The organism is Pseudarthrobacter sp. LMD1-1-1.1, assembly GCF_040676255.1.
In the GTDB taxonomy this organism is placed as follows: Bacteria; Actinomycetota; Actinomycetes; order Actinomycetales; family Micrococcaceae; genus Arthrobacter.
On the sequence record NZ_JBEGHP010000022.1, the window covers coordinates 169,441 to 226,595 of the forward strand.

Below are 57,155 nucleotides of genomic sequence, written 5' to 3' on the forward strand. Positions count from 1 at the left end.
CGGGCGGAGGGCCTGGAGGGTGGCGTCGAGTTCGCTGAGCTGGGCCATCAGTTCGGGCGAGCCGAAGGCCTGGGCGGAGAGCCGCATCAGCTCACCGCGCTGCTCCGGGGACATCGACTGCAGGAGCCGCTGGGCGGCGGCGGCGCGCTGGGCGAGGGCGTCCACCAGCTCCTCCACCGACTCCGGGTTCTCCGGAAAGAACTGGCCGTGTTTGGCCATGAAGTCCTGGAAGTCGGCGTCGGTGTCCTCCCCGCGCCGGTGCTTGCCCAGTAGTTCGTTCAGGTCCCGGAGCATGTCATTCACTGCCTGCCGGTCCTCATCGGTGGCGCTCTCCAGCGCCTGCTTCATGCCGGCGAAGCGCTGCTCAAGGACTTCCCGGCCCAGCAGGTCCTTGATGTGTTCGTAGGCCTCACGTGCTGCGCTCGATTGCCAATCGTAGGACGCCAGCTCATTGACCGCCGCAGCCGTGGAGGGTGGGAGGTTCTGCAGCTGCATCTCCCGGAAGGCACGGTCGGTGTTGTCCATCATGGCGTCCCGCGCCAGTTGCTTGCGCTCCTCCAGCACCGCGGTGTCCAGGAGCTTCTTTACTTCGTCCAGGGTGCCGTCCAGCCGGTGCCGGCTGAGCAGGTCGCGGCGCCGCTGCTGGACGCGCCGGGCAAGGTCATCCAGGCCGTCCCGGTTCCGGCCGCCGCGCCGCAGGAATTCCTGCAGGGCGTGGCGGGGCGAGTAGCCGGCCATGACGTCTTCGGCGACGGCGTCAAGCGCCTCGGCCAGGTCAACCGGCGGGGCGAGCGGGTCCGGGCCGCCGGTATACCGGCCGTACTTGGCGGACCGCTTGTGGATGGCCATGGTGCCTCCTGAGCCTAGCCGTAGATGGTTTCCTCGTCGTCGGATTCCTTGGAGATCCGGCGGCCCAGGTACAGCCCTTCAAGGGCCAGTTCGACGGCGGCGGCGAGCTGTCCGTCATTCGCCGCACCCAGGCGCCGCCCGATTTCGTCGTACAGCCCCGAGCCGTTCAGCGACGGGAGGTTGCCCAGGAACTCCTGCGCCGTGACCTGTTCACCCGTGGTGACGGTCCGGTGCCCATCCAGGGCGGCCACGAGCGGACCCATGTCCAGGCCCTGGAAGTGCGCGCGGACAGCTTCCGCAGTGGCGGTGCGCAGGAGGTGGTCAAGGACACCCTGCTCCCGCCCCTCCTCGCCGGATTCGAACTCGATCTTGCCCGTCAGCACCTCCACTGCGGGCTCCAGGTCGATGATGCGGGCCACCGCCTGCTCCTCCCCCCGCAGGCTGGCCCGCCGCAGTGCCGCCGCGGCCACCGTCTCCGCCCCGGCGATGGCGAACCGGGCCGAAACGCCGGACGTCTGGTTGATGGCGGGCGACTCCCGCAGCGCCCGGGTATACCTTGCCAGGATCTCGAGGATGAACGGGGGGACGTCCGCAACGAGCCGGCCCTCCTGCCGGATGACCGCTACTTCGTCTTCCAGTTCGATGGGGTAGTGGGTCCGGATCTCCGCACCGAAGCGGTCTTTCAGCGGGGTGATGATGCGCCCGCGGTTGGTGTAGTCCTCCGGGTTTGCTGATGCCACCACCAGCACGTCGAGCGGGAGCCGCAGCACGTAGCCGCGGATCTGGATGTCCCGTTCCTCCATGACGTTGAGCATGGCCACCTGGATGCGTTCAGCCAGGTCCGGGAGCTCGTTGATGGCGATGATGCCGCGGTTGGAGCGTGGGATCAGCCCGTAGTGGATGGTTTCCGGGTCCCCCAGGCGGCGTCCCTCGGCCACCCGCATCGGATCCACGTCACCAATCAGGTCAGCGACCGACGTGTCCGGGGTGGCGAGCTTCTCCACGTAGCGCTCCGAACGGTGCCGCCAGGCCACCCGCAGCCGGTCCCCCTCCGTCAGTGCCCGGGCACGGGACTGTTCGGTGATCGGGTCAAAGGGATGCTCGTTCAGCTCCGAATCCTCGATCACCGGCGACCACTCGTCCAGCAGTCCGGCCAGGGTGCGGAGCAGACGGGTCTTGCCTTGCCCGCGCTCACCCAGCAGGACAACGTCATGGCCGGCGAGCAGGGCCCGCTCGAGCTGCGGAATCACCGTCCGGCTGAAGCCGTACAGGCCCGGCCAGGGGTCACGTCCGGCAGCAAGGGCGGCCAGGAGGTTGTCGCGGATTTCGTGCCTCAGGTCCTTGTGGACGTATCCTGCCGCACGCAGTTCACCAACGGTGTAGATATCGGGGCGATCAGTCACTCCTCTACGGTAATCCCCGCCTTGCGGCTAATCGATAGATTCCTCCAGATTCCTGTGGGACCCCGCGCCTCGCAGGCTCGGCACGGGGCCCCTCGCGGCTACCGCTTGCCGCTCCCCGCGCCTCGCAGGCTCGGCACGGGGCCCCATGCGGCTACGCTTAGACCCAATGACACAGAGCACATTAATCCTCCTGGTGCGGCACGGCGAGACCCCCACCACCGGCACCGTCCTGCCGGGGCGGGCCCCGGGCCTGCATCTTTCCGGGCGCGGCCGCACGCAGGCTGAAGCTGTTGCCGAACGCCTTGCGGGCCTGCCTGTCGACGCGCTCTATTCGTCACCCCTGGAGCGGGCACGGGAGACAGCGGAGCCCACGGCCGCCCGCACCGGCCGGACCGTCATGGAAGAAGCCGGGCTTTTGGAATGCGATTTCGGTGACTGGACCGGTGCCGCGCTCGCCGGGCTTGCGGGCCTGCCGGAGTGGCAGACTGTCCAGCACAACCCGTCGGCGTTCCGCTTCCCCAACGGCGAGGGCTTTTCCGGAATGCAGGCGCGGATGGTTGGGACGCTGGAGGATCTTCGGACCGCCCACCGTGGTGGCGTCGTGGTCTGTTTCTCCCATGCCGATCCCATTAAGGCGGCCGTGGCACACGCGCTGGGCACCCACCTGGACCTTTTCCAGCGGATCGTGATCAGCCCGGCGTCGGTCTCGGTGATCTCCTATGCGGACGGCCAGGCGCCGGCGGTGCTCACGGTGAATTCGATGTCGGAGCCCCTGAGCGGGCTGAGGGCGCCGTGATGCCATCCGGTCCGGCAGGGAACGACTGGCCGCGGGACGCGGCGGCACGGGGCATGCGGTGTCCGGGCGGGAGCTGACCCTCCTCACTGAGGGCCGCGTGGAACTGCTGGGCCGCATCATGAGCGGCAGCAATGCCACGTTCCTCGCGGAGCTTTCCTGCGGTGACGATTCCGCCTGGGCCGTCTACAAGCCGGAGGCTGGAGAGCGGCCGCTGGCGGATTTCGACGCCGGCCTGTACCGCCGGGAGCGCGCCGCGTACCTGCTGAGCGAAGCGCTGGGCTGGGGAATGGTGCCGCCCACGGTGGTCCGCACGGATGCCCCGCTTGGAGTGGGGTCGCTGCAGTGGTTCATCGAGGGCGACCACGAGGAACACTACTTCACCCTGTACGCGGACTCCCCGGAAACCCACGACGAACTGGCCCGGATGGCCCTGTTCGACTACGTGGCCAACAACACGGACCGCAAAAGCGGGCATGTCCTGCGCGGAGCGGACGGCCGCATCTGGGGCATTGACCACGGTCTGTGCTTTTCCGCTGCCTTCAAGCTGCGCACGGTGATCTGGGACTTTGCCGGCGAGCCGATCCCGGACAACCTGCTGGCGGACATCAGTCCCCTGGCGGACACTGTTCCGGCTGACGTGGCAGCGCTGCTCCATCCCGCCGAGGTGGTTGCCCTGCAACGCAGGGTCCAGCGGATGCTGCAGGAGATGGTGCTGCCCGTTGACCACACCGGCCGGCGCTATCCCTGGCCGCTGATCTAGGCGCCCCAGGTCCAGGTGTCTTGGATTCAGTCGCCCCAGGTCCGGGTGTTTTAGGTTCAGGCGGCGGGCCTGCGCGGGTCCTGGCGCCCTTCCAGCGCGGCCGCGGCCGCCGGCGCCGCCTGCTCAAGATACGCGCCGATGTGGTCCAGCAGGTAGTGCTGCCCAAGCACTGTGGGATGGTCGCCGTCCGGGCCAATCAGGTCATCAAAGTCATCGCTGATCCACCCCTCGGCGATCGGGTCCACGTACTCACCGCCCGCCCGCGCAGTGGCAGTCCTGAGTTGGTCGCTGATATCCAGGAGCCCGGGGTCAGGGTCCGTGGTGTACGACGGCGGCCCCACCACAATGATCCTGGCGTCCGGGGCAAGGGCTTCTGCCCTGTCCATGGCGGCGAGGGCCGCGTCGCCGACGTCGGCAGAGGCGTAGCCGAGGTCGTTTTCCGAGCCGAAGAAAACCACGATCCCGGTGTCAGGGGTGACGTAATCATCCACCTGCGTGCCGAAGGTTCCGTTGTAGTCGCCCAGGCTGAGGTAGCCGCTTCCATCCTCGGCTGCGTTGACCACCTCAAGGCCCGCCACCTCCGGGTCCGTCCGCATCAACGCCGGCCACGCCTGCTGCGGCGACGTGCCGTGACCGGTGCTCAGGGAGTCCCCCACCACCACAACGCGGACGGGGGGCGCCGCCGTGGCCGGGGGCTGGGTCCGGGCTGCACTTCCCGACGTCACGGCCAGGAGGAGGGCAGCCACACCGGCAGTCACCAGCCGGCCGGGATGCCCGTGCAGCAGCGCACTGTCCTGCATGGCACCTCCTCCTGCCTGGATTTCCGGGTGGCCGGGGAATTGCCCGCCGGCCGTTTTTTCTTCTTGTCCGTGTCCCATCGTAGGCAATTGTGGGAATACTTTAGGGCCAAGGTGACCAGGATCAACAGGATGCACAGCGACTGCACAGGAACCTTTAGGGCATTAGGTACCCTGGTGGCCGCCGTCCGGGGTCAGGCCGGGCGGCGCCGACCAGGCTGCACTGCAGCCGCGGGCTACGCTGTATCCGTGCAGCGGCAGGCAACCGGGTGGAATCCCGCAACCAAAATTTCCGAGCAGGCGCCCGGCGTCTACTTCGCCGAAGGGCCGGCCTCCAACTGGATCGTGGTGCGGGACCCTTCCGGGTTCATCCTCATCGACAGCGGCTACCCCGGTGACCGCAGCAACGTCCTTGCCTCGATCCGCCATCTGGGCCTGGAACCGGCCAACGCCCTTGCCCTGCTGGTCACGCATGGACATGTGGACCACACGGGCACTGCCGCCTTCTTTTCCGAAACATTCGGAACCCCGGTCCTGTGCGCCCCCGGGGAGCTGGCCCACGTCCAGGGTAAGGAGAAGCACCAGGTCACCTTCGGCCAGGTCATCCGCCGGGCCTGGAAGCCGCGCATCTTCCGCTGGATGGTGCACGTCATCAGGGCGGGTGCCCTGGGTGCCAAGCCAGTGCCGGCGGCCGAAGCGTGGGACGCTGACAGGCTCCGGGCCCTGCCTGGCCGGCCCGTTGCCGTACCAGTGCCCGGCCATACGCCAGGCAATGCAGCCATCCACCTGCCGGGGGCGGGTGCCATCGCCGTGGGCGACTGCTTCGTCAGCGGCCACCCGATCAGCCGGACTTCCGGACCGCAGATGCTGCACCCGATGTACCACGCAGATCCGGCCGCAGCCGAAGCCGCCCTGCAGAACCTGGCCGGGTTGGAATCCCCGGTTGTCCTTCCGGGCCACGGACCTGCCCTGCGCGCCCCGCTGGCGGAAGCGCTGGCGGTTCTCGGGTACCGCGGCTAGAACTTCCCGTACCGCGCCCTCGCCATCGAGTACACGCCGTAGCAGATGAGGCCCGCGGCGATGGCGGCGAGGAGGATCCCGCCGTAGGGCTGTGCGCCCAGGGTCTTCAAGCCGCCGTCGAGGCCGGAGGATTTGGACGGATCGGCGGTTACTGCCGCCACGATGACCAGGACACCCACGACGGCGAGCACCACACCCTTGGCTGCATAACCGATGATGCCAAGCCATTCCACGGCGGTCCGCGCGTTGCCCGGGTCCTGCAGGTCCTCCATGAACTTCCTGGAAACGCCCCGGTAGGCGTAAAGGACGCCGCCTGCAATGACCGCCAGGCCCAGCACCACCAGAAGAACCACCCCGGCGGGCGCTCCCATCAGCTTTGCGGTGAAATCGCTGGCCGACTGGCTGGAGTTCTTGCTGCCCCCGGCGGCAAAGACGCCGAAGGTAAAGGCAAGGAAAGCGAAAATCACAGCTTTCCCCGCAGCACCGGCAGCTTTCTTCAGTTTCTTCTTTGAGTCGGGCTCCGTGCGCGCCCCAAAAGCAGCCTCACTGAGCATCCAGAGGGCAAGCGCCGCACAGGCAACAGCGCCGGCCCAGAGCAGGATCCCGCCCCCCGGCTTGGATGCCAGGCTTCCCAGTGCCCCGGACTGGTCAGCTTCTCCACCCTGGCCCCTGGTCAACTGCAAGGCAATGGCACCGATCAGGATATGAAGCAGGCCGATGAAGACATATCCGGTACGGGCCAGAACGCGTACCGCCGGGCTGCGGCCCGCCGAGGCCGCCCCGGATACTGCCCTGTTAGCTCCCTGCGACGCGTTGCCCATGGCCGGCCCTTCCAGATATGTAGTTGATCTCCTGCTCCGCGGCCGGCTTTCCTTGCCTGCGCCGCGGAATGCTTCAGTGTAAATCCGTCCGCGCCGTCCCGACAGATCCCCGAAAGTTCCGGCCACGCACCGTTGGCTACTACAGTCGAAGCGGTGCATGCCAAACAGAACGCTGATGAACTGACCGAGCTGAACATCCCCGGCCCCACCGCGGATCACGCCGAAAACGGCTTCGTCCGCGTGCGCGGCGCCCGCGAAAACAACCTGCGGAACGTCAGCGTCGATGTGCCGCGGGATGCGGTCGTGGCGTTCACCGGGGTTTCCGGTTCCGGCAAGTCGTCCCTGGCCTTCGGCACCATCTACGCGGAGGCGCAGCGCCGGTTCTTCGAATCGGTGGCGCCCTACGCCCGCCGCCTCATCCAGCAGGGCCACAACCCCAAGGTGGACCTGATCACCGGGTTGCCGCCCGCCGTCGCACTCCAACAGCGCCGGGGAACGGCGACGTCCCGGTCCACCGTGGGGACCGTCACCACGCTGTCCAATTCACTGCGCATGCTGTTCTCCCGTGCAGGCAGCTACCCGGAGGGCGCAGCGCCGCTGGACTCGGACGCCTTCTCCCCCAACACCGCAGCAGGCGCCTGCCCGCAGTGCCACGGCCTGGGCACCGCCCACACCGTCAGCGAGGCATCCCTGGTTCCGGACACGTCCCTGAGCATCCGCGACGGCGCCATTGCGGCCTGGCCCGGCGCGTGGCAGGGCAAGAACCTCCGCGACATCCTCACCCACCTGGGCTACGACGTGGACATCCCCTGGCGGCAACTGCCCAAAAAAGACCGCGACTGGATCCTCTTCACCGAGGAACAGCCCGTGGTGGAAGTGACGCCGCAGCGCGACCGGGTGGCCAAACCGTACAAGGGCCGCTTCTGGAGCGCCAGGAGCTACGTCATGCACACCCTGCTCGACTCCAAAAGCCCCGCCATGCGGGAAAAGGTGCTGCGCTTCATGGAAACCGGGCCCTGCCCGCAATGCAGTGGAACCGGGCTCAGGCCCGAGGCCCTCGCAGTGACGTTCGCAGGGCAGACCATCGCCGGGCTCAGCGCCGTGCCCATGACCGAACTCGCGGACATCATCCGCCCCACCACCAGGCTGGCCACCGCGGGAACCGCGTCCCGCAAGCAGTCCTCAGAGTCCAATGAGGTGGCTGTGGCCATCACCCGCGACCTGCTCCAGCGCATCAACGTGCTGCTGGAGCTGGGCCTGGGGTACCTGGCGCTGGGGCGGGCCACGCCCACGCTCTCGCCGGGGGAAATGCAGCGCCTCAGGATCGCCACCCAGCTCAGGTCGGGGCTGTTCGGCGTGATCTACGTGCTGGATGAGCCGTCGGCAGGTCTGCACCCGGCGGATGCCGAACCCCTCCTGGCGGTCCTGGACCAGCTCAAGTCATCGGGAAACTCGGTGTTCGTGGTGGAACACAACATGGACATGGTCCGCCGGGCTGACTGGCTTGTGGATGTTGGGCCCAGGGCCGGGGAGGACGGCGGAGAGGTACTGTACAGCGGGCCCGTGCAGGGCCTCGATGAGGTGCCGGAGTCGGTGACGCGTCCGTTCCTTTTCCCGGGCGGAACAGGTGCGAAAGAACCAGGGGCGGCCGCTGACGGCGCGGGCAGGGATGCCCTGCGGGAACCCTCCGGCTGGCTGGAACTGCGGGGCGTCAGCCGCCACAACCTGCGGGACCTGGACGCCGCCTTTCCGCTCGGCGTCCTGACAGCGGTCACGGGCGTCTCGGGCTCCGGGAAATCCACGCTGGTCAGCCGGGTCCTCGCCGACGTTGCCGGCGCAGCACTTCGCGGCACCGGTGAAGCCGGTACCGCGGCACCCGCCGGGGAGCCGGAGGACGACGTCGAGGAACAGGGCGGACCGTTGACCGTGGGGCACGTCTCCGGGCTGGAACGGATCGACCGCCTGGTGAAGGTGGACCAGAAACCGATCGGGCGCACGCCGCGGTCCAACCTGGCCACCTACACGGGGCTGTTCGATGCCGTCCGCAAGGAATTCGCCGCCACCGATGCCGCCAGGAGCCGGGGGTTCGGCCCGGGACGCTTTTCCTTCAATGTGGCCGGTGGACGGTGCGAGACCTGCCAGGGCGAAGGCTTCGTGGCCGTGGAGCTGCTGTTCCTTCCCGGCAGTTACGGCCCGTGCCCTGAATGCGGGGGCACCCGATACAACCCCGAGACCCTCGAGGTCACCTACCAGGGCAGGAACATCGCGGAAGTACTGGGCATGACGGTCAACGCCGCGGCCGGTTTCCTGGCCGCGGTTCCCGCGGCCGCACGGTCCCTGCAGACCCTGCAGGAAGTGGGCCTGGGCTACCTCCGGCTGGGCCAGCCCGCCACCGAACTTTCCGGCGGCGAGGCGCAGCGGATCAAGCTGGCCACCGAACTGCAGCGGGCCCGGCGCGGGCACACCCTGTACCTCCTGGACGAACCCACCACGGGGCTGCACCCTGCCGACGTCCAGCTCCTGATGGCGCAGTTGAACCGCCTGGTCGATGCCGGGAACACGGTCATCGTTGTGGAACACGCCATGGACGTGGTGGCCGACGCGGACTGGGTCATGGACCTGGGACCCGCTGGTGGCGACGCCGGCGGTACGATCGTCGCCGCCGGTGACCCGGCCGCCGTCGCCCGTTCCCGCAGCAGCCGCACGGCCCCTTACCTCGCGGCGGCACTGCAGGCGGCATCCGCCGGCAAGGGCCGCCCGGGGCGGGCGCACCTTGCCCCCGGGCGCCCGGGGGCGTAGGACAGAGGAATGCGTACCCGACGGGCGGTGCCCGCCCACGACGTCCTTCGCGGCCGCGTGGCGGTGGTGACTGGCTCGTCGCGCGGGCTGGGGTTTGAAATGGCCCGGGTCCTGGGCCTGCACGGCGCGGCGGTGGTGCTGGCAGCCAGGTCGGACGACGGCGTCGCTGCCGCCATCCAGCGCCTGCGCGCTGAAGGGATCGCGGCGTCCGGCAGGCGCTGCGACACCGCCGAGCCGGGAGACGTTGCGGCGCTCCGGGACGAGGCCCTGGCCCGGGGGACGTTGGATATCTGGGTCAACAACGCCGGCACCTCGGGGGTTTTCGGACCCACGGCGTCGACGCCCATCGATGACTTCACGCGGGTGGTGCGCACCAACATCCTGGGTACGTTCCACGGCTCCAGGGTTGCTTTGCCTGTGTTCCTGGGCCAGGGCCATGGCGACCTGGTCAACCTGTACGGCCAGGGCGACCGGGGTCCGGTGGCGCTGCAGAACGCCTACGCGTCAAGCAAGCGGTGGGTCCGCCAGTTCACGGAGACCCTGCGGCTGGAAACCAAAGGCACCGGTGTCCGGGTGCACGGCATGAACCCCGGACTGGTGGAGACCGACCTCCTGGGGCGTGTGACGGCGCAGGCAGGGTACGGGCAGCGCCTCACCGGCCTGCAGGTGGTGGTCGGCCTGTGGGGGCAGGCCCCGCGTGAGGCGGCGCGGCCCATCCTGGACCTCGTGACCTCAGATGCCGCGGAATTCCGGTTCCTGACCCGGCGGCGGATGGTCACGCACAGCCTGCGCAACGTGCTGGGCGGCCGCCTGCGGCGGGCAAACAGGATGCCGTTGGACATCACGGTGGTGGAGCCGGCGGACCCGCCCCGGTCCGGCGGTGGAGAAAGCCCGTGACCCGGTCCGGGAACTCGACGGGATCCACCGCAGGGCCCTTTGGCGCGCGGCGGCCGGCCTCCGTCAGGAGGCGCAGGCCCTCATCCACCGCCGCTTTCGATGCCCTCAAGGAAGCCGCTGAGGCTCCCTTCCACGGGTCGAGGACCGCAGCGAGCGCAGCGTCTGCGTTGTCGTCCGGGGCCAGGGTGGTGACCAGCCCCATGTCCCACGCCTGGCGCGCCGTCAGCATGCGGCCCGTGTAGAGAAGGTCCTTGGCCCGGGACGGACCTACCCGTAGTGCCAAACGGGCGGCGAAGGTGGGCGGAACCAGCAAGCCCAGGCGTGCCACAGGCATCCCCATCCGTGCTGTGGGGGTCAGGAGCTGCAGGTCGCAGGCAAGGGCAAGCTGGCAGCCCCCGCCGGCCGCAACCCCTTCGACCACCGCCAGGGTTGGGACGGGCAAGTCCTCGAGCGCCTGCAGGGCGGCTTCCAACACGTCAAAGGTCCGGCCAACGTCCGTGCCCGACGTCCCGTCCCATTCGCGGATGTCGGAGCCGGCGCAAAACACTCCACCGCGGCCGCGCACCACGACGGCGCGCAGGGTCGGGTCGGAGGCCAGGCCGTGCACTGCGCACCGCAAATCCTCCCAGTCCCGCTCCCCCAGGGCATTGAGCCTCCCACCGCTGCCGAAGGAGATCGTGGCAATGGACTCCGCCCCGTCAACACTGACCGTGGCCATCAGGAGCCTGCCTCCCCCGGGGTTTGTATGCCTCCTGTGCCAGGCTCAGTCATGTGCCCCTCCCGCGGGGTGAAAGAACCAGGCCACTGCGACGCGCGGATCCGCGGCAAGTGACGGACGGGGCCAAGCATGCCCCATTCGTCCCCGCCCAGCCGTGACAGCGGATCAAGCCCGGCCACGTCCGGATGGTCACCGCTGAGCACCTGGGATGAGACGGACGCGTGCACCACCAGGCCGAACACCAGGACGCAGTCACCCATGCGCAGGGTCTGGTGAAGCGAGCATTCCAGAACGGCCGGAGACTCCTTGACCCTGGGCGGCCGGACCGCCGCGCTGGGCTCACGGGCCAGGCCGGCGGCGTCGAATTCGCTCACATCTGCGCTGAAGTTGGTCCCGGTGGCGTTGACCTCCTGGATCAACGCTGCCGGGGCGAGGTTCACCACGAACTCCCCGGTTGCCTCGATGTTCCGCAGCGAATCCTTCTCGCCCACCGAGGTGAACTGAATGATCGGGGGGTCCACTGAGGCAACCGTGAAGAACGAATGGGGCGCCAGGTTGTCCACCCCTGCCGGGGAGGTGCTCGAAACCCAGGCGATGGGCCGCGGAACCACTACTGACGTAAGGAATTTGTAGAAGTCCCGCGGACCCAGTTGTTTCGGATCGAAGTCTGTTCGCATCCGGTCCTACGGGCTTCCTGGCGTGGCGGCGGCCGCGGCATCCTTGGCCAGGGCTCCCTTGGCCCTGGGAAGGAAGATGAGGGCGGCCATGGCGATCACGCAGCAGAGGATGATGTACAGCGAGATCGACGTCGAGTTCCCATAGGTCGCCAGCAGGGCGGCGGCAATGAGGGGCGCGGGACCACCGGCGACGACGCTGGCGAGCTGGTACCCCAGGCCGGCGCCCGTGTAGCGGATGTCAGTGTCAAAACTTTCGGCGATCAAGGCAGCCTGCGGGCCGTACTGGATGTCATGCAGGATCAGGCTGACCACGACGGCAACACCAACCCACAGGGCGTCCCTGGTGTTGAGCAACCCAAAATAGGGGAAAGCGAACAGCGCTGTCAGCACGATGCCGGTTCCGTACACGCGGCGCCGGCCGAAACGGTCTGACAGGCGCCCGAAGAGGGGAACACTGATCAGCCCGAGTGCGGCCGCGATCAGTGTGTCATCAAGGATGGAATTGCTGTCCAGCTTCAGCTGCTTGGTGGCGTAGGTGATCACGAACGTAATGAACAGGTAGAACGGGGCCTGCTCCGACGTGCGCACCAGGGCGGAGAGGAGGATTTCCCTGGGCTGCCGCCGGATCACCTCGATGATCGGGGCACGCACCACCTTGTTCGACTTCCGGACTGCGTCGAACTCCGGGCTCTCGATGACGCGGAGCCGGACGAACAGGCCCACGCCGATCAGGATGATGCTCAGGATGAACGGGATCCGCCAGCCGTAGGCAGCGAATCCGTCAGTGCCGGTGGCGGCGGTGGTGATCCTGACGACGCCGGTGGACAGGACCAGGCCCAGCGGCACCCCGATCTGCGGCCAGGAAGCGGACAGGCCGCGGCGGTTCTGGTCGCCCCATTCCATGCTCAGCAGGACAGAACCGCCCCATTCACCGCCCACGCCGATGCCCTGGATGATGCGGAGGACTACCAGCAGGACCGGCGCGGCCACTCCGATGCTTTGGTAGGTCGGAAGGCAGCCAATCAGCACCGTTCCGAACGCCATCAGGAACAGCGTGGCCATGAGTGTTGTCTTGCGGCCGATCCGGTCACCGAAATGGCCGAATATGGCGGCGCCGATTGGCCTGGCCACAAAGCCGACGAACTGGGTGCCGAAGGCGGCCAGCACACCGGCAAAGGCCACCTGGCCCGGGAAGAACAGCTGGGGAAACACCAGTGCGGCGGCAGTCCCGTAGAGGAAGAAGTCGTACCACTCGATGGTGGTACCCACCACGCTTGCCACGGTGGCGCGCCTGACGGCCTGCTCCCGGGTCACTCCTTGAATACTCATCATCACTCCATTGGTCAGATGTAGTAGAACGCCCGGCTTGAATGCACAACAAGGAAAGGAATAGTGAAACCAGGCGCTGGACCCGCATTGCGGTTCGTCTTCCCATCGTGCGAGCAGTAGTTGCCCATGTCAACGGCTTCCCGGCCGCCGGCGGCGGATGCCAGGTGCCGCCGTCGTACGCCTCATTCCGTTGCCGCAGGCAAATATCGTCACGGCTCTGGACTCTTGGGCGGGGCCCAATCAGACTGTCTACAACAGCCGGCCAGGTGCACCGGAATTGACGGCACTTTCATTGGTCGGGTCATTGGACGGCTGCATTTATTGGGGTTTTTACCGTGATGCCGTTTTGCGGCGTCGAAAGGACCTGGCCATGCCGGACTTTGCACCGTTCTTTCCACTTATCGCCATTATTCTCGGAGTGCTGTTTGCCGTTGGTTTCATTTGGGTGGCCACGAAGCTGATGTGGAAGGTGGCTGAGCCAAACGAGGCCCTGATCATTTCCGGGCTGACCCGGGGAACCCTGGAAACCCGGGAAGGAATGGATTTCAAAATCGTCACGGGCAAGGGCGCCCTGGTCCTTCCCGGCCTCCAGACCGTGCGGCCCCTGTCGCTGACCCTGAATGAAACTGAACTCAAGGTTTCCTGCGTTACCTCACAGGGCATCCAGGTCATCGTGGAGGGCGTCGTCATTTACAAAATTGGGGACGCACCGCCCTTTATCGCCAATGCCGCCCGCCGCTTCCTGGGCCAGCAACCAAAGATGGAAAGCCAGGTGTACAACGTCTTCGAAGGCCACCTGCGTTCCATCATCGGCAGCATGACCGTCGAGGAGATCATCCGCGAGCGGGACAAACTCGCCTCGCAGGTCCGCAGCGCCAGCGGCGTGGAAATGGAGAAACTGGGCCTTGTGGTGGACTCGCTGCAGATCAAGGACCTGCAGGACCCCACCGGCTATATCCAGAACATCGCCAAGCCGCATATCGCGCAGGTGAAGATGGAAGCCCGGATCGCCGAGGCCACCCGTAACCGGGAGGCGGCGGAAAAGGAGGCGGAGGCGGCGGCCCTGATCGCGGATGCGCAAAGCGTCTCAGCCATCCGGCAGTCGGTGGCCCAGGCCAACGCCGAGCGTGCCCGGGCGAATGCCGCCCAGGCCGGCCCGCTGGCCGAAGCCACGGCCCGGCAGCAGGTGGTGGTGCAGGAAACGGAAGTTGCCAAGCTTGAGGCGGACCGGGAAGAGCAGAAGCTGCAGACCAGCATCCGGAAACCTGCGGACGCGAAAGCCTACGCCAAACGCACCGATGCAGAGGGCCAGAAGGCGGCGGACATCAGCGCCGCCGAGGCCCTGGCACGCCGCACCGAGCTTGAGGCCCAGGCCAACGCCCGCCGCACCGAACTCCAGGCGCAGGCCAACGCCACCGCGGCGGCCGCCGCGGCTGGAGCCACCAAGGTCACCGGCGAGGCCGAAGCCGCAGCGACCAGGGCGAAAGGCGACGCCGCAGCGTCAGCGATCAAGGCCAAGGCGCTCGCGGAGGCAGACGGCATCAAGGCCCGCGCGGAAGCGCTGGGTACCAACCAGGACGCGGTCATCTCCCAGCAGCTTGCCGAGAACATGCCGGCCATCATTGCCGCAGCGGCCGAGCCGTTCTCGCATGTTGGCCAAATGACCGTCCTGAACGGCGGCGAGGGCGTCAACAAGATGCTGGGCGGAATCCTGGCGCAGGCTGGCGACTACCTCCCGGCCCTCGCATCGGCGCTTCGGAAGGGTGAAGACACCAAGCGCCAGGCCAAGGCGCCGGGCGCGTAGGGATTCTGGGCACGCCATGGTGCGCAGGGACATCGACCGGAGCCTGACCGGGAAAATCGGCCGGGTAACCGGGCGCATCGGCCCGGGCACCATCGGCGAAGTCATGCTGCCCTACCTTGGCGGCACCATGGCCTTCCACGCCCACCCTTTTGACAAGAAAAGCGATTATCCGGTGGGCGCTGAAGTGTTGGTGATCTATTTCGACCCGCCGCAAACGGTGTACGTGGAGGAGCTGCCGGACGTGTTGAAGCACGCCCGGTGAAGCCCGGCGGCTTCCTCTCCCGGATGGGCTACCTGCCGCCCTCCATTTTGCGGCTGCGCTGCTCCTGGGCCATGGGGCCGTAGGGATACACCCCTGTCTCGGGCCGGCTGGCCTCGGTGAGCCGGCTGACCTCGTCCGCGCTGAGGCTCAGGTTGCCGGCCGCCAGGTTGTCAGCGAGCTGTTCCGTGGACCGGGCACCCAGGATCACCGACGTTACGGCCGGCCGGTCCGCCAGCCAGGCCAGGGCAACCTGGGAGGGGCTGACGCCATGGGAGGCCGCGATGCCTTCCACGGCTTCGATCACCGTCCATGTGCGCGGATTGTCGTTGCGCGCCTTCCAGGCTTCCATGCCGCGTTCGGGATTCTCCCCCAGGCGGGTTGCCCCGGAGGGACTCTGGTCACGCCTGTACTTGCCCGACAACCATCCGCCGCCCAGGGGCGACCACGGCAGCAGGCCGATCCCGGCGTCAAGCGCGGCCGGCACGATCTCGAACTCGATGTCCCTGACCAGGAGGCTGTATTGCGGCTGCAGGCTGACGGGCGGGTGCCATCCCTGGCTGCGGGCAATATGGACAGCCTTGGTGAGTTGCCAGCCCAGGAAGTTCGAGAAGCCGTAATAGCCGATCTTGCCGCGGGTCACGGCATCTTCCAGGAACCGGAGGGTTTCCTCCACGGGCGTGATGGGATCCCATGCGTGCATCTGGTAGAGGTCGATCTGCTCCACGCCCAGGCGGCGGAGGGAATCGTCCAGTGCGCGCGTCAGGTGCCGCCGGGATGTTCCGACGTCGTTCGGTGCCGTCCCCATGGGAAAACGCCCCTTGGTGGCAACCACCGCTGTGTCCCCGCAGGCCGGGACGCCGGGCCAGCCAGCGGCCGATGATTTCTTCGGACACGCCCGAGCTGTAGACGTCGGCGGTGTCGATGAAGTTGCCGCCCGCTTCGAAGTAGCTGTCCAGGATGTCATGGGATGTTTCCTCGGTCGCTTCCGCGCCGAAGGTCATGGTGCCCAGCGCGAAGCTGGTGACGACGGCGCCGCTGTGGCCCAGGGTCCGGTGCTGCATGGTGTGTCCTCGCGTTCAGTTGCGGTCGGTGGGATGGTTGCGTGCGGCCGCGTCCGTGGTGGTGGTGCGGATCCGGTACAGGCTGGTGGTTGCGGTCAGGTAGAGGTCCTGCCCGTCGGGTCCGCCAAAGCACAGGTTGGAGACGGTCTCCGGCACGGTGATGGTGCCCAGGAGTTCGAAGGACGGTGAGTAGATCCGCACGGAGGGGCCGGCCGAGGTCCAGATCCGTCCCTCGACGTCCACCCGCAGCCCGTCGGCCGGGTGGCCGTCCTCCAACTCGAGAGTGCCGGTCCTGGCGCTGCAGTGGCCGTCACGCACGGCGTAGGTGGCGATCCGCAGCGGGACCCCGTAGGCGCTGCCGGCGGTGTCCGCGACGTAGAGGACAGATTCGTCCGGCGAGAAAGCCAGTCCGTTGGGATGCACGAGGTCGGTCACCACGGGGGTCAGCGTTCCGGAGGCCGGGTCGAAGCGGAACACATGGCAGCCCCCATATTCCTGCTCTCCCTCATGGCCTTCTTTTGTTCCCGGAAGGATGCCGTAGGGCGGGTCCGTGAACCAGATGCCGGCGTCGCGGGCAATCACCACGTCGTTGGGCGAATTCAGCCGGCGGCCCTGGAAGGAGTCAACCAGGCCGGTGACGGTCCCGTCCCGGTCGCGCTCCACCCGGCGCCGGCCGTGGCTGCACTGCACAACGCTGCCGTCGGCGTCGAGGGTACGGCCATTGGTGAACTCAACGCCGGTCGCGTATTCCTGTGTCACCCCGGTGTCCGGGTGGAACTCGAGAATGCGGTCGTTGGGGATATCGCTCCACCGCACCGTCTGCGACGACGGCACCCACAATGGCCCCTCCGCCCACACCGTACCGGTGTACAGGCGCTCCAGCACGCCGGCCGTCAGTCCGTTACCCATGAGAAAGCCCCTTCGCCGTCCAGGTTGTTGCCGTGCCCGCCTACGCCAGGTGCACGGCGTTCCATTCGAGCAGCTTAGGGTCCGCGAGACCTTCCGTCACGAAGGGGTCACCGGCAATGAAACGTTCGGCCTCCCCGTACGACGTGAAGATGCCCATCGAGCTCAGGCCGGGCTCCGGAGACTGGAAGGGGCCAAGGGCGAGCAGTCCTCCCCCGGCGGCCCGGAAAGCCTCGTAGTACGCCTTGTGGCGGGGATAGACGTCCATGACGGTGGATCTGTCCACGCCCTCGCGCAAGCTGTAGATCACGACACATTCCATGGGCCTGAACTTACCCTAGCCCTGGCCTTGGGTCTGCGGGACGCGCAGGCTGCCGTACCTCTCCATCCGGTGCCAGCGCAGGTGGACGCCGGCAACTGCCGTGACAACGGCCTGGATGACCACCAGGTACATGAGCTGCCGGTAGACGAACTGCTGCAGCGGGAGTGTCCAGAGCGGTCCCAGCCGTTCCCTGTCGAGCCGGAACGCGTAGGCGGCCATGAGCAATTGGACCGCCAGGAAGACCAGCCACAGCGCCCCGATCCGCAGCGGGTCCAGGAAGATCAGGCCGTAAAGGGCGAAGACATCGACGATGGGCGCGAACAGGGGAAGCAGCACCTGCAGTACCAGCAGGTAGCCCAGTCCACGCCGCCCAAGCTTGCCCGCAGCACCTCCCTGCACCACGGCACCCCGGTGCTTCCACATGGCCTGGAGGGTGCCGTAGCACCAGCGGTACCGCTGTCGCCACAGGGCGCCAAGGGTTGCGGGCGCCTCCGTCCAGGCCCGTGCGTCCTCCTGGTACACCACCCGCCAGCCGTCCCGGCACAGTGCCATGGTCAGGTCGGTGTCCTCGGCGAGCGTGTCGTCGCTGACGCCCCCGACGTTGCGGAGGGCCTCGATCCGGAAGGCGCCAATGGCCCCGGGGACGGTGGGCATGCATTCGGCGACGTCGAACAGCCTCCGGTCGAGGTTGAACCCCACGACGTACTCGATGTGCTGCCATGCGCCAAGGATGCCTCCCCGGTTGGCCACCTTGGTGTTGCCGGAAATCGCCCCCACCCGGGGATCCGCAAACGGCTGGATGAGGGCACGTACCGTATCGGGCTCGAAGACCGTGTCACCGTCCACCATGACCACCAGGTCGTGGCTGGCCGCCTGGATCCCTGCGTTCAGTGCGGACGGTTTGCCGCCGTTCTCCTTGCGGATGACGGTGACGCCGGGCAGGTCGAGGGCCTCCACGATGTCCGCCGTCCCGTCGGTGGACCCGTCGTCCACCACGATGACCTCTACCGGGTGCGTGGAGGCAAGGATCGACAGGACGGCGGCTTCGATCCCGGCGGATTCGTTGTAGGCCGGGACAATCACGGTCGCCGGTTCAGTCACCACGGGCCCCACCATCACGTCGACGCGGCGCCGGCCACGTCCTGATCCGGGAAGGCGGCGTGCAGCACGGCTGTGGCGTGCTGCGAAGAACATGACCAGGACGGCACGGAGGAAGGTCACGACGCCGGCGGCGACGAGCCCCAGGGAGATCGCCCAGACGACGAAATCGCTGAGGCGGATGCCCCAGACCAGGGCAGAGCCGCGCAGCTGTTCAACGCTGGATGCGGGGCGCATGCTGTCGACGCCCACGGCGTCCCCAACCGTGGTGACCTTGTACCCCTGCGCGGAGAAGCGCGACAGGGCGGAGTCCAGCGCGGCGACGGTCTGTTCCCTGTCTCCGCCGCCGTCGTGCATCAGGACCACCTGCCCCTGCGGCCCCGACGGGGTCAGGCTGGCTTCGATCGCTTTGGTGCCCGGGGTCTGCCAGTCCTCGCTGTCCAGGCTGCTGAGCACGGTGAGGTAGCCCTCGTCGGCCATTCCGTGGAGCGCGGACCACATGCCGTTCGTAATGGCGCTGTTGCCGGCGGTGTAAGGCGGGCGCAGCAGGGAAGCCGCCTGGCCCGTCACTCCCACAATCGCATCCTGGCCGCCCTGCACCTCCAGTTCGCGGCGCCAGTCGGGGGCTGTGCCAAGGTCGGTGTGGGTCAGCGTGTGGACGCCCACTTCGTGGCCTTCCGCCACGATGCGGCGCACCAGGTCCGGGTGGTCCACCGCCGCGGAACCAACGACGAAGAAGGTGGCGTGGACGTGGTGTTCCCGAAGTACGTCCAGGATGCGGGGCGTCCACACGGGGTCCGGACCGTCGTCGAAGGTCAGGGCTGTGGTCCGGTCCGGCGGACTGACGGTTGTTACGGAGCCGCCGCGCGAATCCACCACGGGGCCGCCGTGCGAGAGCGTTGTGGGGACGGCGCCTGCGGCTTTGTCCGCCGGCAGGGAGTCCCCGGGCGCTCCGCCCAGATGGTGGATGTATCCCTGCACGGCCAGGGCTAGCCCCAAGGCCATCAGGGTGGCGAGAAGGACAAACCAATGCGCCCTGACAGTGGCAGGGACGTTGCTTGTGGCGGGTCGGGAACCCTTATTCCGGCGGGTCATGTTACTGGTGCGCGGGGGCGGTGGGCCGTGTGGTCTGGCCCGGCGCCGAGCCGCTCGCGCCTGGGGCGGTCGCGCTGGAGCCCGGCGCTGTTCCGCTGGTTCCAGGGGCGGTTGCGCCGGTGCCGGTGGCGGTTCCGGATGTTCCGGGGACTGCGGGGGCGGCGGTCGGAGCCGGGGCAGGCGCAGCGGCGGGGGCGGCGGGCGCAGCGGGCACGACGGCGGCACCCTCCGCCGGAGGTACGGCAGTGACAGCAGAGACGGGCACCGGGACGGCCGCCGGCGACTGCTCAACAACGGGAACGGCGGGCCCGGTCAGGCCGGCCCGCGGATCGGCAGAGGGCGGGGTTGTTGGCGTTTCGCGGGGTCCGGCGGCGGCCGGCAGGGGAAGGAATGGTGCCGACGATCCGGACCCACCGATAAAGGCGGCCACTACGAGGATGACGTATGCCGCCACAAGCCCGACGACCCCGAGGCCGATCATCTTGACCCGCCGGAGCCGGCGGCCTGACGCGTCGACGAACACGGGTCCACGCGGGGAGATGGCGGGCGACTGATCGGAGGTCTCTTCAGGGGCTTTCATCGAGCAATAACCTTAGGGGACCCCTCGTGGCTAGCACAAAAACCCGGCGGTGGTCTCCGGCAGCTGCAGTCCGGGACGCGGATCCGCCCCGGTGACGTGCATAACGCACTGCGGTTTCCGTTCCGGGCGTGGTGACGCAGGGACATGCTTTGGCTAGGATCAAGGTTCTACGGTCAGTCATTTGACGGCCTGGCGCCCGCCGTGGACGGCATGGCGCCAGGTGAGCAGGGAGGCCACCATGGATGTCACCCAGTCCGCGCAATACCCGCTTGATCCCTTTCCGCAGTATGAACACATGCGGGCAACGGCCCCCGTTTTCCAGGATGACCAGTCAGGGAGCTGGCATGTGTTCCGGTACGACGACGTCCAGCGGGTGTTGTCCGAACACGCAACCTTCTCGTCCCGCATGGGTGGTGATAATCCCTCCGCCACCGGCCAATTGTTCGCGTCCAGCCTGATCACCACCGATCCCCCGAGGCACCGGCAGTTACGCTCGCTGGTTACACAGGCGTCCACGCCCAAGGCTGTTGACGCGCTGGCTCCCCGCATCGCCGGACTCACTGACGAGCTCCTGGCGGAGATCGCCGGAAAGGGAAGCGCAGACCTGATCAGGGACCTGGCCTACCCGTTGCCGGTCATCGTCATCTCCGAGCTGATGGGCATCCCCAGCGAGGACCGTGAGCGCTTCAAGCACTGGTCCGACGTGATCGTCAGCCAGACGCGGACCCTCCCCGCCAGCGAAACGCAGGACTCCACCACGTCGGAGATGGTGGAGTACTTCCTTGCCCTGATCGACCAGCGCAGGAGCCGTCCCGGCACGGACCTCATCAGCAGCCTGCTGGCCGCGGAGATCGACGGCCAAAAACTGACGGTGCCCGAGCTGCTCGGTTTTTGTGCCCTGCTGCTGGTAGCCGGCAATGAGACCACCACTAATCTGATCGGCAACGCCGTTTTGTGCCTGGCGGAGTCGCCCGGCACCCTCGAGCGGCTCCTCAGCGAGCCGGCCTTGGTTCCCCAGGCGCTCGAGGAAGTGCTCCGCTTCCGCTCGCCGGTCCAGTCGATGTACCGGGTGGCGGTGGCGGACACCGTCGTGGGCGACCAACTGATTCCCGCCGGCGCTCCAATCGTCGCCTGGATCGGCTCGGCCAACCGTGACGGGCAGCAGTTCCAGCGGGCCGCCGAGTTCGATGTGGACCGCAACCCCAACCGGCACCTGGCGTTTGGCCATGGCATCCATTTTTGCCTTGGGGCACCGCTCGCCCGGCTCGAAGCAAGGATTGCACTGGAAGCGCTGCTGTCCCGCCTCCCTGGACTTTCCGTGGCTTCCGGAGCGCAACTGGAACGAATGGACAGCAGCATCGTTTACGGGCTGAAGGAACTTCCCGTCACCTGGCAACCTGCCTGACAGGCCCGGACGAATGATCCCGGGGGGAAAGCCGCGGAATGCATTCACCCGGCGGTGCCCGCTTTCGCAGCGTACGCGGTGGCCTGGGAGCTCACCTGGCGGATGTAGGCGTCGGACTGGTTGTAGGCGTAAATGGCAGCTGTCCACCCCTGCGCTGTGGTGAGGTCACGGCCGCGGCCGCAAAGATACGTCGCCGCGCTGAGGGCGGCGTCATCGATGTTGAACGGGTCCGCCGCCCCGTCCCCATTTCCGTCCATGCCTGCGATCCGCCATGTGGAGGGAATGAACTGCATGGGTCCCACCGCGTGGTCCCAGCCGGCGTCGCCATCCAAGGCGCCGCCGTCGGTGTCGGCTATGGCGGCGAATCCCGCGCCGTTGAGGCTGGGGCCCACGATCGGGCCGCTGGCCTGGCCGGCGGAGCTCAGGCTGCCGCCGCCGTACGTGCCGTGGGCTGATTCGACGAAGCCGACGGCGGCGAGCGTGTTCCAGCCGATGCCGCACGCCGGAGCTGATTCGTTGGCGGCAACGGCCGCATTGACGTAGGCGCGCAGGGCCCGTGCGGGGATTCCGGTGTGGGCGGCAGCCGTGCCAAGCCACTCGGCGTCGGGGCTTCGTGTGACGTTTACGGCGGTGGCGAGCCCATCGGGCCCTGGCTGAAGCTTGACTCCCGCTCGCGGGGGCAGGAAGGCGGCCGTACGGGCCCCGGCCCCGGGCTGGCCCAGCAGCCAGAACGAGAAAACTGCGCTGGCGCAGACCACGAACAGGCTAAGGGCCACAAAGCGTTTTACACGGAGCACTGACCAATCAAACCACCCCGGCCTCTCCCCCATCGGTACCATCAGGCATGGGCAGGAAGAATTACCTTATCGAGGGCGGCTCGGGCACGGGCAAGACCGCGGTCTGCAACGAATTGCGGCGGCGCGGCTACCACGCCATCAACGGCGACCGTGAACTTGCCTACCAGGGTGACCCGGAAACCGGTGAACCAGCAGGGGACGCCACCGGCGTCGCTGTGCACAGGCACCACATCTGGAGAGTCGCCGACGTCCGGGCCCAGGCAGCAGACCAGCGGGACGCGGTGACGTTCTTCTGCGGCGGGTCGAGGAACCTCGCCAAATTCATCGATCTGTTCGACGGCGTCTTCGTCCTCGAGGTGGACGTGGGCACGCTGAAGCGGCGCCTCGACCAGCGCCCGGCAGACGAATGGGGAGGGCAACCGGCGGAGCGGCAGCTGATCGAGCACCTGCACGAAACACGGGAAGAGATCCCGCAGGGCGGCATCGCGATTGACGCCACCGCGCCGCTGTCCCGGGTCGTGGACAACATCCTGCACCACGTGCAGGCAGCCCACCCTGCCTAGCCGTCCGAAGGCAGGGCACTGCTCTTCCTGGCCGGCGGCGGGTCAGCGCACCACCGTGCGGTGTCCGGCATCCAGCCTCTTGGTCCAGCCCCGCGAATCCAGGTGTTCCAGCAGCGGAACCGCGATCCGGCGTGTTGTGCCCAGCGCCTGGCGGGCCTGGCTCGTGGTGAAGGGCTGGTCCAAACCGGCGAGGGTGCGCATGGCAAGCGCCGGGGCGGTGGGCAGCAGCACCACCCCGTCGCGCAGGCGCAGCAGGCGCCCGGTGCGTTCAGCGGCTGCGAGCTCGCGGGCACCCAGGCCGAGGGCCGCCAGCTCATCGGCTTCGGGGGCCCGGAACGCATCCGCACTCAGCCTGCCCTCCAGCGTGGCGATTGCCGGCTCGATGGGACCAAGGTTGCCCTGGCTGCCAGGGAGCCGGACGTGTCCGCCGTCCTGTTCCAGGCCGGCCCCGCGGATGACGTGGGAAAGCAGTTTCTCGTCGGGCAACGTGAGCAGGTCCCGCGCCGCACCCATGGACAGGCCCGGGGCCAGGGCATCCCGCTCCTGCAGCGCCTGGACCGCGCCGCGCAGCTGATGCTGCCAGGCCTCCAGGACGGGAGTGTGCACCCACCAGTCGTCGATGACCCGTACACCGGCGGGCGCCTCCGCGTCATGCCCGGACAGCAGCCCGAGCCGGCGCAGATGTTCCGCCTGCACAGCCCTGCGGGCTGCCACCTCTCCCAGTACGTCTCCGGCGGGGTCCATTCCTGCAAGGCGCTCCGCCCAGTGGGCGCCGTCGCCGCGCCGCCGCAAGGCCGGCGGGTCGGCATCGAGGATACGTGCGCCGCCCAGCACCGAGCGGCTTCCGGGATCGCGCAGCACCAGCCGGTCCCCCAGGACGAGGGGCAGGTGCCTGTCGAGGACCAGCCGGGCATGGTCGGCGCCGAAGGGGCGCAGCCGGGCCGGCACGGACGCCGTGCCAACGTGCACCATGAGCTGTTCCGGGACCTCGCTATAGGCCACCCCGGTGGTGCGCTGGATTCCCACCACTGCTGTGGTGGGCCATGCGTCCGGGGTAACCAGCGCGTCACCGCGGCGGATATCCGTTGCGGCAACGTCGCGCAGGTTCAACGCCACCCGGCTGACCGGTTCCACCGAGGCGTACGAGGTATCCCGGCTTTGCAGGCCACGGACCACCACCGGCCGGGTATTAACGTGGCCGATCAGTTCCAGCCGGTCACCCTGGGCAAGCGTTCCTGCTGCCAGTGTCCCGGTCACCACCGTCCCGGAACCGGTGATGGTGAACGAACGGTCCACCCACAACCGGACCCGCCCATCCGTGGTGGGATGAGGCACGTTGGCCAGCACGCCGTCGAGCGCTGCACGCAGGTCAGCCAGGCCCGTGCCGTCGATGGCGGACACAGCTACTGCGGGCGCGTCCTGCAGGCCGGTCCCGGCCAGTTCCGTTCGGGTCCGCGCGAGCACCTCCGCAACCCGCTGCCCGGATGCCCGGTCCGCGCGGCTCAGCACCACGACGCCGTGTTCGATCCCCAGCGCAGCGACAGCGTCCCGGTGGTCGCTCGACTGTGCCTGCCAGCCTTCGTCGGCGGCCACCACAAAGCACACCACCGGCGCGGGTCCGATGCCGGCGAGCATGTTGCCCAGGAAGCGTTCGTGGCCCGGTACGTCGACGAACGCCACGTCCTGTCCGGACGGCAGCGTGGTCCAGGCATAGCCCAGGTCAATGGTCAGCCCGCGGCGCCGTTCTTCCTCCCAGCGGTCCGGCTCCATCCCGGTGAGGGCGCGGACCAGGGTGCTTTTACCGGAATCGACGTGCCCGGCTGTGGCAATGACGTGCACGGTTCAGCCCGCCCTGCCTGCATCCGCAACCTCAAGGGTTGCCAGGGCACGCCGCACCGCCTCGACAATCCGGCCGTCGTCCTTTGCGGGCACGCAGCGCAGATCGATCAGGCAGGAGCCGTCATGGACGCGCGGCAGCACGGCCGGGTCGCCGGTCCGCAAGGGACGCGCAAGTCCCTCGGGGAGCCGGAGTGCCCACCCAGGCAGGGGCACGCCGGGGGCGCCGCCGCCCCCTACCCTGCCGTCATGCGGGACCACGGGGACGCCGAGTTCCCGGGCGAGCCGGTCCGTACGGCCGCGTAATTGCCCGACGTCGGTGTGCAGCGCCTGCACGACGGGCGGCGTACCGCCCGCAACCGTTGCTTCCAGGGCGGCCAGGGCAAGTTTGTCTGCCCTGACGGCGCGGGCGAGCGGATGGCGGGCCAGCCGGGTGATGACCTCCTTGCGGCCCAGCAGCAGCCCCGACTGGGGGCCGCCCAGCAGTTTGTCGCCGCTGGCGATGACGACGTCGGCCCCGCTCGCCAAGGCGGAGGCAGCGTCGGGTTCATCCGGCAGGAACGGATCCGGGGCCAGCAGTCCGCTGCCCAGGTCGGCAACGAGGGGGACGCCGTTGGCCGCGGCCAGGCGGCCCAGCTCGTCCAGGGAAACAGCTGAGGTAAAACCGTCAACCCGGAAGTTGCTTGGATGGACCTTGAGGACGCACCCTGTGTCAGGACCGATGGCTCCTGCATAGTCATGCAGGTGCGTGCGGTTGGTGGTGCCCACCTCGCGAAGCCTGGCACCGGTCGATTCCATCAGGTCGGTCAGCCTGAATCCGGCACCAATTTCTACGAGTTCGCCACGGCTCACCACGACCTCCCGGCCAGCGGCGAAGGCTGTTGTAGCCAGCACCAAGGCCGCGGCCCCGTTGTTGACCACCAGCGCGTCTTCAGCGGCGGGGCAGGCAGCGAGAAGTGCCGCCCGGGCACCGGCGCCACGGCAGGAGCGGCTGCCGTCTGACAGGTCCAGCTCCACGTCGACGTAGCCGCTGGCCGCGACAAGAGCCTCCACTGCACCTTCAGAAAGGGGGGCGCGCCCAAGGTTGGTGTGGACGATAACGCCGGTGGCGTTCAGCACCGGGCGCAGGGAGGTTGCCGTACGCGCAGCGACGGCGGCCAGCAGGGCCGGTTCCACCTGGCCGGGGGGCAGCCCGCCGCGCCGTGCCTGCTCCTGGACGTCCCGGACAAGTTCGCGGATGACGCGCTCGTTCAGCCGGGTGCGGGCTTCGCGGACGGCAGGCAAGGCCAGCAGGTCATTTGTGCGGGGAATCAGGCGCCGGGGATCGACGTGGTCCACAGCCCTCCTCATATCGCGGCATGCACTGCCGAAAGTTGGCGGTGGCGGACGGGAATCGAACCCGCCAGGCCGAGATGCTCAGCCTCACCGGTTTTGAAGACCGGGGGGCCCACCAGGACCCGGACGCCACCGCGCCTCAATATAGCAGGGTTGCCTGGGAGGGTACGCTGGGCGGGTGAATGAGGCTCAGATGTCAGTCCAGCAGCTCGATGATGGTGCCACCGGCGCATTCCGGCTCACCGACTATGCCCACGGCGGCGGCTGTGCGTGCAAAATTCCCCCCGGGGAACTCGAAGATGCCGTCCGTGGCCTCATCGGCCAACCCGGTGCGGAGGTCCTGGTGGGCCTTGACAGCGGCGACGACGCTGCGGCGGTCCTGGTGCGCGAAGATCTTGCGGTCCTGACCACCGCTGACTTCTTCACCCCCGTTGTCAACGATGCATATGACTGGGGCCGCATTGCCGCCGCCAATGCCCTGTCGGACATCTATGCCATGGGCGGCCGGCCGGTCACTGCGATCAACCTGGTCGGCTGGCCCCGCGGCGTCCTGCCGATGGAATTGATGACTGAGGTCCTGCGTGGTGGCTTGAGCGTGGCATCCCAGGCGGGGTGCCCCGTGCTCGGCGGGCACTCCATTGATGACCCGGAGCCCAAGTACGGCATGGCCGTCACCGGCGTCGCCCATCCTGACCGCTTGCTGCGCAACGACGCCGCCCGGCCGGGGCTGCCCATCACGCTGACCAAGCCACTCGGCGTCGGTCTCCTGAACAACCGGCACAAGCAGACCGGTGAGGTGTTTGAAGAAGCCGTGGAGACGATGGCGGCACTCAACCGCGACGCCTCCGAGGCGGCGGTGGCCGCCGGCGTCCGTGCGGCGACGGACGTGACCGGTTTCGGCCTGCTTGGACACCTCCACAAGATGGTCCGTGCCTCGGAAGTGGGCGCGGTGATCGACATAAATGCCGTTCCCCTTCTTGGCGGAGCCCGCGAGGCACTCCGGGACGGCTTCGTTTCCGGCGGGACCCGGCGCAACCTCGACTGGGTGCGTCCGCACCTGGAGGCTGCACCGGGCATCACCGAGGACGATCTGCTGCTGCTGGCCGATGCGCAGACGTCCGGCGGCCTGCTGGTGGTCGGCGAGTTGCCGGGCCACCCTGTCATCGGTCACACCACTGTGGGGCAGGGTATCCAGATCCGCTGAAACCGGGCAGCTGCCTCAGCTGCCGGTGGTGATTGCGTCGCCGGTAACGCCGGCGGCGCGGCGCGCTGCGAGCCGGTTCTTCTGCGGTTCGATGGTGTACCGCGGATCCCTGGCAGAGGCGAGGCCTGCCTCGAACACACCAAACCGGGTCAGGGCCGAGGCGGCCAGCAGTGCCAGACCCGACGCGGCGGCGACCATCCGGTTTCGTCCGCCCAGCAGTGTGCCCAGGCCTCCGGCGACCGCCAGCCGCTCGCTCCACTTCAGCATGGCGCCGGCTTTGCCCTGGTGCAGTGGTTCCACGGCTACCGGGTCCATCCGGTGCTCCATCACCTTCATGGCCACCACATCCCCCAGGACGCCGAGCACGGCGAGGTTGCGCGCAGGACCCGTCTCGTGCACGGGCGTGGTGACCATCGCGAGCCCGGCAGACGCGAGGCAGGCCGAACTCACGAAAACGAAAGGCAGTTCCTCGTGGGCTGCGTTCCACGTCGGTGTGGCAGTGTCACCCAGCAGGACGGCCGTGTACGCCGCCAGCGGCCCGGCGAACACCGCAGCTTCGATGCCTGCCGGTCCTTCGACAGCGCGCAGGACCTTGCGCAACGGACCCAGGGGCAGCCGGTCTCCGCTCATCCGGTCGATTTCCGCCACGGCGGAGACGCCGGCGCCGGCGCTGAAGGCGCTGAGGATCCACGAGCCCACACTCATCGGGGAGGTGACCTTGAAAGTCCGCAGCATGTGCAGGAAACGCTCCGGCCGGCCAAGGTCCTTCACCAGGGCAACCGCACCCGCGCTCACCGCTGCCAGGGCACCCAGCCGGGCGTTCCGGCGCAGCACCGGGCGTCCGGTCAGTTGGCCGCCGGCGCCCAGGAGGGCCGAACCGGCTGCCACGCCACCCAGGAAGAGGTAGATCGCCACGTCATCGCCCCAGGGGGCGGGTTTCACGACGGAACGGCCGTAGTACGAGGTGAATTCCGGCTCCGGCACCATCGGCATTTCCCGGGAGCCGTCACCGTTGTCCCGGCGGCGGCCCGTCCCCCGCTTGCCGCCCGCCCGGCGGCGGCGTGCGGGCTCTGTTGGCCGGAAACTGTCGAACTCGGAAAGTGTCACGCGCGTCCTCCCAGGAAAGCCAGCGCAGCGGCGGCGGCCATGCCTGCTACCGCCATGCCGGCCCGCCGGTACATCTTTGGCAGATCAGCTGTGGGTACGCGCGGGTCCGGCGGAAGTCCGTAGACCTCCGGTTCGTCCAGCAGCAGGAAGACGGATCCGGTTCCGCCGACGCCGTCGTTTTCGTTTGCGCCGTAAAGCCTCGCCTCTGTCATGCCCTGGGCGTGCAGGTTCGCCACCCGTTCCCTGGCCGTCTCCACCATGTCGTCGTGGTCGCCGAACTTGATGGACGTCGTCGGGCACGCCTTCGCGCAGGCGGGAGTCTCGTCTGCCACCAGCCGGTCGTAGCACAGTGTGCACTTTTGGGCGATGCCTTCGTTGGGGACGGCGGGATGCCCGGCGTGCTGGTCTTCCCTGCTGGTGGCCACCTTGACCGTGCCGTTGCTGCGGCGCTCGATCACGCCGAAGGGGCACCCGGCCACGCACGTTCCGCAGCCGTTGCAGACGTCGTCCTGGACCACCACGGTGCCGAACTCGGTGCGGAACAGCGCTCCGGTGGGGCAGACGTCAAGGCAGCCGGCGTGGGTGCAATGCTTGCAGACGTCGGAGGACATCAGCCAGCGGAAGTCTGCTGTGTCAGGCGGCGTGGTGTCCGCCTCAGCCAGATCCGCCGGGGCGGACGCTGCGGGGGTGGGGGGACCGATGCGGGGCATGCCCAGGCTGACCAGGGCCCGGCCTGATTCCCGTGCCTCGACAATCCGGTCCTGGCCCTGCTCGATGAAGGCGACATGCCGCCAGGTGCTGGCGCCAAGGGATCCGGTGTTGTCGTAGGAGGATCCGAGCAGTTCGAGGTTGCCGTCCTGCGGGTTGTGGTTCCATTCCTTGCAGGCGACTTCGCAGGCCTTGCAGCCGATACAGATCGAAGTGTCAGTGAAGAAGCCCTTGCGCGGATGGTTGTGTTCCCAGTGGGCATCGGCGGTGGGGTCGGTTGGTCCGGACAGCTGGCCCATCTAGTTCTCCAAGGTGGGATCGGTGCCCGGAACGCTGCCGCTGGGCAGCGTTCCGGGCCGGGCAAAGTAGGTGCGGGCCCCGCCGGGTATGACGACGGTCATTCCCCGCCGCCCTTGGCGTGGCCGCCAGGCCCCGCGGGATTAATGCCTTCCGCCGCGGGGTTGGTGACGGCGCGGTTGCCGGTCTCGATGGTCAGCCCGGCCCTCGCCTGGTATTCGGCAACGAGGGCAAGGAGGTCCTCCCCGCGCGGCCGGCGGCCTGGACGGATGTCGCAGGAGGCCACCTTGGATTCCTGGATCTGGACGTTGGGATCCAGGGTCACGCCCAGCAGGTCGTTAGCCGCGTCACCGCTGACCACAGCGTTGCTGCCGACGCCCCAGTGGTAGGGCAGCCCGATCTGGTGCACGGTGTGGCCGCCGACGGCCAGCGGCCTCATCCGGTCGGTCACCAGCACCTTTGCCTCAATGGCAGAGCGGGGCGAGATGATGGTGGCCCACCCATAGGGTTCCAGTCCGCGCTCAGCGGCCAGTTCGGGCGACACTTCGCAGAACATCTCCGGCTGCAGTTCGGAGAGGTACGGCAGCCAGCGGCTCATCCCGCCCGCAGTGTGGTGCTCCGTGAGCCGGTACGTGGTGAACACGAACGGATAGACATCCGCCCCCGGGGTACCGGCACTCGGTGCGCTCAGGTTGTCCAACCGGGCATACCTCAGTCGTGCCGGACTCTGCTGCTGCGGATACAGCCCGTTGGCCACCGGTGATTCCTGGGCCTCGTAGTGAGTCGGCAGCGGGCCGTCCACGAGCCCCTTGGGCGCGAACAGCCAGCCCTTGCCGTCGGACTGCATGATGAACGGATCGTCCCCGCTGAGCGCGGCCGGGCCGCCCACCGAGGGGTCGGGTTTGCTGCCGGGTGCGAGGGTCGGCGGGAAGTCGGGGACGTCGTCGCCCACCCACTTCCCCTGCTCTGCGTCCCACCAAACGTATTTCTTGCGTTCGCTCCACGGCTTACCGGCCGGATCGGCGGAGGCCCGGTTGTACAGGATCCGTCGGTTGGCCGGCCACGCCCAGCCCCATTCCGGCGCTGCCGGGCCTTGCTCCTGGCCGGGTTTCCGGTTGGCAGCGTGGTTGATCCCCTCAGCGTAGACGCCGGTGTAGATCCAGCAGCCCGCCGTCGTAGAGCCGTCGGCGCGGAGTTCGGTGTAGGCGGAGAGCGGCTTGCCGGCATCCGGACCGGTCAGGTGGCGGCCGTTGATCTCGGCAAGCACCGACTCGGGGTCCGGATCGCCGTGGTCGTCCGTGGGGTAATCCCACGTCAGGTCCAGCAGCGGCCGGTCCCTTTCGTCCTGGGAATCGGCGAGCTTCTCCCGGATCCGGTGCCCCAGTTCATAGAAGAACTGGAGTTCGCTCTGGCACTCCCCCGGCGGGGCCACCGCCTGGTGGCGCCACTGCAGCAGCCGCTGGGTCTGGGTGAAGGATCCGGCCTTCTCCACGTGGGTCGCCGCCGGCAGGAAGAAGACTTCGGTCTCGATATCCTCGGTGCGGAGTTCCCCGGACTCGATTTCCGGGCCGTCCTTCCACCACGTCGCGGACTCGATCATGTTCAGGTCCCGGACCACGAGCCACTTCAGGTGGGACATTCCGAGCCGCTGCATCCGCCCGTGGGCCGAGCCGACCGCCGGGTTCTGGCCGAGCAGGAAGTAGCCTTCCACCTCGTCGCGGAGCATACTCATCACGGTCTCATAGGTCCCGTGCGCACCGGTCAGCCGCGGCAGGTAGTCGTAGGCCCAGTCGTTGTCCGCCGTCGCAGCGTCACCCCACCACGCCTTCAGCAAGCTGATGGTGTACGCGTCGGCGTCGGCCCAGAATCCCTTTTGGTTCTTCGAGGCGTTGGCCGCCAGGTACTCCTCCAGGGTGTCGTGGCGGCCGGCACTGGGCATGGGCAGGTAGCCGGGGAGCAGGTTGAACAGCGTGGGAATGTCGGTGGAGCCCTGGATGCTCGCATGGCCCCGGAGGGCCATGATCCCGCCGCCAGGGCGCCCCACGTTCCCCAGCAGCAGCTGCAGGATGGCGGCGGCCCGGATGAACTGGGCACCCAGAGAGTGCTGGGTCCAGCCCACGGCGTACGCGAAGCAGGTGGTCCGGTCGCGGCCGGAGTTCTCCGTGATGGTCTTCGCCAGGTAGGCGAAGTCGGCTTCGCTGATGCCGCACATGTCGCGCACCATTTCCGGGGTGTAGCGGGCGTAGTGCCGCTTCACGATCTGGAAGACGGTCCTGGGGTTCTGGAGCGTGTCATCCCGCAGCACCTCCGCGTGTTCGAGGGGCGGACCACCGCTGCCGTAGGCATCGCCGGAGGCCCGGGCGCCGGCTTCGGCGCCGTGCTCGGGACCGGCCGGTTCGTCGATGGAGCCGTCCTCGCCTTCGTCGTAGGCCCACGACGAGTTGTCGTAGGCACCCTTTTCCGGGTCGAATCCGGAGAAGAGGCCGCCCAGGTCCTCGGCGTCCCGGTAGTCCTCGTGGACCAGGGTGGCCGCGTTGGTGTACGCGGTCACGTACTCCTTGAACCACAGGTCATTGGCGATGACGTAGTTGATGAGCGCGCCCAGCAGCACGACGTCAGAACCCGCCCTGATGGGGATGTGCTTATCCGACACTGCCGAGGTCCGCGTGAACCGGGGGTCGATATGGATGACCTTCGCTCCGCGGGCCTTAGCCTCCGCCACCCACTGGTACCCCACGGGATGGCATTCGGCCATGTTGGAACCCTGGATGACGATGCAGTCGGCGTTGGCCATGTCCTGCAGTGATTGCGTAGCACCACCGCGTCCAAACGAGGCTCCCAAACTGGGAACCGTTGCGGAGTGTCAAATACGCGCCTGGTTCTCGGTCTGCACCGCCCCGGCAGCTGTAAAGAGCTTTTTGATCAGGTAGTTTTCTTCGTTGTCCAGGGTTGCGCCGCCCAGGGAGGCGATGCCCATGGTGCGGCGCAGCAGCCGGCCTTGGTCGTCTTCCTGCTGCCAGGTCCTGCGGCGGGTTTCGATGAAGCGGTCCGCCACCATCTCAACGGCCGTGGCCAGGTCCATGTGCTGCCACTCCGTGGAACGCGGCGCACGGTAAAGCACTTTGGTCTGGCGGCCCGGTGAGTTGACAAGCTGCTCGCTCGCAGAGCCCTTTGGGCACAGGCGGCCGCGTGAAATGGGTGAGTCCGGATCGCCCTCGATCTGGACCACTTTCTCGTCCTTGACGTAGACACGCTGCCCACAACCGACGGCACAGTAAGGACACACGCTCTGCACGACGCGGTCGGCGGTGGCAGTCCGGGGGGCTATTGCTTTTGTCTTGGCCGACGTCACTGCCGGCCCACGGCCCAAGAGGTCGCCCGTGCTTAGCTGACGGACGACCGGCCATTGAAGAAAACTTCGCGGTGCCATTTCTGGAGCATATCCCAGACGGCGGCGGGAGCAACAGGAAAAGGTTGGGCGTGTCCCACGGCAACGTCCGGCCCGGGCCGGGTGGCTGCAGGAGCCCTTGCGCGGGCCCGGGGTGGGACACCGGCGGCCGGGCGTCGCAGACCTGCTTACCGCTCGATGCTGACGCTGAGATCCAGGTGGATGTCCTCACGGGCGAGACGGTCCTGGAGGTACCGGGCGAGGCTCGCATCGGTTGCGGTGTGCGCGCCCTTCGGGACGGCGCCGCGGAAGACAGCTTGGGTATTCGTCGACCTGAGTACGTCCAGGGGCGTTGACCGGAGATGACCGTCGGTCAAGCGTTCGATGTCGGTGCGGAAGGTGCGTCGGTGGTCATGCTGCGCGGAGGCGTGCATGGTGAACGGAATGAAAGCTACGGGCAACGGGGTCCTTTCGAGCGAGGCAGCCGGCGGTGGGGGCCTCACCGGTAACAAGGCAAAAGCTGGCCGTGGTATTCCCATCCGGGCCTGAAGGAGGCGGACGTCACGGAGGGCCTTGCCCGCCGCGGTCGCGTGGCGGAAGCGTGTTGACCCTGGCTCTGCCCATACCGTAGGAATTGAGCGTCGCTCCGCTGCACCGCGGAACGCCCGAACGATCAGCAGTCAAAGCGAGGAACACGGTGGAACAGCCTCACATAGTCAAGGACGGCACCGCGGCATTCCCATGCAGTTCAGACCCGGGCAGTTCGCAGGCACCACTTACAGTGGACCAACTGCTGCTCGAGAGCCGCGCCGGGCTTGAGCGGGTGCACCCGTCGGATCTTGAGCGGGAGATGGCAGCGGGCGCACTGGTCATTGACACCCGGCCCGTCGACCAGCGGAACCGCGACGGCGATCTTCCGGGCGCAGTGGTTATCGACCGAAATGTTCTGGAGTGGCGGCTTGACCCTTCCAGCCCCCACCGGATCCCCACCGCCGGCGACCCGGCCCGGCGGATAGTGGTGGTCTGCAATGAGGGCTACAGCTCCAGCCTCGCTGCACATACACTGCAGCGCCTGGGGTTGAGCCGTGCGACTGACCTCATCGGTGGCTTCCAGGCCTGGGCTGCCCTGCGCGCTGATTCCTGAAATTTCTTCGGTGCACGGCCACCGCGAGGACGATGAAGGGTCAGCGGGCAGACCAGCTCCGGCTCCACGTCCCCAGCCGCCCTGGTGGGGCATCCCGCAGTCACCTGGGGATGACCCACCCGGGCCGCCTTGCAGATATGGCGCAGTCTGGACCCCTATGGCTGCTAATGAAGCCCGGACCGGCCAGTTCAGCTAGGCATCGATCACCAGGTCCGTCTGGGCGGTGGAACAGCAGGGCAAGAACTTGCCTGCATCGATTTCGCGCTTCCGTATTCCGCCCTGGTGGTTCATTTCGACCTCACCCGAAAGTTTGACTACCTTGCAGGAGCCGCACATTCCTTCCTTGCAGTTGGCACCGATCCGCACGCCCGCGCGCTGGGCGGCACCGAGGATGTGTTCTTCGGGGTCGATCCGCACATTGATGCCGGTGCGCATGAAGGAAAGGGTGAGGCTTCCCGTTCCCACGGTGTCAAAGCTCGACGCATCAGGGGACGGGGCTGCGGAATCCGCCTCCGAACCACCCTTGGCGGCTTCGGTCGAGGGTGCCTCCGGTTCGACAACCTCCAGCGGCAGCCCTGATGCCTCCAAGGTACCGTCAGCGTCATAGCCGGGTTCGTATAGCCCGAACGCGGCGGGCTGGCTTTCGTAGTAGTCCTCTGCCGAATCTGCGATTTCCTCGGCAATTTCCTCCGCGATGTCCGATGCCAGCGCGATCTCTGCCTGGTATTCAAGGAGGGTTTTGCGATCTCCGGAGAAGAACTCCATGTAGATCGAGGTGTCGTCGACGCCGACCTTCTTGAGCAGTTCAGTAGCGGTGTTCAGGTAACCCTCGGGGCCGCAGGCGTAGACCTGCCGGCCGTTGGCGTCGGGGGCCACCTCCTCGATCATTGCCGAGCTCAACCGTCCGCTGAAGCCCTCCCACTCCTCAGGCCTGCCGCGGTCGCCCAGGGCGTAAAAGACCTTGACGCGCGAGTCAACGGAAGCGATGTAGGCCAGCTCCCGGTCGAATGCGAAGCCGCCGGCTTCCGCACCGTGGTAGAGCACCACCACGTTGGCGGTCCCGGGCAGCGAGTGGATGGTCCGCAGCATCGACATGATGGGGGTGATGCCCGCGCCCGCGGCCAGGAAAAGGTAGCGTGCGCGCCGGTCGGCATCGGGCAGGTGGAAGGCCCCCACGGGTCCCAGCATGTCCAGGACGGTGCCGGGTCTGACATTGTCGTGCACCCACGGCGACACCAGTCCGCCCGGGTCGCGCTTGACGGTGACGCTGAAGGTCCACGGTTCCGTGGGCGAACTGGACAGCGAGTAGCTGCGGTCCACGGGCTCGTGCTCCTCACCGTTCACCGGGAAGGCAATGTTGACGTACTGGCCCGCGCGGAACGCCAGGGGCGCACCGTCGCAGCGGCGGAACACGAACGTCATCATGCCGCCGGCCTCGGGGATGGTCTCGACGCATTCCGCCATGAACTCCTGCGGATGCCAGGGACCCAGGGCCCGGGCAGCGCGGGCCGGGGCCTCGGCGCTGCCCATGACCCTGTTCCACGGCATTTCCAGGCCGCGGATGCGCTGTGGCTCCTGGATTACCGTCTCGGTGAGGAGTTCCGTCATGCCAGGTGCTCCTGCACACGCTGTACGTACCAGTTGATGAATGCCTCTACCTGGTATTCGCTCTTCATGTAGGGGCCGGGCTGGTAAGCGGGGCTGCCGGCACCTTGCTGGCAGAGCTCAACGAACGCCTTGTCCTGCAGGTTTGTTTGCTTCCAGGTGTAGGTGAGCTTGTCCAGGTCGTAATCGACGCCTTCTTCGGCGTCGTCCGCTACCAGCCAGGTGGTGCGTACCAGTGATTGGTGCTCGTTGATGGGGAAGACGCCGAACGTGATGACGTGGTCGCCCAGGAAGTGGAACCAGCTGTTGGGCTGCAGGTGCATCGAGCAGCGGCCCAGGCGGAAGTCCGGCAGGTCGCCGAGCAGCTTCTTGGAGAGCCTGCGGCCGTCGGCCGAGAACGATTCGCCTTCCCCATCCAGGGATTCGCGGGATATGCGGATACCGGCAATGCGGGTATCGAGTTCTTCAACCACCCCGTAGGGCAGGCCGTAGCGGCGGCACCGCTCCTCGAGGGAGGACTGGGCTTCCTTGTTGCGGTCCCAGACCTCTTCGAGGTGGGCCGGGATCAGGCCCTCGGTCAGGCCCCACGTGGGAAAGAGCGAGCAGGCCAGTTCCGGGTGTCCGTCGCAGTGGTAGCACTCACGGTTGTTCTCCATGACGAGCTTCCAGTTGCCCTCTTCGATGATGTTCTGCTGGTAGGCAATTTTCGTCTTCGACAGGTCGTGGGGTGCGAGGTAAGGCTCAAAGATTTTTGAGGTTTCATCGAAGTCCGTGGGCGGCTCGTCAGCGATGCAGACGAAGATGAGTCCGGCCACCTCGCGGCTGTGGGCCCGCTTGAGGGCGAAGCAGTTCTTGTCAAACTTGGCCTCGCCGGGAGCGGAGGCGTGGATCAGGTTGCCCTCAGGGGAGTAGGTCCAGGAGTGGTAGCCGCAGACCAGGTTGCCGGTGGACCCGGTGGCTTCGGTAAGGACGCGGGCCCCGCGGTGCCGGCACACGTTGTGCAGGACATTGACGCCGCCGTCGTCGTTGCGCAGCACGATCAGGGAGTAGGGGCCGTAGTCGACCGTGATGTAATCGCCTGGCTCGGGCAGCTCGGCAACGCTGCCGGCGAAGATCCAGTGCTGGCCAAAGATGGCTTCCATGTCGATTTTGAAAATCGTGGGGTCTGTGTAGAAAGGGGCGTCGAGTGAATATCCCGTGCGGCGGAACGCAAACAATTCGGTGATCTCCGCCAGCTGCTCTGCAGGCAAGGATGAAGCGAGTTTTCCGCGCGCGTTGAGGGGCTGGTGCACTGGAGCAGTCATGGTTTTTCTCCCGAGAAGCGTGGGTCAGTGTGCTGGTTTGCGAAGACGAGGGTTACGTTTCCGCAGCCCGTTGCCAAAAGTCGTTGTAGTCACATTAGGGCTGCCGGGTCTGCAACAAAAGCGCAAGAATCAGCGGATAACCGTGCACAATATATGCATGATCGATCCAAGGCTCATAACGCTTCGAGTATTCGCCAGATGCGGCACCGTCAGCGGAACCGCGGAGCTTACGGGGTACTCTCCTTCCGCAGTCTCAGCGCAACTGCGTGAGCTCCAGCGGGTACTCGGTCTGCAGCTGCTGACGAAGGACGGTCGGGGTGTCCGGCTGACCGCCACGGGCCGCTTCATCGTGGCGGGTTCGGACACCCTCATCGCGGATTGGGAGAGCCTGCGCGCGGCGGCAATGGAGGCCGGCGACCAAGTGCAGTCGCGTTTCGGCCTCGGTGGATTTTCTACGGCTGCCGCCCAGTTGCTGGCCCCTTTGGCCGCCACCCTCCGCTCCACGCGCCCCCAGCTGGAGGTGCAGGTACTCGAGGCCAATCCGGCCCGCTGCTTCGATTTGCTGGTGGCCGAGCGGATCGATCTTGCGGTCATCGTCGCGATGCAGTCCAACACCTATAGTGACGATGATTTGCGCTTCGAGCAGACTGTTTTGCTCGATGACCCCCTTGACGTGATCATTCCGTCCGACCATCCGTTGGCATCGCGGGAAACGGTGACGCTTGAAGAGCTGGCCTCGGAACCCTGGATCACCGAAGCCGCTGGTTCCACGTACCACGCCCTTTTCACCGCCGCGTTCACCGCAGTGGGGGTAACCCCGCGGATTGCCCACGAGGCTGTGGAGTGGGAGACCCAGATCGCCTTCGTCGGTGCGGGGCTGGGCGTGGGCCTGCTGCCACGACTGGCGCCTCTCCATAGCGCAGAAAACGTCGTGCGGCTGCGCATAACCGGCAAAGGGCGGCCCGTCCGGCGGATTGTAGCTGTCGCTCGCCGGGGAAGCATCGGATCCCCCCTGATCCAGGAGTCACTCAGCATCCTGCAGACCAACGCCAAGCGGATCCTCGCCGCCCGCCCGGAAGACGACCTGTGACGCCGCATTGCACGGAAAGACTCGACGCCGGCTGGTGCAGGATGGTGCAGCAAAGGTATTAAAACCCTGTTGACCTGCTGTAATACCCCCTATACGCTGAACCCAGCCTTGGTATATCAGTCGACGACGTCTGAATATATCTCCAAACGGGTTGGTGATTGCGAGCACCCCCGCTCCGCCTTCCCCTGCGACCCTCGGCCATCCCCGGGAAAGCACCTTTCTCCATCGCAGACCCGCCCAACATGGAGTTCACCGTCCATGACCGGATATCCCGGGCTTCTCCACACGCTCCGCAACATCTATCGATAAGGAAGTGGCCATGTCAGGAAACAGAGCAGTTGCCTACAAGGAACCCGGCGTCGTCGAAATCATCGACACGGACTATCCGACGTTCGAACTCAAGGACGGCCCGGGCGTCAACCCGGCCAACGTTGGCCGCAAGGTACCCCATGGCGCGATCCTCCGCACGGTGACCACCAACATTTGCGGCTCGGACCAGCACATGGTCCGGGGGCGCACCACCGCTCCGCAGAACCTGGTCCTTGGCCACGAAATCACCGGCGAGGTGGTGGAGGTGGGGCCCGACGTCGAATTCATCAAAGTGGGCGACATTGTCTCCGTGCCGTTCAATATCTCCTGCGGCCGCTGCCGAAACTGCAAGGAGCGAAAGACCGGCATCTGCCTCAACGTCAACCCGGACCGCCCGGGCAGCGCCTACGGCTACGTCGACATGGGAGGCTGGGTGGGCGGACAGGCCGAGTATGTACTGGTCCCCTACGCCGACTGGAACCTGCTGCGCTTCCCGGACCGGGACCAGGCCCTGGAAAAGATCCTGGACCTGACCATGCTCTCAGACATCTTCCCCACGGGCTTCCACGGGGCCGTGACTGCCGGCGTCGGTGTTGGCTCCACCGTTTACGTGGCCGGCGCCGGACCGGTGGGCCTTGCTGCGGCCGTAGGCGCGCAGTTGCTTGGCGCCGCCGTCGTGATTGTGGGCGACATGAATGAAGACCGCCTGGCGCAGGCGAGGTCGTTCGGCTGCGAAACCGTCAACGTGACGAAGGGCGACCCGAAGGACCAGATCGAACAGATCCTGGGAGTTCCCGAGGTGGACTGTGGCGTGGACGCCGTCGGCTTCGAAGCCCGCGGCCACGGAAAGGATGCCTCCCACGAGGCGCCTGCCACGGTCCTGAATTCCCTGATGGACATCACGGCCGCCGGCGGTGCCCTTGGCATTCCCGGCCTCTACGTCACCGGAGATCCCGGTGGAATTGATGAAGCAGCCAAGCACGGCTCCCTCTCGCTCTCCCTGGGCACCGGTTGGGCGAAGTCTTTGTCCTTCACGACAGGCCAATGCCCGGTGATGAAGTACAACCGTCAACTGATGATGGCCATCCTGCATGACAAGGTCCAGATCGCAAAGGCCGTCAACGCCAAGGCCATCCCGCTCGAAGATGCTCCGCGCGGCTACGCCGAATTTGACGCTGGAGCCGCAACAAAGTTCGTGCTGAACCCCAACGGCTACGTGAAGGCGTAGGAGGAAACGAGGGAAGCCGGGGGTCCGGGGCACTCCGCCACTGCGCGGCTGTCCTGCGGCCTCCGGCACCCGCAACATTCCCAGTAAGACCCGCCGGCGCTGGAAGTTCGTCTCACTGCATTTAACGGCGTCGGACCTTATGGTCCTACTTCCTGCCGGCCTTCAGGTCGCTTAAAACCTTCGCGATCCGGCGTGACCGCGTCTCTGCGGTCTTGGACCCGGCAATCGGTTCCACATAGCGGCGCTGGATGCTGTAGCTCAGGGTCTGGTAGAAAGCTTTCGCCTCGGGGTCGGCATCCAAGGCGGCAGCAAGGTCTGGCGGAACGTCGACGCTCCGCGGCTGGGTGTCCAGCTCCAGGTCCACCTCCACGACGTCCCCGGCAGAGGTACCGGTAAGCTCCCGGTTGGCGGCGCTGAGCCCGATCATGTTGAGCCCGCCCATCACGGCGACGGTACTGCGGTAACTCTTTCCGTTTACAGTCACGACCACGGGCGGCCGCTTTCCTGCATCAAGCGCCCGAACAATGTCCTCGGGAACCTCGATGCCCACCTTGTTGCCGCTCCCCCGGAGGGTAGTGCTGAATTTCATCTCCAAAGTATGCACCCTCCCAGAAGCCCTTGCCTCACCTGCCTGAGCAGCGGAAACTTGAGGTACCGGGCTATGCAGTCAGCTGATCGGCAGTCATTAAGAGCCAGACCCCCATGAGTACCAGCATTGACCTTCAGCTCCCGCACTTGCTGGCGCCGGTGGAGCCGCGCCCGGCTTCCGGCCCTGCCCTCCGCCAGCCCCAAGACAACATGCCTCTCTTTATTGTCTGGAACTCCTGACCCCCGGGTAAGAGCAGCTTAGGTCCGGCGATCCGGACCAGTACTGCCCGGTTTCATGGGCTCCGCTTCGGGCCCGTGGTTCCAGACCCCAACGGAAGAACCCGATGACAACCCCTTCTGACCACGTCGTCCCCGCGCATGTTGACCTCAAGCAGGAACCTGGCCCGGACCGCAGTCCCCTGGTGCGCTGGCTGCTCGCCAACCAGGTGGCTCCCACCGGCCCGGAGGCCGAGGAGGACCACAAGCCCAACGCCTGGTGGAAGGTCATGTGCCTGACCGGCGTCGACTATTTCTCCACACTGTCCTATCTGCCAGGCATCGCGGCCCTGGCCGCCGGGGCGCTGTCGCCGCTGGCCACCCTGCTGATCGTGGCCCTGACACTGCTGGGTATGCTGCCCATGTACCGCAGGGTCGCCCAGGAAAGCCCGCACGGTCAAGGATCCGTGGCCATGCTGGAGAAGCTGTTGCCATTCTGGCGCGGCAAGTTCTTCGTCCTGCTGCTCCTGGGCTTTGTGGCAACCTCGTGGATCATCACCATTACGCTCTCGGGCGCCGACGCCTCAGTCCACCTGCTGGAAAACCCGTTGATGCCCGAAGCCCTCAAGGGCGGAGCAGTGATCATCACGGTGGTCCTGCTGCTGATTTTGGGTGGAGTGTTCCTGCTGGGATTCAATGAAGCCGTCGGGGTCGCCATCCCGCTGGTTGCCATCTACCTGCTGCTCAACGCCGCCGTCGTGGTGGCCGGATTCATCCACCTCGCGGCCGACCCGTCCCTGGTGGCGGGCTGGACCGACCGGCTGCTCTCCAGTGGCGGCGGACCGATGGGGCTGGTCAGCCCGGCCATCATCGCCTTCCCGTTGCTGGTCCTGGGCCTGTCAGGGTTCGAAACCGGGGTGTCCATGATGCCGCTGATCAAGGCCTCCGGAAGCACGCCGGACGACGTCATGGCTTCCCGGGTCAGGAATACCCGCAAGCTGCTCACCACCGCTGCACTGATCATGAGCGTCTACCTCATGTCCACCAGCTTCCTGACCACCGTCATGATCCCGCCCAGCGAGTTCCAGGACGGCGGCCAAGCCAATGGACGGGCCCTGGCGTTCCTGGCCCACGAACTCTTCGGCGCCGGATTCGGCACCGTCTATGACATCTCCAGCGCCTTGATCCTCTGGTTCGCCGGCGCGTCTGCAATGGCCGGGCTCATCAACATCGTCCCCCGCTACCTGCCCGCCTATGGCATGGCGCCCGAGTGGGGCCGCGCTGTCAGGCCTGTTGTGCTGGTCTACACCGTGGTGAGCATCGGCATCACGATAGCTTTCAAGGCGGACGTGAACGCCCAGGCCGGCGCCTACGCCACAGGGATCCTGGCCATGATGGTCTCGGGGGCGGTCGCCGTCACCGTCTCGGCCATCCGGCGCCGCAGCCGGGCCAGCGCCGTGGGCTTCACTCTACTGACCCTGATCCTGCTGTACGCCTTGGCCGACAACGTCATCGAAAAGCCGGACGGCCTCCTTATCTCCGCGTTCTTCATCGGCGGCATCATCGCCGTCTCCCTCGTGTCCCGCGTTACCCGGACCACCGAACTGCGGGTCGACACCATCGAATTCGACCAACCCGCCCGCCAGTTCATTACCGATTCCATCGCGTACGACCGGGAACTCCACATCATCGCGAACAAACGCCAGACCGGGGACGGGACGGAGTACGCGGAGAAGGAGTTCGAGCAGCGCGGGCTGAACCCCGTCCCCGGCCCCGCCGACGTCATCTTCCTGGAAGTTGAGATATCCGACCCCTCGGAATTCAGCCACACGCTGCGGGTCGAGGGCATCGAGGTTGACGGCTACCGGGTCCTCCGCGTGAAGTCCCCCGCCGTGCCGAACGCCATCGCAGCAGTCCTGCTGGCCCTCCGGGACTCGACCGGGGTCATGCCGCAGTGCTACTTCGAATGGTCTGAGGGCAGCCCGGTCAACCACCTCATGCGCTACCTGTTCCTTGGCCAGGGCGATACGCCTCCGCTGGTGCGGGAAATCCTCCGCGAGACGGAACCTGACAAGGCGGCCAGGCCCGGCATCCATGTGGGTTGACCGGTGCAACGGGGGATGGGCGGCTCACGCCGGAACGCTGAAGTTACCGGTACCCGGGGCACGGCTGGGAGCCGCTGTAAACAGCCTGACGGCGTCCACGCGGTTGGTGCACCTGAGCTTCGAGTAGGAGTGTTCCAGGTGTTTGGATACCGTCCGCGGGCTGATTCCCAGAAGGTGGCCGACAGCTGTGCTTTTGAGGCCTTGCGCCACCAGCGCCAGGATTTCTGCCTCGCGGTCTGTCAGACCGAACCCGTCGGCAGGCCACGGATTGTTCGTTGCAGTAGGCGGCGGCTGTGAATAGGCCGTGTCGAGGAGGCACAGCATTGGCTGGATTTCCCTGGCAAGGACCATTTCCCTGTCGCTGAAATCATGATTCCAGCGGTTCATGACCCAACTGTGCAATATTCCGGGGCCTGCCTGTGCCGTCCGTAGCGACAATTGACGGTTAATCCGCATCTCCCGGAAGCCTTCACGATAAAGCCTCGATTCGTGGAACTCCCGGTCGGAAACAATGTCGCTGAGGCGCCGCGGGCGCCACACGCCGGCCATGGAGTCGCCTAAGGCGCTTGTGACGAGCGGATGGTCGTTTCGGAATTCAAGCAGTTTTCGGGCAAGATCACCGAACGGGTGGTTTCCGGGGCGGGCGTAGACCTCCGCCCGGACCTGCTGCATATCCAGCTCATTCCATGCCAGCCCATCGCAGGGGAAAAGCTTCGACAGGAGCTCGCTGGCCGCTTTCAGATAGGTCCCGCGGTCCGGCAGCCGGACGAGCTCGCCGGCAAGGTCACCAACAGCATCCATTGTTCTGCCCACCAAAAACGAATGGTTCGTTTTCCAAGGCTAGGGGCCGGAATTCAGCAGATTCAAGGGTTTGCCAGTTGTAGGGGCTACCCCATTTGGTCCGCACCCGCTATGCGCAGAATTGCGTATGTAAGCCGCATGCAAGGGGTTCTATATTCGCCTTGCCGGACGTGGCAGGCCATCCACCCGCGCGTCTGCAAGAAACGGACCCGACCCAAGAAGGAGAAGATCATGGCAGTCGCAATCATCATGGAGTTCGACGGGTCGACGCTTGAACAATATGACGAGATCAACAAGAAAATGGGCTTGACCCCAGGCGGTCCCGGTCCCGCAGGTTCGATATCCCACTGGGCCACGGCTACGGATAAAGGATTCCAAGTCACCGACGTCTGGGAGAGCCGTGAGCAGTTCGACACCTTCGCCCAGGAAAAGATCGGACCTCTCAGCATGGAATTGGGCTTTGCGGCACCCCCGAAACTGACTTTCCATGAGGTGCACAATTACCTTACGTCCAATACCGACAGCCTCAGGACGTCGGTCCCGGCGCAGCAGTGACGGAGCCCAACAGCTGAAGAAGGTCCCGGGGCCGGTCCCTCGCAGGAGCCGGCCCCTGGGCCTTTTTCCGTCAATCGACCCCTATTTGGCGCCGAGGAAGATCGGGTTGGTCAATGCGGCCATTGGACCCAGCAGCAGCGTCGTCCCCATATTGGTCCCGTTGCTCGCCGTGCCGTCGGCCATGGGATGGCGCACCTCGGCCCGCACGTAGGCGGAGAGCTGGGCGGTGGTGATCCAGGTGTGGGTGCCCTGGCCGGAGGCCGGGAGCGTCACCTGCTGGGTCTGCCCTTCATCAGTGATGATCCGGATGACACCGTTGGGGACACCACTGACGTCGATGCTGACTGTCACCGGGGCATCGGCTTTGACGTCGAGCCGCTCCCCCACTCCTGCCTTCCGGCCGGCTGCGGACACGGTGAAGTCCAGGGAGATGCCGGCGGACTCGGCAATCCAGCTGCGGCCGTTGCGGATGCCGTCCAGGATGGCGTCGTGGGAAAGCGCTGCGGCGTTAACGACGTTATGCGGCAGGCCGATGACCTGCGGCTCGCTGTGTGCGTCGCTGTTGCCCATCGCAGGGACCCAGCGGCCGCCGGTGCGCACCGAACTGGCGAGCATGGAGTCCCACGTGTTGATGGCGTACTCATCGTCCGCGGTCCATGGACCGGTCCAGACTTCAACCGCGTCCGCATCGTCGTAGCCGAATTTCCAGCGGCATGCGACATAGGGGCAGTACGGGTGGGCGGGGACGACCAGGCCACCGGAGGCGTGGATGTGCTGGGCCTCCTGCTCGAAGCCCTTGTCGCGGGCGCGGTAGCGCCAGTCGATCCAGTCTCCCGGCTCGATCCCAAGGGCGAGGTAGTGACCGTTGCGGGTGGTAACTTCCTCACCGGTGAGGATGAGCAGGTCGTCGCCGGCCAGCGGACCCCATACGCCGTGGGAGGCGGGAGTGTTGTGGTCGGTGCTGATCATGAAGTCGAGTTTCGCTGCCCTCGCGCCGGCGGCCACCTCTGCCGGCGTGCGCTTGCCATCCGAGTAAATGGTGTGCAGATGGGCGTCACCGCGGTACCAGGCGGGGCCACGGCCCTTGGCCTGCTTGGGCGGGTACTGGGGACGGAACGGGGTAGCGTCGGGCCCGTACTCAAGGGTGACATTGACGGTGTAGTCCATGCCCTGTTCGGCCACCTGATAAGGGCCCAGGGCAATATTCCAGGTGCCTTTGCCCACCGGTCCGGGCAGGTAGCCAGGGGTTGCTTCAGCGGCGCTGATGAAGAATTCGGTGCGGAAGCCGCCGGACCAGCCGCGGAAACCCTTCCCGGCAAGATCGGTGCCCTTCTCGTCGAAGACGCCGATGTCGCAGGCGTTGGACAACAGTCCGGGGGTAACTGTGGGTTTGCTGTAGCTGTAGGACACGCTGATCTTGTTAACGCCGGCGGGGACCTCGACCGGCAGGTACACAAAGTCCGCGGCACCGGGATCCAAGTGGCCGGTGATGGTCTTGGTCCTGCTGCTGCCCGAGTCGGCAGCGGCAAAGGACATCGGGGCCAGGGTCACGGCAGCACCGGCCAGTGCGGCGGCAAGGAATCCACGGCGGGAGGGGGACAGGAAAACACTTTCAGCCTCGTGGGCTTTACATGGTGAACTCACCGCCCGAGTCTCACGATGCGGACCGAACGGGAAGCGACGTGATGGCAAACACCATCTGAACCACGATGATTAATTGGGAGCCGCATAGCAGTTACCGGCCCTCGAATGGGACCTGGCCTGCAGCCGCTTTCGCCAGCCGGGGGCATCCGGGAAGCGGGCAAAGCAGCGACAACACTTGAAATTGGGAACCTAAGCATGCTTACTATGGATGCAGCCGAATGCGAACGGCTGCCACACCACAGGAGGTAAGACCATGGGACTGGGTGACAAGATCGATAATGCTGCCGAGAAGGCAGGCGGCAAGGCCAAGGAAGCTGCAGGCGCAGCCAGCGGCGATGAGAGCCTGCGGGCCGAAGGCCAGGCAGACCAGGCCAAGGGTGACTTGAAGCAGGCCGGGGAAAAGGTCAAGGATGCTTTCAAGCACTGACCGGATCAAGGGAAAGGCGCGCTCAGCGAACGGGGCGCGCCTTTTTTGTGTCCATCGCCGGGACGCCAACCACCGGTGCCTGCCCGCGCAAATCCCGGCGCCAATCATGCGGAGTTTCGCCCGGATGTCCCGGCCGCGTGGTCCTATGCTCTGGCTATGCACCCCTTAGTGTCGATAGGCCTGGTGTTCCTCACCGGATTTGCCTGGATGGGTACCGTAGTGATCTTGCTGGTGTCTTTGGCGAAGGCCCGACGGCGGTCGCGAACCCGGGCAGGCAATGGCGTTGGGGGTCCGGAAGCCCAAAAAGCTGAGGCGGCGGCAGCGCGGACCTCACGCGCCGCCCTTTAATCAGGACGATGACCAGCCAGCGGGCCACCCGGACTAATCACCGGAGCTCCACAGTTGCATCAATCTCCAGTGCCGTTCAATGGCTGATCCCGGAGCCACTCGTCCGGGTCAGGTCAGTACTGGCCAACAGTTGAGCCTGCCCGCGTAGGATTGCCGGAAGATCAACACACTGGGGGACGCGTGGTTCTTTGCCGAAGGCAGGCATCTGGACGGTACGGGAGCTCGGCCGCCTCGCACAAGGCTGGCTTCCTCTTCCGGCGGCCGGGGCCGGTCCTCACTGGGGCTCCGAAGTGAATGACGGCCAGCAGCAGCCAGCCCACCCTCCCCAGCCGCGCCATTCTCCGCGGGTCCAGTATCAGCACCAGCCGTACGGATACCCGCAGCCAGGCTGGCCGGGGCCTCCGCCGAAAAAGAAAAGCCGGCTTGGATGGATCCTCGGCGGTATCGCGCTGGCAGTGGCCCTGCTGTGCATTCTCGTCTTCGCGGGATGCTCGGCGCTGGCCCAGGAGATCAACGGTGGCGGCGGCTCCCAGGAGGAGAAGGCGAGTGCCATGAGGGCCCGCGCGGACAACCTACCGGAGAATGATTGGGTGGAGGTCTCCCGCCACGACCCCAAGGTTGATCCCGGGTGTCTCTCCATCGACACATCCTGTTTGCGGCTGAGCGCACGGTGGACCGTGGCCCACAAGGTCAGCCTTGAATCTGCGGCAAGCAGGTTCGGCATGACGTCCGGAACGGGCGGCCCCGCCCTGGGACGGTACGTGGGTTGCATCAGGACCGGAACTGGTGGAACAAGCCGGGAATCACTGTGCATCGAGGAGTCTCCCGAAGGCTCAGATTCCTACGAAATCACCATTCAGATGGAGCGTAACTGAGGACTGGCTCCAGGGACGGACCAGTCCGCTCCCGCAGAACCTCCAGTGAACTTTCCATGAACAGCCCCGGTTCGGAGCCAAGACCGTGACAAGCCGTGATCTACTGGTGAGCGCAAAATCTTACCGACCAGTAACTTCAGGTCCGGCGACCGGCCCAAGGCGGGGGGCGTGCCCGCGTCGCCGTCCTCCTCACCTGCAAGGAACCAGACGTGAACCTCTCCAGACGCCACTTCCTTGGCGCCGCAGGAACCGCTGCCGCGACCACCTTGGCCGCCGGCAGCGCCTTCCGGCCGGCCGCCGCCGCACCGTCCACGCTTCCGACGCCCGGCGACTCGGGCATCGAGCACATCGTCGTCGTGATGATGGAAAACCGCTCCTTCGACCACTTCCTGGGCTGGCTGCCCGGTGCTGACGGCACGCAGTCCGGCCTCAGCTACACCGACCGCTACGGCGTCCCCCACTCCACCTACCACCTGACCGACTTCCAGGGCTGCGGCCATCCGGACCCGGACCACTCCTACGAGGGCGGCCGGATCCAGTACAACGGCGGCAGAAACGACGGTTGGCTGCGGGCGGGTGAGAACGACGAGTTCGCCGTGGGTTACTACAGCGCGCCGGACCTTGACTTCTGGCGCCAGGCCGGACCGGACTGGACTGTCTGCGACCGATACTTCGCCGCTACCATGGCCGAAACGTACCCGAACCGCTTCTACCAACACGCTGCGGCCACGGACAGGATCCACAACTCCTCCACCACCTCCACCCTTCCCACCATCTGGGACCGGCTGGCCGCGGCAGGTGTTTCAGGCAAGTACTACTACGGCGACATCCCATTCACGGCACTGTGGGGAACCAAGTACCAGGGCATCTCCCGCCCGTACGCGGAGTTCCTTGCGGACTGCTCGGCGGGCGCTCTACCTTCCGTCTCTTTTGTTGACCCGCGCTTCACGGACGAAGGCTCAGGAACCTCCGGCGACGACCATCCGCACGCGGACATCCGCTCCGGCGAAACGTTCCTCGCCGAGGTCTACAACGCGGTCACGTCCGGCCCAGGCTGGGCGAACACCATGCTGGTGGTCAATTACGACGAATGGGGCGGTTTCTATGACCACGTTCCCCCGGCGACGGCACCGGACACCAGCCCGGAAACAGCGTTGCGCGGATTCCGTGTTCCCTCCTTGGTGGTCTCACCCCGCGCACGCCGCCGATACGTTGCGCACGACGTCTACGACCACACCTCGGTCCTGAAGGCCATCGAGTGGCGCTGGAACCTGCCTCCCCTGACGCCCCGGGACCAGGCCGCACGCAATATTGCCGAGGTCCTGGACTTCGGAACGCCCGCAAACCTTGCCGCCCCCACGTATCTGGTCCCGCCCTTTGTGGCCGGCCCTGCCTGCACCCCGGTGGGCCCGCCTCCGGCCGAGGAATGGTCCGGCCTGAAAGAAAAAGCACTTGCTGACGGATGGAAGCTCCCGTGAAAATCAAACTCCGCCCCGCCCTGGCCGCCATGGCCGTGCTTGCCGCCGCCCTCGCCGGAACTGCGGCCACCCTCAACCCCGCCGCCGCCATCAGCGCCCCCACTGCGTCGACACCAAGCCAGGGCTACCTGCCAGGAGCCAACCACGTCTTCGTGATCAACCTCGAAAACAAGGGCTACGACGAAACGTGGGGCCCGGCGTCGGCCGCTCCCTACCTCTCCCAGACCCTGCGCAGCCAGGGCGTCCTGCTGAACCAGTACTACGGCACAGCGCACAACTCCCAGCCCAACTATGTTGCCCAGATTTCCGGGCAGGGCCCCAACGCCCAGATGCAGGCCGACTGCCAGACCTACACGCCGTTCGTGGGCGCCGGCACCGCGAGCCCCGGCCAGGCCGTCGGTGACGGGTGCGTCTTCCCCACTGGCGTTCCCACCGTCGCCGGTCAGCTGAAAGCGGCCGGCAAAACCTGGAAGGGCTACATGGAGGACATGGGCTCTCCCTGCCGGCACCCTGCCCTGGGCGCCGTCGATGATACGCAGAAGGCGCGGGTGGGCGACCAGTATGCGGCGCGGCACAACCCGTTCGTGTACTTCGCGGGGATCACCGGATCGCCCGACTGCGCCGCGAACGACGTCGACCTGACCGCCTTAGCAACCGACCTCGCCTCCGCTGCCACCACGCCCAACCTGTCGATGATCACCCCCAACCTGTGCCACGACGGGCACGATTCCCCCTGCGTTGACGGACATCCGGGCGGGCTTGCGAGCGCCGACGAATGGCTCAAGCAGTGGGTTCCGGCCATCACGTCCTCCCCCGCGTTCAAGCAGGACGGCGTCCTGGTCATTACCTTCGACGAGTCCGACGGGCCGCAGTCGGACGCGAGCGCCTGCTGCGGGGAAGGTCCCGGACCGAACGCTGCGCTGCCCGGCATCACAGGGATGGGCGGCGGCAGGGTGGGAGCCCTGGTGCTGTCTCCGTTCACCAAGGGCGGGACATGGTCCACCACCCCCTACAACCACTACAGCCTGCTGGCCAGCATCGAGGACACATTCGGCCTGCCGTACCTGGGGTACGCCGGAACGCCCGGACTCAACCGGTTCGGACTTGACGTCTACAACGCAAAGGTCTGACGCGCTCAGGGCTCTGGCCGCCGACCCGGATAGCAGCATCGCCGGGCGGGCTCCACACCCTGGCGCTCTTTGACAGCCGAGGGGTAACGCGGGTAACGTGGATCACATCAAAGTAACGCGCGTTACCTAAAGGTGTTGGCCACAAGCCCTCCCGGGAGAGGGCGCGTTTTCTCAAGAAGTACAGGTGACGGTTCAATGGCGGCGGCGGGAAATGCGGCGTCGTCGAAGGACGCCGTTTAGCCACCTCCGGAGATATGACGGTGAGCGCCTTCCAGAACGTGGCACCTGGTGGACGCCGCCCTGACAGCAGGACAGTCGACCACTGCCGGCCAGCAGTTGGTCGACTGTCCGCCGCTAAAACGCTCTTCAGTCTGACCGCGAAATCAACGTCGAAGAGCACATCCCCCACCCACCCTTCACCTTGCTGATGAAGACAGGAAAGAGATATTCCATCATGACACAAAACCCGATTCTTCAGGCCGGCCCAGGCGCCGCCTGCCCGGGTCAGGGCAGCATCTTCATGCCAACCCACGGCCTCTCCATGGCACTGCGGACCGCGCACACGGCCATCAAACGAGAACAATGAACAGCGTCACCCCGACCCTCGACACCTACCGGCCGGCCATCCACTACGCTGCCAGGAACACATGGCTTAACGATCCCAACGGACTGGTCTTCCACGAGGGCGTCTACCATCTCTATTACCAGAACAACCCCTACGGAAACGTTCACAGCAACATGTCGTGGGGCCATGCCACCTCAGCAGACCTGGTCAGCTGGGAGGAACAACCGGTAGCAATCCCCTGCGATGAAACCGAGGAAATCTTCTCAGGCAGCGTCGTGGTGGACACCGGCAACACCAGTGGATTCGGCGCAGACGGAAAAGCCCCCTTGGTGGCCATCTACACGAGTGCATACAAACCGGGTTCCCCCCATCAGGGCACCCAGGCCCAGTCCATCGCATGGAGCACTGACGGCGGCTACGCCTGGACGAAGTATGCCGGCAACCCGGTCCTCACCAGGAACTCACCGGAATTCCGGGACCCAAAAGTCTTCCGCTATGACGGCCCGGGCGGCAGCTACTGGGTCATGGTGGCCGTCGAAGCACATGACTTCACTGTCCTGCTTTACCGCTCGGAAGACCTCAAGAACTGGGAATACCTCAGCACCTTCGGCCCTGCAAACGGCACCGGCGGGATCTGGGAGTGCCCGGACCTCTTCGAGCTGCCGCTGAACGGTGACACCTCGGTCAGGAAATGGGTCCTGACGGTGAACATGAACCCCGGAGGCCCGAACGGCGGGTCGGCAGGCCAGTATTTTGTGGGAGAGTTCGACGGCGCCACGTTCCGCTCCGAGACAAGCCTCACCGAGGGTTTGCAGGATCCGGAGCGCGTACCCGACTACCAGTGGCTTGACTGGGGCCGGGACTACTATGCAGCCGTCTCGTTCAGCAACGTTCCAAAAAACCGGCGGTTGATGATCGGCTGGATGAACAACTGGCAGTATGCCAACCACATTCCCACCGCTCCCTGGCGCAGTCCCATGAGCCTGGTCAGGGACATTTCCCTTGTTTCCGTGAACGGTCAACCCAGGCTCGTTCAGCAACCCGCGCCGGAAGTAAAAGCAACGTCGGAGTCCGGCCCCTTGCAGTGGCTAACCATAAACGGCCAGGCAGCAGTCGAGGGCGGCGCAGCAGTACAGGCCATTGACATCATCTTTACGCCGGGCGGTGCCGAGGAGTTCGGCCTTGTTGTCAGGGGTTCAGCCGACGGCACGGCCGGGACGCGGATCGGGATCCGGCCCCGCAGCGGAGAACTCATCGTGGACCGTACCCGCTCCGGGGACACCGGCTTTCACGAAGCTTTCCCCTCCACCAGCCTCGCTCCGATTGCCGCCCGGCAGGACGGCAGTTACGCGCTCCAGATCTTCGTTGACCACTGCTCCGTGGAAATTTTCGCCAACTATGGGCTCGCCACCGTGACTGAACTGATCTTCCCTGACCGTGCCCAGACATCCCTCACCCTGTACTCCACTGGGGGCACAGCCGACGCTGCGCTCCAACTCATCGATTTAGGAAAGGAAAAAGCCTGATGGAACACCGCAAGCTGGGATCCTCCGGCCTATACATCAGCGAAATCGCGTACGGAAACTGGTTCACACACGGTGAGCAGATTGACCAGGATGCAGCGACGCAGTGCGTCAAGCAAGCACTGGATTTGGGCATCACCACCTTCGACACCGCCGATGCCTATGCCGGAACCCGGGCCGAGCAAGCGTTGGGCGAGGCGCTCAAAGGGACCCGCCGTGAAAGCGTCGAGATCTTCACCAAGGCCTACTTCCCAACGGGGGACGGCCGGAACGACCGCGGCCTGTCACGAAAACACCTCATGGAGTCCATCAACTCATCGCTGCGCCGTCTCCAAACCGACTACGTCGACCTCTACCAGGCCCACAGATACGACTACGAGACCCCGCTGGAAGAGACCATGCAGGCCTTTGCCGATATCGTCCGGGCCGGGAAAGCGCACTATATCGGGGTCTCAGAGTGGACGACGGACGAGCTACGGTCGGGCGCCGCCCTGGCCAACGAACTTGGCATCCAGCTCATCTCCAACCAGCCGCAGTATTCCATGCTCTGGCGCGTCATCGAACAGGAAATCGTTCCACTGAGCGAGGAGCTGGGCATAAGCCAGATCTGTTGGTCTCCGCTCGCCCAGGGAGTCCTCACCGGCAAGTACGCTCCCGGCGCCGCGGCCCCACAGGGTTCCCGCTTCCGCGCCGACAACGGCGGCCTGAAAAACGACCACCGCTTTCTCAGCGAGGACATCCTCACCCGTGTCCAGCAACTGAAACCCCTGGCCGAAGAGACCGGACTGTCGATGGCAGCCTTCGCTGTCGCATGGGTACTGCAGAACCCCAACGTCTCGGCAGCCATCGTGGGAGCATCCCGGCCCGGGCAACTCGTCGACAACGTCCAGGCTGCAGGAGTCAAGCTTGACCCGGAACTTCTCGTGAGAATCGATGAGATCCTCGGCCCGGTGGTCGAAAGAGACCCGGGGAAGGTCGAGTCCTTCAAGAACCGTCCCTAACCGCCACACGTCCCGGCCGGAAAACGGCTGGGGATGTCCGCGCCCACCAGCGGCTATTGACACCCCTTAGTAACGCGGGTAACTTTGACCACACGCGCAAGGTAACGCGAGTTACTTGCAACCGGGCTGGACAGTTGTCCTCCCGGCAGAACTGGCACTACCCGGCTCAATGAAGACCACTGGAGCATTCAATGGCGAAAAACGCCTCCTCAAGCAAACCCGTTGCTGCACGGCAGCGTGGTGTCACCATGAGTGACGTCGCCAAGCATGCCGGAGTCTCACGGACGGCTGTCTCATTCGTGCTGAGCAACCGCGAAAACGCCAGCATCTCGGAAGAGACGCGGACCCGGATCGCCGACGCCGTCCAGGCCTTGGGCTACCGTCCAAATGCCGGGGCCAGGGCGTTGGCATCCCAGCGCAGCGACTGGTATGGGATTGTCACCGAGATCGTGACCGCACCCTTCGCAGTGGACATCATCAAAGGCGCCCAGGACCAGGCCTGGATCGACCATCGATTCCTGCTTATTGCCCCGTCGGACCAGGGCGATACGGCCGGCCCCAACCAAGGAATGGAGGAGGCTGCCGTTGAGAAGTTGCTGGAGCAGCGGGTGGAAGGCCTGCTGTACGCGGCAACGCACCACCGCGGTGTACATGTGCCCCCAAGCGCGCACGAAGTGCCCACGGTGCTCGTCAACTGTTTCGACCTGGACGGAAAGCTGCCCTCGATCGTCCCCGACGAAAGGGCCGGCGGACGGGTGGCCATCGAACGCCTCCTCCAGGCCGGCCACACCAGGATCGGTGTGATCAACCTGGACCCGGGCATCCCTGCAGCTGTCGGGCGTCTGCAGGGGGTCCGGGAATCCCTGGCCGACGCAGGCCTTGAGCTCGATCCGGAGCTGGTGGTGGCCGGGTATGCAACGGCAGATGGCGGCTATGACGCTGCCTGCCAAATCCTTGACCGGTACCCGGCCAAGGAGAGGCCAACCGCACTTTTTTGCCTCAATGACCGCATGGCCATGGGCGCTTACGACGCCATCAAGGAACGTGGCCTGGCCATCCCCGGTGACATCGCCGTGATCGGCTTCGACAACCAGGAACTCATCGCAGCCTACCTCAGGCCCAAGCTGACCACGGTTGCGTTGCCGTTCGAAAAGATGGGCGCTCTGGGAGTCCAGACGCTTGCCGCCCTTACAGCAGGACAGCCGATCACTGCCGGCCAGCAGTTGGTCGACTGTCCGCTGCTAGAACGCTCTTCGGTCTGACCGCGAAATCAACGTCGAAGAGCACATCCCCACCCACCCTTCACCTTGCTGATGAAGACAGGAAGAGATAAACCATCATGACACAAACCAGGTTCTTTACGTCTGCCCGCATTGCCGCGGCCGGACTGGCCGTAGGCGCGATGCTGCTGACCGGCTGCGCCGCCACCGGCAACAAGCCCGGCGGCACCGACGCCGCGGCCAACGCGAGCGCGTTCCTCACCATTCCCCGTGAAGACATGGGCACGTTCGTGCAGAACTTCAACCCGTTCGCACCCACCGTCAACCCCATGGTCCAGCAGTCCATTTACGAGTCCCTCCTGGTCTTCAACCCGGCCCAGGGGAACACCGTGCCGTGGCTCGCCACCGACTGGAAGGCCGCGGACGACGGCAAGTCCATCACCTTCACCTTGCGCGATGGTGTGAAGTGGTCCGACGGGCAGCCGCTTGTTGCCGACGACGTGGCCTACACGTTCGAGCTTCAGAAGAAGCTGAAGGGCGGCTACGAGTACCTCGACGGCGTGAGCGCAGAAGGCAACAAGGTCACGTTCAACTTCAACAAGCCCTGGTCCCCCGCACTCTACGACGTCGGCCAACTCAGCATCCTGCCCAAACACATCTGGTCCGCACTGGCCGATCCGGAGAAGGACGCCAACGCCAAACCGGTAGGCACCGGACCATACACCGAGGTGGACAACTTCCAGGCCCAATCCTTCGTGCTGAAGAAGAACCCCAACTACTGGCAGCCGGACAAGCAGAAGATCGCCGGCATCAAGATGCTCGCTTTCGCCGGGAACGACGGCGCCAACCTCGCCGCCGCAAACGGCGACGTTGACTGGGCGCCCCAGTACATCCCGAACATCGAAAAGACCTTCGTCTCAAAGGACAAGGACAACCGGCACTACTGGTTCCCGCCGACCGGTGCCATGATCAACTGGCAGCTCAACACCGCCAAAGCGCCCTTCAACGATGTTGACGTCCGTAAGGCGCTAAGCATGGCCGTGGACCGGGACCAGGTCACCAAGATCGGTATGAGCGGCTACGCCCAGCCGGCCGACTGCACCGGGCTCTCCGGCAACTACGGGACCTGGAAGAACACCCAGGTCAAGGACAACTGCACCTGGACCAACCACGACGTCCAGAAAGCCAATGAGCTGCTGGACAAGGCGGGCTACGCCAAGGGCGCCGACGGCAAGCGCACGCTCAAGGACGGCAAGCCGTTCGAGTTCAAGATCTCCGTGGGTTCAAGCTCGTCCGACTGGCTCTCGGTTGCCAACGTGATCTCCCAGAACCTGGCAGAAGTCGGTGTGACCGCGAAAGTGGACTCCCCGGACTGGGCCGCTGTTGTGTCAGGCTACGAAACCGGTGACTTTGACTCCGGCATCGTCTGGAGCGCCAACGACCCCAGCCCGTACAAGTACTTCAACACCTCCATGGGCTCCTCCACGGTGAAGCCGGTGGGTACCAAGACGTTCGACAACTACCACCGTTTCGGCGACCCCAAAGCCGATGCCCTGCTGACGGAGTTCGCTACCGCCACGGACCAGTCCAAGCAGAAGGATATTGCCAACAAGCTGCAGGAAGAGTACAACGACGCCGCACCGCTGGTGCCGCTCTTCTCCGGCCCGGAGTGGGGTGCCTACAACGACACCCGCTTCATTGGCTGGCCCACCCAGGACAATCCCTACGCCACCCTCTCGGTTCGCGCACCCACCACGGTTCTGGTGCTGACCAGCCTGGAACCGCGCAAGTAAGGGCCTGGCCGCCCACCGCGCGACACCGCTGGCCGCCGGACTATCCGGCGGCCAGCCCCCCACACTTTCACCACTCCCGAATTGGAGGGAAACCGTGCGCTTCATCCTGCGCCGCCTGGGTTTCTACCTGATCGCCTTCTGGGCATCCATCACCCTGAATTTCCTGCTCCCCCGCTTCATGCCCGGGGACCCCGTCTCCCGAATGTTCGCCCGCTCCCAGGACCGAATGCAGCCCGAACAGATTGAGGCCCTGCGCAAGTTGCTCGGCGTCGACGACCGGCCCATCTGGGAACAGTACGCCGGCTACCTCCAGAACATCCTCACCGGGCAGATGGGGGTATCGATTTCACGGTTCCCCACACCGGTCACGGAGGTCATCTCGTCCCAGATCGGCTGGACCCTGCTGCTCGGCGGGACCGCCCTGGTGATTGCCGCCGTCGTCGGTAACCTGCTGGGCATCCTGGCAGCGTGGCGCCGCGGCGGCGCGGTCGATTCAGCCCTGCCTCCCGTGCTGGTCTTCATCGGTTCGTTTCCATACTTCTGGCTCGCGATGGGCGCGCTGTACCTGTTCGGCGTGGTGTTGGGCTGGTTCCCGATCCGGCACGCGTTCACGGACGGCCTGGAGCCGGCGTTCACCACCGAGTTCCTCGGAGACGTCGCCGCCCACCTCGTACTGCCGGCGCTGACCATCGTGCTGGTCTCCATCGGTGGCTGGATGCTTGGCATGCGGAACACCATGATCGCCACCAACTCCGAGGACTACATCACCATGGCCGAAGCAAAGGGCCTCCGCCCGGCCCGCATCATGCTCCGGTACGCCGCCCGGAACGCGATGCTTCCGTCCGTCACCAGCTTCGGCATGGGCCTGGGCTTCGTCGTGGGCGGGGCCCTTCTCACCGAGGTGGTGTTCGCCTACCCCGGCGTCGGCTACCAACTCCTCAACGCCGTCCAGGGCCTTGACTACCCACTCATGCAGGGCCTGTTCCTGACCATCACCGCCGCCGTGCTGCTGGCGAACTTCCTGGTGGACATCCTCTACGTCCGCCTCGACCCCCGCGTGCGCAGCAACTGAGCACTGCGTACCCCGTAACCAAGGGACCGACCATGACCAGCGTTATCCTCCAGCAGCCAACCGAAGCAAAAGCTGCCCGCAAAACCAACCGCGGCTTCATCCACGGACTCACCACCAACAAGAAGGCCATGACCGGCATGGCCATCATGCTCGTCTTCATCGTCCTGGCGCTGGCCGCGCCCATGCTGTTCCCAGGCGACCCCTCCCGGATCACCGGCATGGCCTCACTGGAACCGGACGGCGAGCACTGGCTCGGAACCACTGCCAAGGGCCAGGACGTGCTCGCCCTGACCGTCCACGGCGCCCGGAGTTCCCTGTTCGTGGGCCTTACCGTCGGGTTTGCGTCAACCTTCGTCGGTATCCTCGTCGGGCTGGCATCGGCCTATATCGGGAAATTCGTCGATGAAACACTGTCGCTGCTGACCAACGTCTTCCTCCTCCTTCCCGGCCTGCCGCTGCTCGTCATCCTGGCCGCCTTCCTGCCCCCGGGACTGGGCACC

At 66.2% G+C, this 57,155-nt stretch carries 48 protein-coding genes, 1 tRNA gene and 1 pseudogene (2 of these 50 only partly in view); 25 read left to right on the plus strand and 25 right to left on the minus strand.

All coding sequences use genetic code 11. The features are described 5' to 3' along the window. Positions 1-849 carry the start of a vWA domain-containing protein gene (locus tag MRBLMD1_RS11370; protein WP_364399537.1) on the minus strand. Its footprint begins 1,155 nt before the window's first position, so 849 of the gene's 2,004 nt are visible here — the first part of the coding sequence; the start codon lies at positions 847-849; the stop codon falls past the left edge of the window. A gap of 14 nt (positions 850-863) precedes the next feature. Continuing rightward, the gene (locus tag MRBLMD1_RS11375; RefSeq protein WP_159632099.1) at positions 864-2,252 is read right to left on the minus strand and encodes a sigma 54-interacting transcriptional regulator; all 1,389 of its coding nucleotides are present in this window, start codon (positions 2,250-2,252) and stop codon (positions 864-866) included. A 166-nt stretch (positions 2,253-2,418) separates the two neighbouring features. Between MRBLMD1_RS11375 and MRBLMD1_RS11380 the strand changes: the two genes are divergently transcribed. Continuing rightward, complete coding sequence (locus MRBLMD1_RS11380) at positions 2,419-3,048, plus strand: MSMEG_4193 family putative phosphomutase (protein WP_159632100.1); 630 nt, start codon at positions 2,419-2,421, stop codon at positions 3,046-3,048. A 58-nt stretch (positions 3,049-3,106) separates the two neighbouring features. Beyond that, positions 3,107-3,808, plus strand: a complete 702-nt coding sequence (locus MRBLMD1_RS11385; protein WP_159632101.1) for an SCO1664 family protein — start codon at positions 3,107-3,109, stop codon at positions 3,806-3,808. Between the two features lie 56 nt (positions 3,809-3,864). Here the strand turns inward: MRBLMD1_RS11385 and MRBLMD1_RS11390 are convergent, their stop codons facing one another. Beyond that, positions 3,865-4,608, minus strand: coding sequence for an SGNH/GDSL hydrolase family protein (locus tag MRBLMD1_RS11390; protein WP_159632102.1), 744 nt, complete (start codon positions 4,606-4,608; stop codon positions 3,865-3,867). 246 nt (positions 4,609-4,854) lie between these two features. On the opposite strand from MRBLMD1_RS11390, the gene MRBLMD1_RS11395 reads away from it, so the two are divergent. Continuing rightward, positions 4,855-5,625 (plus strand): MBL fold metallo-hydrolase, encoded by a 771-nt coding sequence (locus MRBLMD1_RS11395; protein ID WP_364399540.1) that lies wholly within the window; start codon positions 4,855-4,857, stop codon positions 5,623-5,625. On the opposite strand, the gene MRBLMD1_RS11400 is transcribed toward MRBLMD1_RS11395, so the two are convergent. Next, on the minus strand, positions 5,622-6,446 hold the full coding sequence (locus MRBLMD1_RS11400; protein ID WP_275180044.1) for a DUF1206 domain-containing protein: 825 nt from the start codon (positions 6,444-6,446) through the stop codon (positions 5,622-5,624). The two genes, MRBLMD1_RS11395 and MRBLMD1_RS11400, sit on opposite strands and share 4 nt — an antisense overlap. A gap of 180 nt (positions 6,447-6,626) precedes the next feature. On the opposite strand from MRBLMD1_RS11400, the gene MRBLMD1_RS11405 reads away from it, so the two are divergent. Then, entirely contained in the window at positions 6,627-9,245 is a 2,619-nt protein-coding gene (locus MRBLMD1_RS11405; protein ID WP_364400419.1) for an excinuclease ABC subunit UvrA, read from the plus strand. Positions 9,246-9,254: 9 nt separating this feature from the next. Beyond that, positions 9,255-10,142, plus strand: coding sequence for an SDR family NAD(P)-dependent oxidoreductase (locus tag MRBLMD1_RS11410; protein WP_364399542.1), 888 nt, complete (start codon positions 9,255-9,257; stop codon positions 10,140-10,142). Here MRBLMD1_RS11410 and MRBLMD1_RS11415 read toward each other — a convergent pair. The 3 genes from MRBLMD1_RS11415 to MRBLMD1_RS11425 are packed head-to-tail and all read right to left on the minus strand — an operon-like array spanning position 10,087 to position 12,866. Next, complete coding sequence (locus MRBLMD1_RS11415; RefSeq protein ID WP_224026008.1) at positions 10,087-10,860, minus strand: enoyl-CoA hydratase/isomerase family protein; 774 nt, start codon at positions 10,858-10,860, stop codon at positions 10,087-10,089. The two genes, MRBLMD1_RS11410 and MRBLMD1_RS11415, sit on opposite strands and share 56 nt — an antisense overlap. Next, positions 10,860-11,537 carry a flavin reductase family protein gene (locus MRBLMD1_RS11420; protein ID WP_159632108.1) on the minus strand — a complete coding sequence of 226 codons (678 nt, stop codon included), beginning with the start codon at positions 11,535-11,537 and terminating at the stop codon, positions 10,860-10,862. Before MRBLMD1_RS11420 ends, MRBLMD1_RS11415 begins: the two co-directional genes overlap by 1 nt. Positions 11,538-11,543: 6 nt before the next feature. After that, a complete protein-coding gene (locus MRBLMD1_RS11425; RefSeq protein WP_159632109.1) occupies positions 11,544-12,866 on the minus strand; it encodes an MFS transporter in 1,323 nt (440 codons plus the stop codon). A gap of 370 nt (positions 12,867-13,236) precedes the next feature. Here MRBLMD1_RS11425 and MRBLMD1_RS11430 point away from each other — a divergent pair, with 370 nt between their 5' ends. Beyond that, positions 13,237-14,670: a flotillin family protein gene (locus MRBLMD1_RS11430; RefSeq protein ID WP_263422191.1), complete on the plus strand. Its 1,434-nt coding sequence runs from the start codon at positions 13,237-13,239 to the stop codon at positions 14,668-14,670. A 19-nt stretch (positions 14,671-14,689) separates the two neighbouring features. After that, positions 14,690-14,932, plus strand: a complete 243-nt coding sequence (locus MRBLMD1_RS11435) for a hypothetical protein (protein WP_159635537.1) — start codon at positions 14,690-14,692, stop codon at positions 14,930-14,932. A 28-nt stretch (positions 14,933-14,960) separates the two neighbouring features. Here the strand turns inward: MRBLMD1_RS11435 and MRBLMD1_RS11440 are convergent. The 5 genes and pseudogenes from MRBLMD1_RS11440 to MRBLMD1_RS11460 form a co-directional block, all read right to left on the minus strand. Continuing rightward, a pseudogene (locus MRBLMD1_RS11440) lies at positions 14,961-15,993 on the minus strand (aldo/keto reductase). A gap of 15 nt (positions 15,994-16,008) precedes the next feature. Further along, a complete protein-coding gene (locus tag MRBLMD1_RS11445) occupies positions 16,009-16,902 on the minus strand; it encodes an SMP-30/gluconolactonase/LRE family protein (RefSeq protein ID WP_364399545.1) in 894 nt (297 codons plus the stop codon). A 40-nt stretch (positions 16,903-16,942) separates the two neighbouring features. Then, entirely contained in the window at positions 16,943-17,209 is a 267-nt protein-coding gene (locus MRBLMD1_RS11450; RefSeq protein WP_364399547.1) for a hypothetical protein, read from the minus strand. 27 nt (positions 17,210-17,236) lie between these two features. Beyond that, positions 17,237-19,324, minus strand: a complete 2,088-nt coding sequence (locus MRBLMD1_RS11455; RefSeq protein WP_364399549.1) for a bifunctional polysaccharide deacetylase/glycosyltransferase family 2 protein — start codon at positions 19,322-19,324, stop codon at positions 17,237-17,239. A 91-nt stretch (positions 19,325-19,415) separates the two neighbouring features. After that, positions 19,416-19,994, minus strand: a complete 579-nt coding sequence (locus MRBLMD1_RS11460) for a hypothetical protein (protein ID WP_364399551.1) — start codon at positions 19,992-19,994, stop codon at positions 19,416-19,418. Positions 19,995-20,232: 238 nt separating this feature from the next. Between MRBLMD1_RS11460 and MRBLMD1_RS11465 the strand changes: the two genes are divergently transcribed. After that, complete coding sequence (locus MRBLMD1_RS11465; RefSeq protein ID WP_364399553.1) at positions 20,233-21,399, plus strand: cytochrome P450; 1,167 nt, start codon at positions 20,233-20,235, stop codon at positions 21,397-21,399. 44 nt (positions 21,400-21,443) lie between these two features. On the opposite strand, the gene MRBLMD1_RS11470 is transcribed toward MRBLMD1_RS11465, so the two are convergent. Then, the gene (locus tag MRBLMD1_RS11470; RefSeq protein ID WP_364399555.1) at positions 21,444-22,196 is read right to left on the minus strand and encodes a lytic transglycosylase domain-containing protein; all 753 of its coding nucleotides are present in this window, start codon (positions 22,194-22,196) and stop codon (positions 21,444-21,446) included. Positions 22,197-22,243: 47 nt separating this feature from the next. Between MRBLMD1_RS11470 and MRBLMD1_RS11475 the strand changes: the two genes are divergently transcribed. Next, on the plus strand, positions 22,244-22,759 hold the full coding sequence (locus MRBLMD1_RS11475) for a nucleoside kinase (protein ID WP_364399557.1): 516 nt from the start codon (positions 22,244-22,246) through the stop codon (positions 22,757-22,759). A 42-nt stretch (positions 22,760-22,801) separates the two neighbouring features. Here MRBLMD1_RS11475 and selB read toward each other — a convergent pair whose 3' ends face one another. From selB to MRBLMD1_RS11490, 3 genes are all read right to left on the minus strand, one after another. After that, positions 22,802-24,598, minus strand: a complete 1,797-nt coding sequence (gene selB, locus MRBLMD1_RS11480) for a selenocysteine-specific translation elongation factor (protein WP_364399559.1) — start codon at positions 24,596-24,598, stop codon at positions 22,802-22,804. A gap of 3 nt (positions 24,599-24,601) precedes the next feature. Continuing rightward, entirely contained in the window at positions 24,602-25,933 is a 1,332-nt protein-coding gene (selA, locus tag MRBLMD1_RS11485; protein ID WP_364399561.1) for an L-seryl-tRNA(Sec) selenium transferase, read from the minus strand. Positions 25,934-25,969: 36 nt separating this feature from the next. After that, positions 25,970-26,064: transfer RNA gene (locus MRBLMD1_RS11490), tRNA-Sec, on the minus strand. A gap of 59 nt (positions 26,065-26,123) precedes the next feature. On the opposite strand from MRBLMD1_RS11490, the gene selD reads away from it, so the two are divergent. Further along, on the plus strand, positions 26,124-27,134 hold the full coding sequence (gene selD / locus MRBLMD1_RS11495; protein WP_307490033.1) for a selenide, water dikinase SelD: 1,011 nt from the start codon (positions 26,124-26,126) through the stop codon (positions 27,132-27,134). A 15-nt stretch (positions 27,135-27,149) separates the two neighbouring features. Here the strand turns inward: selD and nrfD are convergent, their stop codons facing one another. From nrfD to MRBLMD1_RS11515, 4 genes are all read right to left on the minus strand, one after another. Continuing rightward, positions 27,150-28,241: an NrfD/PsrC family molybdoenzyme membrane anchor subunit gene (nrfD, locus tag MRBLMD1_RS11500; RefSeq protein ID WP_364399563.1), complete on the minus strand. Its 1,092-nt coding sequence runs from the start codon at positions 28,239-28,241 to the stop codon at positions 27,150-27,152. Next, positions 28,238-29,248 (minus strand): 4Fe-4S dicluster domain-containing protein, encoded by a 1,011-nt coding sequence (locus tag MRBLMD1_RS11505; RefSeq protein ID WP_159634519.1) that lies wholly within the window; start codon positions 29,246-29,248, stop codon positions 28,238-28,240. Before MRBLMD1_RS11505 ends, nrfD begins: the two co-directional genes overlap by 4 nt. A 98-nt stretch (positions 29,249-29,346) precedes the next feature. Next, positions 29,347-32,676 (minus strand): formate dehydrogenase, encoded by a 3,330-nt coding sequence (gene fdh, locus MRBLMD1_RS11510; RefSeq protein WP_364399565.1) that lies wholly within the window; start codon positions 32,674-32,676, stop codon positions 29,347-29,349. A 146-nt stretch (positions 32,677-32,822) separates the two neighbouring features. Beyond that, positions 32,823-33,095, minus strand: a complete 273-nt coding sequence (locus MRBLMD1_RS11515; RefSeq protein ID WP_236560932.1) for a hypothetical protein — start codon at positions 33,093-33,095, stop codon at positions 32,823-32,825. Positions 33,096-33,415: 320 nt separating this feature from the next. Here MRBLMD1_RS11515 and MRBLMD1_RS11520 point away from each other — a divergent pair, with 320 nt between their 5' ends. Further along, positions 33,416-33,778, plus strand: a complete 363-nt coding sequence (locus tag MRBLMD1_RS11520) for a rhodanese-like domain-containing protein (RefSeq protein WP_236560935.1) — start codon at positions 33,416-33,418, stop codon at positions 33,776-33,778. Between the two features lie 192 nt (positions 33,779-33,970). Here MRBLMD1_RS11520 and MRBLMD1_RS11525 read toward each other — a convergent pair whose 3' ends face one another. Next, the gene (locus MRBLMD1_RS11525; RefSeq protein ID WP_364399569.1) at positions 33,971-35,386 is read right to left on the minus strand and encodes a ferredoxin reductase; all 1,416 of its coding nucleotides are present in this window, start codon (positions 35,384-35,386) and stop codon (positions 33,971-33,973) included. Further along, positions 35,383-36,687, minus strand: coding sequence for an aromatic ring-hydroxylating oxygenase subunit alpha (locus MRBLMD1_RS11530; RefSeq protein ID WP_224025988.1), 1,305 nt, complete (start codon positions 36,685-36,687; stop codon positions 35,383-35,385). The genes MRBLMD1_RS11525 and MRBLMD1_RS11530 overlap by 4 nt, the downstream gene beginning before the upstream one ends. Positions 36,688-36,844: 157 nt before the next feature. Between MRBLMD1_RS11530 and MRBLMD1_RS11535 the strand changes: the two genes are divergently transcribed. Continuing rightward, positions 36,845-37,777 carry a LysR family transcriptional regulator gene (locus MRBLMD1_RS11535; protein ID WP_159634531.1) on the plus strand — a complete coding sequence of 311 codons (933 nt, stop codon included), beginning with the start codon at positions 36,845-36,847 and terminating at the stop codon, positions 37,775-37,777. A 319-nt stretch (positions 37,778-38,096) separates the two neighbouring features. Next, positions 38,097-39,314 (plus strand): formaldehyde dehydrogenase, glutathione-independent, encoded by a 1,218-nt coding sequence (gene fdhA, locus MRBLMD1_RS11540; protein ID WP_159634534.1) that lies wholly within the window; start codon positions 38,097-38,099, stop codon positions 39,312-39,314. A gap of 145 nt (positions 39,315-39,459) precedes the next feature. Here the strand turns inward: fdhA and MRBLMD1_RS11545 are convergent, their stop codons facing one another. Continuing rightward, positions 39,460-39,903: a YdeI/OmpD-associated family protein gene (locus MRBLMD1_RS11545; protein ID WP_364399574.1), complete on the minus strand. Its 444-nt coding sequence runs from the start codon at positions 39,901-39,903 to the stop codon at positions 39,460-39,462. 343 nt (positions 39,904-40,246) lie between these two features. Between MRBLMD1_RS11545 and MRBLMD1_RS11550 the strand changes: the two genes are divergently transcribed. Next, positions 40,247-42,223, plus strand: coding sequence for an amino acid transporter (locus MRBLMD1_RS11550; protein ID WP_159636188.1), 1,977 nt, complete (start codon positions 40,247-40,249; stop codon positions 42,221-42,223). A 24-nt stretch (positions 42,224-42,247) separates the two neighbouring features. Here MRBLMD1_RS11550 and MRBLMD1_RS11555 read toward each other — a convergent pair whose 3' ends face one another. Next, a complete protein-coding gene (locus MRBLMD1_RS11555; RefSeq protein WP_364399577.1) occupies positions 42,248-43,024 on the minus strand; it encodes a helix-turn-helix transcriptional regulator in 777 nt (258 codons plus the stop codon). 231 nt (positions 43,025-43,255) lie between these two features. Here MRBLMD1_RS11555 and MRBLMD1_RS11560 point away from each other — a divergent pair, with 231 nt between their 5' ends. Continuing rightward, positions 43,256-43,579, plus strand: coding sequence for a hypothetical protein (locus MRBLMD1_RS11560; RefSeq protein ID WP_224025985.1), 324 nt, complete (start codon positions 43,256-43,258; stop codon positions 43,577-43,579). A gap of 81 nt (positions 43,580-43,660) precedes the next feature. Here MRBLMD1_RS11560 and MRBLMD1_RS11565 read toward each other — a convergent pair whose 3' ends face one another. Further along, positions 43,661-45,223, minus strand: coding sequence for a CehA/McbA family metallohydrolase (locus MRBLMD1_RS11565; protein WP_364399580.1), 1,563 nt, complete (start codon positions 45,221-45,223; stop codon positions 43,661-43,663). A 253-nt stretch (positions 45,224-45,476) separates the two neighbouring features. On the opposite strand from MRBLMD1_RS11565, the gene MRBLMD1_RS11570 reads away from it, so the two are divergent. The 10 genes from MRBLMD1_RS11570 to MRBLMD1_RS11615 form a co-directional block, all read left to right on the plus strand. Continuing rightward, positions 45,477-45,650 carry a CsbD family protein gene (locus MRBLMD1_RS11570; protein WP_159633138.1) on the plus strand — a complete coding sequence of 58 codons (174 nt, stop codon included), beginning with the start codon at positions 45,477-45,479 and terminating at the stop codon, positions 45,648-45,650. An 803-nt stretch (positions 45,651-46,453) separates the two neighbouring features. After that, positions 46,454-46,873, plus strand: a complete 420-nt coding sequence (locus MRBLMD1_RS11575) for a hypothetical protein (RefSeq protein WP_364399583.1) — start codon at positions 46,454-46,456, stop codon at positions 46,871-46,873. Positions 46,874-47,082: 209 nt separating this feature from the next. Further along, the gene (locus MRBLMD1_RS11580) at positions 47,083-48,351 is read left to right on the plus strand and encodes an alkaline phosphatase family protein (RefSeq protein WP_364399586.1); all 1,269 of its coding nucleotides are present in this window, start codon (positions 47,083-47,085) and stop codon (positions 48,349-48,351) included. Next, a complete protein-coding gene (locus MRBLMD1_RS11585; RefSeq protein WP_275180023.1) occupies positions 48,348-49,481 on the plus strand; it encodes an alkaline phosphatase family protein in 1,134 nt (377 codons plus the stop codon). Before MRBLMD1_RS11580 ends, MRBLMD1_RS11585 begins: the two co-directional genes overlap by 4 nt. Before the next feature lie 582 nt (positions 49,482-50,063). After that, a complete protein-coding gene (locus MRBLMD1_RS11590) occupies positions 50,064-51,572 on the plus strand; it encodes a glycoside hydrolase family 32 protein (protein WP_364399589.1) in 1,509 nt (502 codons plus the stop codon). Then, entirely contained in the window at positions 51,572-52,570 is a 999-nt protein-coding gene (locus MRBLMD1_RS11595) for an aldo/keto reductase family protein (RefSeq protein ID WP_159633126.1), read from the plus strand. The genes MRBLMD1_RS11590 and MRBLMD1_RS11595 overlap by 1 nt, the downstream gene beginning before the upstream one ends. A 191-nt stretch (positions 52,571-52,761) precedes the next feature. Further along, entirely contained in the window at positions 52,762-53,832 is a 1,071-nt protein-coding gene (locus tag MRBLMD1_RS11600; protein ID WP_159633123.1) for a LacI family DNA-binding transcriptional regulator, read from the plus strand. A gap of 77 nt (positions 53,833-53,909) precedes the next feature. Beyond that, the gene (locus MRBLMD1_RS11605) at positions 53,910-55,583 is read left to right on the plus strand and encodes an ABC transporter substrate-binding protein (protein ID WP_364399593.1); all 1,674 of its coding nucleotides are present in this window, start codon (positions 53,910-53,912) and stop codon (positions 55,581-55,583) included. A gap of 94 nt (positions 55,584-55,677) precedes the next feature. Beyond that, the gene (locus MRBLMD1_RS11610; protein ID WP_224025977.1) at positions 55,678-56,655 is read left to right on the plus strand and encodes an ABC transporter permease; all 978 of its coding nucleotides are present in this window, start codon (positions 55,678-55,680) and stop codon (positions 56,653-56,655) included. A gap of 32 nt (positions 56,656-56,687) precedes the next feature. Continuing rightward, a protein-coding gene (locus tag MRBLMD1_RS11615) for an ABC transporter permease (RefSeq protein WP_364399596.1) crosses the window boundary here: on the plus strand, positions 56,688-57,155 show its 5' portion. The gene runs 459 nt beyond the window's last position; the window shows 468 of its 927 coding nt (coding positions 1-468); the start codon lies at positions 56,688-56,690; its stop codon lies off the right edge, out of view.

What these genes read in the sequence shown, in the direction of transcription:
- MRBLMD1_RS11535 (WP_159634531.1), top strand. Translation starts at nt 36,845, where the DNA reads ATGATCGATCCAAGGCTCATAACGCTTCGAGTATTCGCCAGATGCGGC.
- MRBLMD1_RS11430 (WP_263422191.1), top strand. Translation starts at nt 13,237, where the DNA reads ATGCCGGACTTTGCACCGTTCTTTCCACTTATCGCCATTATTCTCGGA.
- MRBLMD1_RS11595 (WP_159633126.1), top strand. Translation starts at nt 51,572, where the DNA reads ATGGAACACCGCAAGCTGGGATCCTCCGGCCTATACATCAGCGAAATC.
- MRBLMD1_RS11415 (WP_224026008.1), bottom strand. Translation starts at nt 10,860, where the DNA reads ATGGCCACGGTCAGTGTTGACGGGGCGGAGTCCATTGCCACGATCTCC.
- MRBLMD1_RS11460 (WP_364399551.1), bottom strand. Translation starts at nt 19,994, where the DNA reads ATGAAAGCCCCTGAAGAGACCTCCGATCAGTCGCCCGCCATCTCCCCG.
- MRBLMD1_RS11545 (WP_364399574.1), bottom strand. Translation starts at nt 39,903, where the DNA reads ATGAAATTCAGCACTACCCTCCGGGGGAGCGGCAACAAGGTGGGCATC.
- MRBLMD1_RS11570 (WP_159633138.1), top strand. Translation starts at nt 45,477, where the DNA reads ATGGGACTGGGTGACAAGATCGATAATGCTGCCGAGAAGGCAGGCGGC.
- MRBLMD1_RS11590 (WP_364399589.1), top strand. Translation starts at nt 50,064, where the DNA reads ATGAACAGCGTCACCCCGACCCTCGACACCTACCGGCCGGCCATCCAC.
- MRBLMD1_RS11555 (WP_364399577.1), bottom strand. Translation starts at nt 43,024, where the DNA reads ATGGATGCTGTTGGTGACCTTGCCGGCGAGCTCGTCCGGCTGCCGGAC.
- fdhA (WP_159634534.1), top strand. Translation starts at nt 38,097, where the DNA reads ATGTCAGGAAACAGAGCAGTTGCCTACAAGGAACCCGGCGTCGTCGAA.
- MRBLMD1_RS11445 (WP_364399545.1), bottom strand. Translation starts at nt 16,902, where the DNA reads ATGGGTAACGGACTGACGGCCGGCGTGCTGGAGCGCCTGTACACCGGT.
- MRBLMD1_RS11560 (WP_224025985.1), top strand. Translation starts at nt 43,256, where the DNA reads ATGGCAGTCGCAATCATCATGGAGTTCGACGGGTCGACGCTTGAACAA.
- MRBLMD1_RS11600 (WP_159633123.1), top strand. Translation starts at nt 52,762, where the DNA reads ATGGCGAAAAACGCCTCCTCAAGCAAACCCGTTGCTGCACGGCAGCGT.
- MRBLMD1_RS11550 (WP_159636188.1), top strand. Translation starts at nt 40,247, where the DNA reads ATGACAACCCCTTCTGACCACGTCGTCCCCGCGCATGTTGACCTCAAG.
- MRBLMD1_RS11475 (WP_364399557.1), top strand. Translation starts at nt 22,244, where the DNA reads ATGGGCAGGAAGAATTACCTTATCGAGGGCGGCTCGGGCACGGGCAAG.
- MRBLMD1_RS11420 (WP_159632108.1), bottom strand. Translation starts at nt 11,537, where the DNA reads ATGCGAACAGACTTCGATCCGAAACAACTGGGTCCGCGGGACTTCTAC.
- MRBLMD1_RS11455 (WP_364399549.1), bottom strand. Translation starts at nt 19,324, where the DNA reads ATGGCCTTGGGGCTAGCCCTGGCCGTGCAGGGATACATCCACCATCTG.
- selD (WP_307490033.1), top strand. Translation starts at nt 26,124, where the DNA reads ATGTCAGTCCAGCAGCTCGATGATGGTGCCACCGGCGCATTCCGGCTC.
- MRBLMD1_RS11605 (WP_364399593.1), top strand. Translation starts at nt 53,910, where the DNA reads ATGACACAAACCAGGTTCTTTACGTCTGCCCGCATTGCCGCGGCCGGA.
- MRBLMD1_RS11465 (WP_364399553.1), top strand. Translation starts at nt 20,233, where the DNA reads ATGGATGTCACCCAGTCCGCGCAATACCCGCTTGATCCCTTTCCGCAG.
- MRBLMD1_RS11425 (WP_159632109.1), bottom strand. Translation starts at nt 12,866, where the DNA reads ATGAGTATTCAAGGAGTGACCCGGGAGCAGGCCGTCAGGCGCGCCACC.
- MRBLMD1_RS11380 (WP_159632100.1), top strand. Translation starts at nt 2,419, where the DNA reads ATGACACAGAGCACATTAATCCTCCTGGTGCGGCACGGCGAGACCCCC.
- MRBLMD1_RS11400 (WP_275180044.1), bottom strand. Translation starts at nt 6,446, where the DNA reads ATGGGCAACGCGTCGCAGGGAGCTAACAGGGCAGTATCCGGGGCGGCC.
- MRBLMD1_RS11505 (WP_159634519.1), bottom strand. Translation starts at nt 29,248, where the DNA reads ATGGGCCAGCTGTCCGGACCAACCGACCCCACCGCCGATGCCCACTGG.
- MRBLMD1_RS11530 (WP_224025988.1), bottom strand. Translation starts at nt 36,687, where the DNA reads ATGACTGCTCCAGTGCACCAGCCCCTCAACGCGCGCGGAAAACTCGCT.
- MRBLMD1_RS11410 (WP_364399542.1), top strand. Translation starts at nt 9,255, where the DNA reads ATGCGTACCCGACGGGCGGTGCCCGCCCACGACGTCCTTCGCGGCCGC.
- MRBLMD1_RS11390 (WP_159632102.1), bottom strand. Translation starts at nt 4,608, where the DNA reads ATGCAGGACAGTGCGCTGCTGCACGGGCATCCCGGCCGGCTGGTGACT.
- MRBLMD1_RS11525 (WP_364399569.1), bottom strand. Translation starts at nt 35,386, where the DNA reads ATGACGGAACTCCTCACCGAGACGGTAATCCAGGAGCCACAGCGCATC.